40 protein-coding genes (2 of these 40 cut by a window edge) are annotated in these 57671 nt (G+C 41.8%); 18 read left to right on the forward strand and 22 right to left on the reverse strand.

The features are described 5' to 3' along the window. Both J7E57_RS06715 and J7E57_RS06720 read left to right on the forward strand, forming a co-directional pair. A protein-coding gene (locus J7E57_RS06715; RefSeq protein WP_215126346.1) for a response regulator crosses the window boundary here: on the forward strand, positions 1–172 show its end. It extends 296 nt beyond the left edge of the window; 172 of the gene's 468 nt are visible here — the last part of the coding sequence; its start codon lies off the left edge, out of view; it ends in the stop codon at positions 170–172. A gap of 171 nt (positions 173–343) precedes the next feature. After that, on the forward strand, positions 344–976 hold the full coding sequence (locus tag J7E57_RS06720) for a TetR/AcrR family transcriptional regulator (protein WP_215126348.1): 633 nt from the start codon (positions 344–346) through the stop codon (positions 974–976). A 387-nt stretch (positions 977–1363) separates the two neighbouring features. Here the strand turns inward: J7E57_RS06720 and J7E57_RS06725 are convergent, their stop codons facing one another. The 3 genes from J7E57_RS06725 to J7E57_RS06735 all read right to left on the reverse strand — a co-directional run bounded on the left by J7E57_RS06725 (position 1364) and on the right by J7E57_RS06735 (position 3880). Next, positions 1364–2182 carry a hypothetical protein gene (locus tag J7E57_RS06725; protein WP_215164944.1) on the reverse strand — a complete coding sequence of 273 codons (819 nt, stop codon included), beginning with the start codon at positions 2180–2182 and terminating at the stop codon, positions 1364–1366. 84 nt (positions 2183–2266) lie between these two features. Further along, positions 2267–3304: an EamA family transporter gene (locus J7E57_RS06730; protein WP_215126352.1), complete on the reverse strand. Its 1038-nt coding sequence runs from the start codon at positions 3302–3304 to the stop codon at positions 2267–2269. Positions 3305–3397: 93 nt separating this feature from the next. Beyond that, positions 3398–3880: a TQO small subunit DoxD gene (locus tag J7E57_RS06735; RefSeq protein WP_215126354.1), complete on the reverse strand. Its 483-nt coding sequence runs from the start codon at positions 3878–3880 to the stop codon at positions 3398–3400. A gap of 77 nt (positions 3881–3957) precedes the next feature. On the opposite strand from J7E57_RS06735, the gene J7E57_RS06740 reads away from it, so the two are divergent. Continuing rightward, a complete protein-coding gene (locus tag J7E57_RS06740) occupies positions 3958–5445 on the forward strand; it encodes a PLP-dependent aminotransferase family protein (protein WP_215126356.1) in 1488 nt (495 codons plus the stop codon). Positions 5446–5463: 18 nt separating this feature from the next. After that, a complete protein-coding gene (locus J7E57_RS06745) occupies positions 5464–5643 on the forward strand; it encodes a PhnA domain-containing protein (RefSeq protein WP_215126838.1) in 180 nt (59 codons plus the stop codon). Between the two features lie 295 nt (positions 5644–5938). Here J7E57_RS06745 and J7E57_RS06750 read toward each other — a convergent pair whose 3' ends face one another. Both J7E57_RS06750 and J7E57_RS06755 read right to left on the reverse strand, forming a co-directional pair. After that, positions 5939–6562: a class I SAM-dependent methyltransferase gene (locus J7E57_RS06750; RefSeq protein WP_215126358.1), complete on the reverse strand. Its 624-nt coding sequence runs from the start codon at positions 6560–6562 to the stop codon at positions 5939–5941. 182 nt (positions 6563–6744) lie between these two features. Beyond that, entirely contained in the window at positions 6745–6966 is a 222-nt protein-coding gene (locus J7E57_RS06755; protein WP_215126360.1) for a hypothetical protein, read from the reverse strand. A 625-nt stretch (positions 6967–7591) separates the two neighbouring features. On the opposite strand from J7E57_RS06755, the gene J7E57_RS06760 reads away from it, so the two are divergent. Both J7E57_RS06760 and J7E57_RS06765 read left to right on the forward strand, forming a co-directional pair. After that, positions 7592–10645 (forward strand): SusC/RagA family TonB-linked outer membrane protein, encoded by a 3054-nt coding sequence (locus J7E57_RS06760; RefSeq protein ID WP_251029826.1) that lies wholly within the window; start codon positions 7592–7594, stop codon positions 10643–10645. A gap of 17 nt (positions 10646–10662) precedes the next feature. Further along, positions 10663–12171, forward strand: a complete 1509-nt coding sequence (locus tag J7E57_RS06765) for a RagB/SusD family nutrient uptake outer membrane protein (protein ID WP_215126362.1) — start codon at positions 10663–10665, stop codon at positions 12169–12171. Between the two features lie 366 nt (positions 12172–12537). Here the strand turns inward: J7E57_RS06765 and J7E57_RS06770 are convergent, their stop codons facing one another. Beyond that, positions 12538–13284 (reverse strand): SDR family oxidoreductase, encoded by a 747-nt coding sequence (locus tag J7E57_RS06770; protein ID WP_215126364.1) that lies wholly within the window; start codon positions 13282–13284, stop codon positions 12538–12540. 81 nt (positions 13285–13365) lie between these two features. Between J7E57_RS06770 and J7E57_RS06775 the strand changes: the two genes are divergently transcribed. After that, positions 13366–13746: a winged helix-turn-helix transcriptional regulator gene (locus J7E57_RS06775; RefSeq protein WP_215126366.1), complete on the forward strand. Its 381-nt coding sequence runs from the start codon at positions 13366–13368 to the stop codon at positions 13744–13746. A gap of 164 nt (positions 13747–13910) precedes the next feature. Here J7E57_RS06775 and J7E57_RS06780 read toward each other — a convergent pair whose 3' ends face one another. Further along, positions 13911–14588: an alpha-ketoglutarate-dependent dioxygenase AlkB family protein gene (locus J7E57_RS06780; RefSeq protein ID WP_251029827.1), complete on the reverse strand. Its 678-nt coding sequence runs from the start codon at positions 14586–14588 to the stop codon at positions 13911–13913. A gap of 25 nt (positions 14589–14613) precedes the next feature. Between J7E57_RS06780 and J7E57_RS06785 the strand changes: the two genes are divergently transcribed. From J7E57_RS06785 to J7E57_RS06795, 3 genes are read left to right on the forward strand one after another with little or no spacing between them, the layout of a single operon-like run. Next, positions 14614–15351, forward strand: a complete 738-nt coding sequence (locus J7E57_RS06785) for an ImuA family protein (protein WP_215126368.1) — start codon at positions 14614–14616, stop codon at positions 15349–15351. A 2-nt stretch (positions 15352–15353) separates the two neighbouring features. Then, positions 15354–16850 carry a Y-family DNA polymerase gene (locus J7E57_RS06790; protein ID WP_215126370.1) on the forward strand — a complete coding sequence of 499 codons (1497 nt, stop codon included), beginning with the start codon at positions 15354–15356 and terminating at the stop codon, positions 16848–16850. Positions 16851–16869: 19 nt separating this feature from the next. Further along, complete coding sequence (locus J7E57_RS06795) at positions 16870–20097, forward strand: error-prone DNA polymerase (RefSeq protein WP_215126373.1); 3228 nt, start codon at positions 16870–16872, stop codon at positions 20095–20097. A gap of 166 nt (positions 20098–20263) precedes the next feature. Here J7E57_RS06795 and J7E57_RS06800 read toward each other — a convergent pair whose 3' ends face one another. The 3 genes from J7E57_RS06800 to J7E57_RS06810 all read right to left on the reverse strand — a co-directional run bounded on the left by J7E57_RS06800 (position 20264) and on the right by J7E57_RS06810 (position 22170). Continuing rightward, positions 20264–20650 (reverse strand): hypothetical protein, encoded by a 387-nt coding sequence (locus J7E57_RS06800; RefSeq protein WP_215126375.1) that lies wholly within the window; start codon positions 20648–20650, stop codon positions 20264–20266. 22 nt (positions 20651–20672) lie between these two features. Then, complete coding sequence (locus tag J7E57_RS06805; RefSeq protein WP_215126377.1) at positions 20673–21356, reverse strand: lipid-binding SYLF domain-containing protein; 684 nt, start codon at positions 21354–21356, stop codon at positions 20673–20675. Positions 21357–21765: 409 nt separating this feature from the next. Continuing rightward, positions 21766–22170 carry a VOC family protein gene (locus tag J7E57_RS06810; protein WP_215126380.1) on the reverse strand — a complete coding sequence of 135 codons (405 nt, stop codon included), beginning with the start codon at positions 22168–22170 and terminating at the stop codon, positions 21766–21768. 58 nt (positions 22171–22228) lie between these two features. Here J7E57_RS06810 and J7E57_RS27240 point away from each other — a divergent pair, with 58 nt between their 5' ends. From J7E57_RS27240 to J7E57_RS06825, 3 genes are all read left to right on the forward strand, one after another. Continuing rightward, complete coding sequence (locus J7E57_RS27240; protein WP_262897879.1) at positions 22229–22465, forward strand: helix-turn-helix domain-containing protein; 237 nt, start codon at positions 22229–22231, stop codon at positions 22463–22465. A 287-nt stretch (positions 22466–22752) separates the two neighbouring features. Next, entirely contained in the window at positions 22753–23655 is a 903-nt protein-coding gene (locus J7E57_RS06820; RefSeq protein ID WP_215126384.1) for an SDR family oxidoreductase, read from the forward strand. Positions 23656–23697: 42 nt separating this feature from the next. Next, positions 23698–24612 carry a helix-turn-helix domain-containing protein gene (locus tag J7E57_RS06825; protein ID WP_215126386.1) on the forward strand — a complete coding sequence of 305 codons (915 nt, stop codon included), beginning with the start codon at positions 23698–23700 and terminating at the stop codon, positions 24610–24612. A gap of 401 nt (positions 24613–25013) precedes the next feature. Here the strand turns inward: J7E57_RS06825 and J7E57_RS06830 are convergent, their stop codons facing one another. From J7E57_RS06830 to J7E57_RS06845, 4 genes are all read right to left on the reverse strand, one after another. Next, on the reverse strand, positions 25014–26120 hold the full coding sequence (locus J7E57_RS06830; RefSeq protein ID WP_215126388.1) for a glycoside hydrolase family 105 protein: 1107 nt from the start codon (positions 26118–26120) through the stop codon (positions 25014–25016). A 197-nt stretch (positions 26121–26317) separates the two neighbouring features. After that, positions 26318–27988 (reverse strand): RagB/SusD family nutrient uptake outer membrane protein, encoded by a 1671-nt coding sequence (locus J7E57_RS06835; RefSeq protein WP_215126390.1) that lies wholly within the window; start codon positions 27986–27988, stop codon positions 26318–26320. A gap of 10 nt (positions 27989–27998) precedes the next feature. Continuing rightward, a complete protein-coding gene (locus J7E57_RS06840; RefSeq protein WP_215126392.1) occupies positions 27999–31064 on the reverse strand; it encodes a SusC/RagA family TonB-linked outer membrane protein in 3066 nt (1021 codons plus the stop codon). 215 nt (positions 31065–31279) lie between these two features. Next, entirely contained in the window at positions 31280–32854 is a 1575-nt protein-coding gene (locus tag J7E57_RS06845; RefSeq protein ID WP_215126394.1) for a family 43 glycosylhydrolase, read from the reverse strand. Between the two features lie 274 nt (positions 32855–33128). Between J7E57_RS06845 and J7E57_RS06850 the strand changes: the two genes are divergently transcribed. Together J7E57_RS06850 and J7E57_RS06855 are read left to right on the forward strand one after the other, a co-directional pair. Next, positions 33129–36308: a two-component regulator propeller domain-containing protein gene (locus J7E57_RS06850; RefSeq protein ID WP_215126396.1), complete on the forward strand. Its 3180-nt coding sequence runs from the start codon at positions 33129–33131 to the stop codon at positions 36306–36308. 2 nt (positions 36309–36310) lie between these two features. Continuing rightward, positions 36311–37093 carry a DNA-binding response regulator gene (locus tag J7E57_RS06855; protein ID WP_215126398.1) on the forward strand — a complete coding sequence of 261 codons (783 nt, stop codon included), beginning with the start codon at positions 36311–36313 and terminating at the stop codon, positions 37091–37093. A gap of 55 nt (positions 37094–37148) precedes the next feature. On the opposite strand, the gene J7E57_RS06860 is transcribed toward J7E57_RS06855, so the two are convergent. Together J7E57_RS06860 and J7E57_RS06865 are read right to left on the reverse strand one after the other, a co-directional pair. Continuing rightward, positions 37149–38504, reverse strand: coding sequence for a Gfo/Idh/MocA family protein (locus tag J7E57_RS06860; protein ID WP_215126842.1), 1356 nt, complete (start codon positions 38502–38504; stop codon positions 37149–37151). A gap of 8 nt (positions 38505–38512) precedes the next feature. Next, positions 38513–39250, reverse strand: coding sequence for a DUF1080 domain-containing protein (locus J7E57_RS06865; protein ID WP_215126400.1), 738 nt, complete (start codon positions 39248–39250; stop codon positions 38513–38515). Between the two features lie 523 nt (positions 39251–39773). Here J7E57_RS06865 and J7E57_RS06870 point away from each other — a divergent pair. Continuing rightward, positions 39774–41504: a glycoside hydrolase family 43 protein gene (locus J7E57_RS06870; RefSeq protein WP_215126403.1), complete on the forward strand. Its 1731-nt coding sequence runs from the start codon at positions 39774–39776 to the stop codon at positions 41502–41504. A gap of 347 nt (positions 41505–41851) precedes the next feature. Here the strand turns inward: J7E57_RS06870 and J7E57_RS06875 are convergent, their stop codons facing one another. From J7E57_RS06875 to J7E57_RS06890, 4 genes are read right to left on the reverse strand one after another with little or no spacing between them, the layout of a single operon-like run. Beyond that, positions 41852–42853, reverse strand: a complete 1002-nt coding sequence (locus J7E57_RS06875) for a DUF4973 domain-containing protein (protein WP_215126405.1) — start codon at positions 42851–42853, stop codon at positions 41852–41854. 19 nt (positions 42854–42872) lie between these two features. After that, complete coding sequence (locus tag J7E57_RS06880; protein WP_215126407.1) at positions 42873–44951, reverse strand: RagB/SusD family nutrient uptake outer membrane protein; 2079 nt, start codon at positions 44949–44951, stop codon at positions 42873–42875. 12 nt (positions 44952–44963) lie between these two features. Continuing rightward, positions 44964–48044, reverse strand: coding sequence for a SusC/RagA family TonB-linked outer membrane protein (locus J7E57_RS06885; RefSeq protein WP_251029828.1), 3081 nt, complete (start codon positions 48042–48044; stop codon positions 44964–44966). 21 nt (positions 48045–48065) lie between these two features. Next, entirely contained in the window at positions 48066–49451 is a 1386-nt protein-coding gene (locus J7E57_RS06890) for an IPT/TIG domain-containing protein (RefSeq protein WP_215126409.1), read from the reverse strand. A gap of 1023 nt (positions 49452–50474) precedes the next feature. Here J7E57_RS06890 and J7E57_RS06895 point away from each other — a divergent pair. Further along, positions 50475–50759 carry a hypothetical protein gene (locus tag J7E57_RS06895; protein WP_215126411.1) on the forward strand — a complete coding sequence of 95 codons (285 nt, stop codon included), beginning with the start codon at positions 50475–50477 and terminating at the stop codon, positions 50757–50759. A gap of 617 nt (positions 50760–51376) precedes the next feature. Continuing rightward, the gene (locus tag J7E57_RS06900; protein WP_215126413.1) at positions 51377–52453 is read left to right on the forward strand and encodes an RICIN domain-containing protein; all 1077 of its coding nucleotides are present in this window, start codon (positions 51377–51379) and stop codon (positions 52451–52453) included. A gap of 460 nt (positions 52454–52913) precedes the next feature. Here the strand turns inward: J7E57_RS06900 and J7E57_RS06905 are convergent, their stop codons facing one another. Then, positions 52914–57155, reverse strand: coding sequence for a two-component regulator propeller domain-containing protein (locus tag J7E57_RS06905; protein ID WP_215126415.1), 4242 nt, complete (start codon positions 57153–57155; stop codon positions 52914–52916). A gap of 380 nt (positions 57156–57535) precedes the next feature. Beyond that, positions 57536–57671 carry the end of a hydrolase gene (locus J7E57_RS06910; RefSeq protein ID WP_215126417.1) on the reverse strand. Its footprint extends 590 nt past the window's final position, so 136 of the gene's 726 nt are visible here — the last part of the coding sequence; its start codon lies off the right edge, out of view; it ends in the stop codon at positions 57536–57538.

Here is a 57671-nt window from a genome sequence, read left to right on the forward strand (position 1 = left end):
ACTGTCTGATTATGGTTGCGATGCGATATTGGAAAAACCATTTTCGATTCAGGAAATCACTCGTCTCATCAGCATCCTGCTTTCAGAAAAACGCAGCAACAGCGGTCTTCTTCCAAAGATCAAAACCGTAATAAAAAATGTGTTGCAAGAGGTAAAAGCCAAAAATATATAGTGGCTTTATTTAGTTGCTGAAACGGGATAAATTAACAAATTGTTAAAAAGCAATGCAGCAAAATAGTACCCTTTCAATGTGTTCTGTTGAAAACATGGAACAATCAGCGCTGCATTATATATATTTGGATAATCTCCAGATCAAGAAATTGTTGTAACCCAAACCCCCCGAATGACAAGAAAACCTACAAGCGGCCCCATCAGAAATAAAGAATGGACAAAACAAAAACTGCTGGCCGCTGTTGGTAAAATCTTAAAAAATGACGGTTTTACCGGCTTAAACGTTAGCAAAGTAGCATTAAAAGCCGAAGTAGACCGGAAATTGGTTTATGATTATTTCGGCAGTATGGAAGGCCTGGTAAAGGAATACCTGAACAATAGCGATTTTTATACTGCAAATATTGATCAGTCCAAAGAAATAATCGAGCAAAACAGAAGCGATCAGGGCAAAGAAATGTTGTATCATTTATTGGAAGATCAGCTCGATTCTTTAATTGCAAATGAAGAAATGCGAAAGATCATCAGTTGGGGGGTGTGCGAAAGTTCAAAAGTGCTAGAGGAGTTGAATGAGAGACGTGAATCTCTTGGAGAGCAGTTTTTTAGTGAACTTACTGACGAATACTTTAAAGATAAAGACAAAAACATCAGGCCGGTTGCTGCCCTTCTAATTGGGGGTATATATTACATTACCTTGATTGCCCATACGAATAATGGCCTGATCTGTGGAGTTGATATCAGGAAAGAGGAAGCGCAGGCCGAAATAAAGAAGACCATTAAACAAATCATTGAATGGGCATACCTGTAGCCATTTCTAAATAAGCTTGTAGTTGGGTATTTCGGTAAAAGTGTACGCGCATTCCGCGTTTAAGCTGACACCCTGTTTCGCTGCAAACTGACGTTCCGGGTCAAACTGTACGTGCTGATTTATGGATCAGGATTTTCCTAACAAGTAATTCCCTTTAATTTTTTAAGTTCAGGCCAAAATAAAGGCCCAAGCGTTAAAATTGTATTCGATATGATCTTCAGTCATTGAGATGGAATTTAAGCGTTTCAGCGCGTCTTTTGGAGATATTCAGCTTTGCTTTTCAGGTGCAATGCCGGCTGCTACTGATCAAATTCTCTGAACAGCAATTAACCCTGGAAAGCGACAATTACTTTGCCGCTTTTTTTGTACAAAACAATTCCTTTTACATTAATTGCCCTCCAGCCCGTAGCATCTCTGGTAATTCAGCATCGAATTACGGAAGATCTGCATGGCATTCCCCTTTATCTCCTGATTATCAAAAGCCCCATAGACAGTATCGAACTCAAGGTCTGCCGTCCTTTCAAAGAAGACATGGAATTCATCCCTGCCAAGAAGGATCTGATTGGGATAACTATACATCACGGCGAGATGCTTCCTACTCCGGGATACATAAAGGCTATCACCGCACAAAACACTACCACCTTCGCTCATGCCGGGGACATGAAGTATACAGCTTCCCGGAAAGTGCCCACCGGTATGGACGATCCTGATCCCATCCCATAAAGAAAACTCGTGTCCCTCCCAAAACCTGATGTTTCCGGTCGGGTAAACCGGCCACCGGCGGTCTTCCGAATGGATGTAAATTGGGCAGCCGAATTCTCGCGCCCATTCGTTCATCGAAGTATAATAATGTGGGTGAGAAATTACAATAGCCTTTAGCCCGCCCATAGCATTGATAAACCCAGCTGTCTGCTCGTCCAATAGAGAAATACAATCCCAAAGAAGGTTTCCCTCGGGTGTATTGACCAAGAGCGCGCGGTTGGCAAGGGCAAAATCAGGCTGGACCTTTAGACAGTAAAGAGACTCATTAAGGCTGGTAATATTGACAGTATATTTTTCTTTAAGTCTATCCATGCCAATCCAACCTTGCCCCGTGGGTGGGATATACTGCCTGTCGTCCTCACAGATGGGACAAAATTCTGGCAACCGCCTGTCCGGGGCGTACTGCGTTCCACAGGCAGTGCATAAGTTCGTATTGTTGGTCATATTATTTTTGTGGTTAGCACCTACCCTGAGCAAATGAGCCTCGGCCAGATTGATGTTGATCGTTGATACGGTGAGTTATTAAACTTATTTGTACACCATTACAATTGGTTTGAACCTTTCAATATTCATACTTCTGCGCTTCGGTCCGGATATCCCTTCTGTTTTTTTTCCAAGAGCTGAATAGGCCCGCTTCCCAAAGGAATAATTTTTAAGATTGATCAAAAGCACACTTGCCAGTATCACAAGCAGGCCTAATACCTGAACAATTGAAATATGCTCACCGGCAAAAAGAAAACCCAATAGTACGGCGATCACCGGGTTCACATAAGAATGGGTGCTCACCTGGGTGGCTGGCCTCACAGAGAGTAGCCATACATAGGCGCTAAACGCAGCGATTGACCCGAAAATCACCAGATAACCGAGCGCGAGCCAAGATGAGAGCGGCACCATGGCAAAATGAAATGTATGATATTCCGAACGCAACGCACTTGCAAGAACAAACGCAAGACCCGCAATAAGCATCTGCCAGGCGGTACCCACGCGTGAGGTAAGGGTCCGCTCTCTCTTTTTTGAGTACAACGAACCCAGGGCCCAAACTACCGGTGCAGCAAACAGCATGATTAGCGCAATGAGACTGCTGTTGCCCATAGCACCCGAAATTGATCTGGTCAGTGCCTCGCTAAACAACAGGATGACTCCCGAAAAACCGATGATGATGCCTATTATAGTCATCTTGTTTCCAAAAATATTTTTCCGGTTTGCCCTGTCCAGAATTGCAAACCAGATCGGATTTGCCGAAACCATAATTGCTACCAGCGCACTTGGAAGGCTCTGCTCGCCCCATATCACAATACCGGTGGACACGAACAATAATAAAAGCCCTGTGATTCCAGAGGTGATAATGTCTTTCCTTACCCACAAGCGGTCTCCTTTAAAAGCACACCAGGCCAGTAGCAGTATACCTGCCAGAGAAAAGCGGATTGCCCCCATCATCATTGGCGGGATTCCCTTGATTGCCATTTGGATAAAAAAATACGTTGAGCCCCATACAACATAAACTATTGCAAAGGCGACAGCTACCCATATAACTTTTGGGCCGATAGATTTTTTAGTGTTCATCATTTTGATTTTTATATTGTTAAACCATAGGTAAAGTGCATTGTGTCTCTTGATCACTACTGACCGTTTTTGGAATGCCCGGCGTTTTTTTACTTTTTAATCTACCCCGGTTGTGCCCGACTGTTTAAGAACGTGGCGGAATAAAGAGGATCCGTCCAGGCTCCAAAAACAGTTGGGCTGAAGAGCAAGAAGGAAACTCGCCGCGCTCAGCGTAAAAACAGAATAGCCTATCGGAGATTCAATGCCAAATGAGAGGGCCATACAAAGCGCAAAGCATAAGCTCAACAGTCCGCTCCCCATTGCAGCAGCCCGAGTAAACAAACCGGCCAGTAAGAGCAGTCCGAATAATCCTTCCAAAATGGTGGCAATTACCGCAAGTACCGGCACAAAGTGATGCGGAAGCATCGACATCACCTCCCCTGCGTACTTCATAAAATGATCCCAATCGCCCCAGCCCACATGCGCACTGCCATGTTTCCCAAGAAAGCCGAGCCTATCGGCCACTTCCCAGATATAACCAGCTGAGATTGCCAATCGGAGGGCTAAGGATACAAAGTCGGTAAGATTTAATTTTTTCATCTGTTTCATTGTTTAGCATAAAAATACGGAGCGAATGGACTATATTAGTAGTCCATTTATTGCAAACTAAGTAGTCCATGATAAAACTGGTTTTACAGTACCTGAAGATTGATCGCTCAGTCCAGTTTCCAATATACCTACAGGTGGCTAACGGACTCATCGACTTAATGCGCCGTGGCATCCTAAAACCTGGCGGGGCCCTTCCCCCTACGAGGATATTGGCAAAAACACTTGAAATTCACCGTAAAACCGTTATCGCCGCCTATCAGGAACTTTATGCACAGAGTTATACTGATATTTTAAAGAATAGAGGGATGTTCGTTTCAGCGGTACTTCCCGATATCGCGCCAAGGCCTGTACACAAAGGAACAGGCCCATCAGGGGTAAACAAGGAAACCCTTTTCCCTGTTAAAAGAAAAATAACTAACATCGCCCCCTTCCTTCCCGCAAAACAGGGAAACCTGATCTTTAATGATGGCTTTCCCGACACCAGGATCGCTCCACTGGAACTATTGGCCCGAGAGTACCGCCGGATTGCATCTTACCATTTTACTGATAGATTCCTGATGTATGGGCCCGAACAGGGATCAGAAAACCTACGCAGAGAACTGGCGTCATTCCTTTACGAAACAAGAGGGCTAAGGGCCGCACCAGAAGACATCCTGATCACCAGGGGTGCACAGATGGCGATCTTTTTGACCGCGCAGATCCTGCTCTCGGCAGGCGATGTAGTTATTGTAGGGGACCCAGGCTACTCGGGTGCCAATGAAATTTTCCTGGAGGCCGGGGCAAAACTAGCCCTGGCCCCAGTAGATGACCATGGTATTGATATAAACAGCATTGAGGATATCTGCAAAAAGGAAAAAAAGGTGAGAATAGTTTATGTAATTCCGCACCACCATACCCCCACAACAGTAACCTTGAGTCCAGAGCGCCGTATGAGGCTACTGGAGCTTGCCAGAAAATATAAATTTGCTGTTATCGAAGATGATTATGATTTCGACTTCCATTACGCAAGCAGTCCGATAATGCCTTTAGCAAGCGCAGACGATTATGGAAGCGTGATTTATATCGGTTCTTTCTGTAAAACCATCGCCCCAGGAATAAGAATGGGATTTATGGTTGCTCCAAAAAACCTTTTGCAGGAGGCTTCGCTTTTAAGGAAACTCATCGACAGGCAGGGAGAACAATTGATGGAAGAGGCAATGGCCAACCTCTTAGCTAGTGGCGATATTAGTCGGCACCTCAAAAAAGCAAACCGGCTTTACAAGCAGAGAAGAGATACCTTATGCAACCTTCTCGACGAACATTTAAAGGGCTATATGACCTTTAGGGTCCCTGATGGAGGTTTTGCTGTCTGGATTACCTTCATGAAAGGAATTGACCCCATGCGGGTTGCCGAAAATGCATCTGAAATGGGGCTCACCATCAGCTCTGGCAAAGATTATTATCATGATAAAACCAATTGGCAACCAAGCATCAGGTTGGGGTTTGCATCACTGAACAACGAAGAACTGTTCGAGGCTGTGATGCTTTTAAAAAAGGCAATATTCAAATTATCCTGAGCGCTCAAATATAAAAATATAGAAGTAAAGGATTTAAATAGCAATTTACTTGCCGATGGAGATTCGGTTGTAGTGATGAAAACATTGAAAGTCAGGGGCTCTTCCCTTCAGGTCAAAAAGGGCACAGTTGTAAGAAGAATCCGCCTTATGGAAAATGATGAAGAGGCTGACTGGTTACGCACCTTTTTAAAAGCATAAAATTCTTCAGGGCTCAACATTTTAGGCATTTTCGAGATATTGTCAACGGCATAAGAAACATCATTAAAAATCGCCGCAAGGGTATATTCCTGTGTAAAAAATAATAGATTATACGAAAAATACATGAATACAGACCTGCTATCGATCTTGCCCCGCCAACTTAACCAGTCAAGATCAGTCAACCGATCCGTTATTGACGCAAAGCACCGCTAATTTTATGCAACTGGTGCAACCTTACTTTTTTAAACCTGGTATAGTATAAACATGCGTATAGTGATATCAAGATAGGCAGAGTCTATTTTCGCAGGCACCATGTTGTCATACTCCGCATGTTCTGCACAACAGTGGTCTTGATCGGCTCATGCAATGTAGCGCCAAGTTTCCGCGTCAATGTAAGCAGCGTTTCCTGATTGACCAGAAACCGCTCAGACCCATCGGGCAGGATATACCTGCCATTGCCCACAAAATGCAACGATGACTCAATGCCAATGTCTGATGCCAGTCTACAGAAAAAATAACCATCCTTTCTCAGCACCCGCCACATAGAACCCAACATCTTCTCGAAATGTTGCAGATTTCTGGCAAAGTGCAGTACTGCGCTGCTTATCACCAGATCAAAACTATTGTCCTCGAAAGGCAGCTCATCAATTTCTGCCACGACAAAATGATCAGTGGCCAAACCTTGTGCAAACTTCGACGCAAGTTGCTGAATTTCTGTAATCGCACCTGGATCTTGATCAACCCCAAACACTTCAAATCCCTGTTTCAGGAAGAAATGAACATTCCTTCCCCCACCACAGCCAGCATCTAAAATACGTTTACAGCCATTATAAGTGCCCTTTAATAGCTGATCAAAAAGATAAATATCGATATTCCCATAAAGCTCCTGTAGATCAGCCTGCCTGTTAAATCCGCTCATTCAACAAATCTAAAATTTTTAGGGGCGCAGAATTAAGTTTAAGGAAAAATTATTACTAAAATCCAGAGAACATTGACACCCGGCCTAACTTAGGCCTTGAAACGTACACAAAAAAGCCGCTCAAAAAAAAGAGGCAAGTTCGGCGGTTTACTTGTAGGGAATTGAAAATTTTCTTTATAGGATCATCCATTACGGATGGTCTGCGGGATCTTGGAAAGCTTAAGGTTGACATTCTTTTCTTTCAGGCGTCTTATTATCTCAATCTTCAGTACAACAGCTGACCCGCCATTTTCATCCTTGACAGGCTGTCCACCGGCTAAACATTCCAATTCCCCAAGCGGCGTATTCCTGTTGATATGTGTATAAGAATTCTTTAAATTTTCCCATGTTTTGTTCTCAGACATAAAAGCTTATGCAACTGTCAAGCAAGTTCATTCTCCTACAGCTAACCAAATAAAAACATCCTTCTATTAAGCTTAAATAGACAGCAAAAAAATACAGCTCACAAAACTAAAAAATACATGATATACTTATGTATACTACATTTTTAGTAATTTAACAAAACTGTATTCCAAATAACGAGTTATGAGATACACCAAAGCCATTTTAGTCTTTCCCTTCCTAGCAGTTACCTTAATACTTTTTGACGGGGAACAAAAAGTTGATGAAGCAAAGCATGGTACAGGACGACCATCTATTGCAATGAAGAACCGTACATGGTGTAAAGAGAATATAGTGTACCGGACTTATTCCCGAAGCTTTAAAGTGGCGCTGACGAGCTGAACGGACTTATTTCCAACCGGATTACATTAAAAGAGCACAGCACCGATGTTTTACCTTGTCAATCTGTAGTGCGATGCGCTGTACAAAACCCGGCCCATCGCCCAATGATCATCAATACCTAATCCCATTAAATAACTAACTAAAACTAAATATCATGAACAAGATCAGAAAGAACAAATCACCCTAGCTTACAGGCAACCTTTTAAAAGCAGTTAATTTTTTTCTAACCAAAATAATAAATCAGTTATGAACATTACTTTACCAAAAGGCAATCGGCCTGTTTTATCAAACAGGCCCGGGTTGTATTCTTTACGGAAACTTATTATGATAAGTTGCTGCATGCTGTTCATCAGCGCATCGGCTTTTGCACAAAGTGTAGTTAGGGGCATAGTGCTCGACAGCGATAAATTGCCGATGGCCGGTGTAACCGTCCAGGTGAAACCAGGTACAGCCAAAGCACAGACAGATCCTGAGGGTAAGTATTCCATTACCGTCCCCTCTGGCTCTGCGCAGCTTGCTTTCAGCTTTGTTGGTATGGAAACACAAACCGTAAGTATCAATAACCAAACCGTAATCAATATCACTATGGCGTCCCTAAATAACCTGGAAGCAGTAGTGGTGGTTGGGTATGCATCGGTGAGGAAAAGCGATTTAACCGGGGCTGCTACAACCGTTTCGGCTAAAGATTTTAATAAAGGGCCGCTAAATGCCCCTGATCAGTTAATTCAGGGCAAAGTTGCCGGTGTACAGATGATAAACAATAGCGGTCAACCGGGTGGGGCTTCAACAGTACGTATCAGGGGAAATTCTGCAATAACGGGTACCGGACAGCCATTGTATGTCGTAGATGGTGTCGCATTGGATGGCAGGTCTGCCAGGCCATCTACCAATGCGGGTGTAGCGGGCTTAACTGCCAGTGCCGGTACGGGTACCACTCCTGACGGCAACCCGCTGAATTTTATCAATCCGGCTGATATCGAATCGATGGAAATCCTGAAAGATGCATCGGCAACCGCAATTTATGGTTCGCGCGCTGCATATGGCGTGGTGCTGATTACCACCAAAAGAGGAAAATCAGGTGAAACCAAAATCGACATCAGCGCATCAGCAGGCGTTGGCAGTATAGCCAGAAAAGTAGATGTTTTAACCGGTGATGAATACCGCGCGGCTTTAAAAAAATATAACCTCACCACCGGCGATTTCGGTAGTAATGTAGATGCATTGGATGCCATTACCCGTACAGCTTACAACCAAAATTATTCTGTAGGGATAAGCGGGGGCAATAATGGAAACACTTTCCGCGCTTCTTTGGGCTATCAGGATCAGCAGGGAATCATTAAATCAACGGATTTTAAAAAGTACAGTGCAGGCTTTAACGGTAATTTTAAATTTCTGGAAAGTAAAAAACTGGGGCTGGATGTAAACATGATCAGCAATCAGTATTTAGAAAATATAGCACCGATCACTACGGATGCGGGCTTTACAGGAAGTCTGATCAGTCAGGCCTTGTCCTGGAACCCAACACAGTCGTTTTACAAACCAGATGGCAGTCTGTTTATCGATTATGGGTCTACAACCATAAACCCACTTGCTGCCCTGGCTGCAAATAGCGATAAGACCAAGGTATCTACCATTTTGGGCAGTATTTCTCCGTATTACAAAATTGCCCCATGGCTGGAGTACCGGATGCTGGCGAGCGTAAATTACAGTAGCGGGATAAGGAGAGCGTCGACAAGAAGTTTTCTTAATTTACAGGGCATACAGCCAGACGGTAATTTTCTTGGCGGTTTTGCGAGTTATTCAACTACAGAACTCATCACACAGCAGTTTACAAATACATTGAATTTTAACAAAGAAGTTGTAAACAAACTGAATCTAAATGCCATCATCGGTTATGAATATTCCAGTTTCATAAACAAAGGCACAATCAATACCGCTACAGGCTTTGGGGATATCGCGGCAGATTATACGGATGCATTCCAGACTACTGCGCCTGCAAACCGTACATTAGCAGCCTTTAACAATCCCACAACCGAATTACAGTCTTATTTTGCAAGGGCAATCTTCAATTACGATAGTAAATATATATTAACAGCTACTTTCAGGGCAGATGGTTCGACCAAATTCGGAAAATCCAACCGTTATGGTTATTTCCCGTCGTTTGCTGCTGCCTGGGACATCAAAAAAGAAGCATTCCTTAGTGATGCCGACTGGTTAGACCAACTCAAATTCAGGGTTGGCTATGGCAAAACCGGTAACCAGGATTTTCCATCAGGATCTGCACAACAACGTTATGATTTTGGCAACACCAACGGCCAGCCGACCTTAATTGCCATTAACAATGCAAATCCGAACCTAAAATGGCAATCTGATAAGCAGACAAATGTTGGGATTGATTTTGGTTTTCTGGGAAATAAGCTTACCGGATCTATCGATTATTTTAACAAAACCACTAACGACCTGTTGTTTCCCCAGATTTCGTTCGTACCTGCAGTGGGTGGCAATGTACCTACATGGGTAAATTTACCAGGGCAGATCATCAATAAAGGGCTTGAGTTGAGCCTTAATGGAACGATTATCGACAACGACAACATTACATGGAGTTTAGCCGGTAATGCAACTTTCATTAAAAATAAAGTCCAGAACATATCGGGAATTATCAAAACAGGTGCACTAAACGGTCAGGGTTTGAGCGGGGTAACTACTGAGGTAATCCAAAACGGCTTGCCATTGTTTGCAATGGTTACCAGGCAGTATAACGGGTTAGACGCAAATGGATTCTCCCTGTATACCGATGACGGTTTTACCAATTATTATGTAGGCAACCCCAACCCTAAGGTAATTATGGGATTAAGCACAAATGTAAGGTATAAGAAACTTTCTTTTTCAGCCAACTTTAATGGCGCATTTGGTCAGAGCATTTACAATAACACAGCAAATTCAGTGTTGGCTATTTCAAATTTAGGTACGCGCAATATTTCATCAGCCCTGGTCAGCCTACCTGTTGCAGAATCGCTCGCCAACCCTATCGCAGCATCTTCGAGGTACATCGAAAAAGGAGACTACGTCAAACTGGCTAATGCAACCATCAGTTATAATATCGGTAATATCGGCAGGTCGATCAAATCCCTGAACATCTATGTTAACGGCCAGAACCTTTTTGTTATTACCAACTATACGGGTTTCGATCCTGAGGTAAACGTAAACAAAAGTGTAAGTGGGGTACCATCGGCCGGTATAGATTATACTGCCTACCCTACTGCCAGGACTTTCAATTTTGGTGTTAATTTTTCTCTTTAATTTTTAATCACAAGGACATGAAAAATAAAAGTATTATCGGTTTTGTAGCGGTTGCCTTAAGTTTATCGGGCTGTACCAAACTAAACGAGGACCTGAACGGCCAGGTCGGCACTTCAGGGGTAACATCAGGAAATGTTGCAAGCGTATTGGGCGCAAGTTATGCAGCCATGATAGGTCCTTATCAGGCCCCTTGGAACTGGTCTGCCCTACAGGAAGTAACCTCAGATGAGGCAATTGTACCTACACGTGCCGGCGACTGGGATGATAACGGTGCATGGCGTTCCCTGCATCTGCATAAGTGGGCGCCGGACCATTCCAGGATATCGGATGTATTCAGGGATTTAAACAGTATCAGCTACGTTGCAACAAGTGTTTTAGGCAGCAGTCCAACGCCCAGCCAGGCGGCACAGGCCCGTTTCTTGCGTGCCTTCTCGCAATTTTCGATACTGGATGGATGGGGACAGGTGCCTTACCGGGATGCCGGTGAAGATGTAACCAAGCCCTCACGTGTTAGAAATGCAGCTGACGAGATTAATTATCTGATCAGCGAATTAACAGCCATCATCCCGGATCTGCCTGCTGGTCCGGCGAATGTTGCAAATAAAAACGCCGCGAGGACACTGTTGATGAAAGTATACCTGAACAAAGGGGCATTTTTAAACCGTACAGCACCAACTTTTGATGCAGCCGACATGGCAAAGGTGATATCGCTTGCAGACGAAATCGCCTTAGGCGGCTACACACTCTCGGCAAATTATTTTGATAATTTTGCACCTACCAATGATATGCTATCGAAAGAAAATATATTTACAGCGCAGAATATTGCAGGGTCTTCAGGAAGCGATCTGGATGGGATGTGGAAATGCACAACACACTATAATCAGAATCCGAACGGCTATAATGGTTTTTCTACATTATCCAACTTCTATAATAAATTCGAAGCAGCCGATCAAAGAAGAGGCGGAAGCTATGCAGGCCAGACCAATATCTCTGGGATCAGGATAGGTTTTTTGGTAGGCCAACAGGTAGATCAGAACGGTGTTGCACTAAAAGACAGGAAAGGAAATCCCTTGGCCTTTACCCCCGAGGTAAGCATTATAGAACGTGATCCCAACCACCTGGAAGTTGCCGGGATAAGAGTAATCAAATATCCCATTGACTACGCCAATACCGGATCAAAAAAACCGGATAATGACTGGGTTTATTTCCGTTATGCCGATGTACTGTTAATGAAAGCTGAAGCGCAGTTGCGCACTTCGCAGGCGGCACAGGCACTCCTTACCGTTAATCTGATCAGGGCCACCAGGGGCGCTTCGGCATTTACCGCCCTGAACCTTGATAATCTCCTTGATGAAAGGGGAAGAGAACTTTATTGGGAAAGCTTTAGGAGACAGGACCTGATCCGCTTTGGGAAATTCCTGGCTGCCTGGCAGGAAAAACCTGCCAGTGAATCCAAATACCTGGTATTCCCCATTCCTGATAACCAACTTGGAAACCCGAACCTCATTCAAAACCCGGGCTATTAATTTTTTTTTTGCGGATAAGCCTGATCGATTTCAGGCTTATCCGCTTTGTAACCTGCATCATGATCGAAACAAGATTAACCGTGATGAGCGTATTAGTATTTTTTCTTCCGGCGACCAGCTTTACATTTTGTTCGAAGGCACAGTACTCATGGAAGGTCAAGGCCGAAAAGATCGATCCCACTAATTATTACGGTGTAACTGTACAAATGGTATCGTAGGTATTGGTAATTCCTATTTTTTAAATAGCCAACCCGTGTCAAGACCTTGCTGGTTAAAATCTTATTTTTCCGATATTTCCCTCCAACCTTGTTCTTCAACACTTTTTTGAAATTCACCATTGCCTAAAGGTAGAAGCATTTTTCACCTTTAAGCTTTCAGGCTCATACCCCCGTCCATTACGATTTCCGCACCGGTAATATAAGCGGCAGCATCACCGCAGAAGAAGGTAACCATTTTGGCCACATCCTCAGATTTTCCGATTTTGCCGAGCGGAATGCGGCCGATCATCCATTGGTTAATGTCTGCTAACTGTTCTTCGCTAAGCCCCATTTTGTTCATAATTTCTGTAGCTATAGGGCCAGGGCTCACACTGTTCACGCGGATCTGGCGCGGTGCAAGTTCTACCGCTGCAATGCGCATTACCGAGTTTAGTGCTGCTTTGCTTGAAGAGTAGATTGAACTGCTCGCCCCGTCCATGTGTGCAGTGTTTGAAGAAAGGAATACCACAGAACCGCCATCATTCAGCAATGGGATAAATTTGCTCAGAGTAAAATAAGCGCCTTTAAAATTGATATCAAAAATCTTGTCAAAAACTTTTTCAGTAGCATCCTCAATGCTGCTCTGCTCTACTACGCCCGCGTTAATAAACAAGATGTCAATTTTATCGAAGATTGTTTCTACCTCGCTGGCCAATCTTTCTATTGCCGTGATCTGGCTCTGATCGGCTACCAAACCTATCACACCAAGGTCTGCGGCAGCCTTTTCAACGGCATCTTTTCTTCTTCCAGTAATGATTACCTCTGCACCCATTGCTTTTAATTCTTTAGCTGTAGCATATCCGATGCCACTGTTTCCGCCGGTTATCAGCGCTTTTTTTCCTATTAAATTGTTCATGATAAAAAAATAATTTTGTACCGACAAAAATATAGCAATATTGATATACTTTTGTAACCAGTATAACAGAGTATACCAGTAATGGAAAAAGAAAACAGAAATCAGATTGAGACAGAAGTACTGTCCGATCCACGCAACCAAAAGGAAGAGGTACAGGCTTTACAGGATACGCTTTATGTGCTCGGAGGCAAATGGAAACTGCCGATCATCAATTCGATCTGTAACGGCAATAAAAGATTCCGGGATATTGAAAGGAGCATTCCAGGAATTACCACACGGATGCTAAGTAAGGAATTAAAAGAAATGACGGCAAACCAGCTGATCAAAAGAACGGTGATAGACGATACTCCGGTAAGCATTGAATATACTACAACTGAGTACTGCCTGTCTTTTGGCAGCATCATCCTGGAAATGATCAGATGGGGCAAAAGCCATAGGCAACGCTTAAGAGGAACTGCCTGATTAGGTCAATGACTACAGCAATGCTGTCCATCAAGTCCTGGCGAAAAAACCAGTGCAAAAGGAAAGCTAGAGAAGTATGACCAATTTTGGAACCGGGGATTGACATTTTGCCTTCTCAGCAATAGAAATATAATGATCTGAAATCATGAGATTATATGTGAATTTTAAGCCCCAATGATTTTTCTAAAAGTCAGATTGATTCTTGGCCCCATCGGTCGGGTTGATTTTGCAATCCTATGGTCCCACATGGTCTGTAGATCTCCTTTCATCAATAGCAGCGAACCATGTTCAAGCCTGACGGTATATTTTTCAGCGTGATCAGTTTTCCGGCGGATATCAAAACCCCTCACCTGCCCGAAAGACACAGATGCGATAACGGGGTGTGAACCCATAACCGTTTCGTTGTCACTATGCCAGGCAACCGAATCCTGTCCATCGCGGTAATAATTAAGCAGCACACTATTAAAGCTGATCCCTGCCGTTGTTTCGACCGAAGCTTTCAGTTTTAAAAGTTCAGCCGTCCATGGCAAAGGTGTGGATTTCCCAAGAACATTGTAATCTGTTCCCTCAGGATCTCCGTACCATGCAGAAAGTCTGGGGGTAATTACCTCTCTATCATACATCTTCACTATCTTCTGCGTCCAGGGTGTAGTTGAAATAAAAGATAAAAGCAAAAGGTCTGCCTCTTCAATATCAATAAATCCTGGCATATACTCCAGCACCTCTTTTGGCAGCCCTTGTGTCTGGCCTGATTCCCTAAAAAAACTCAGCTGTTCCATATCCAACACAAATGTGCAAAATAATTTTAAAATACTAATATTTTTAGCATTATATTTGTCCATGTAATTCTAAAAAAGGAGGTTGATTATGGAACAGGCAGCAAAAAAACAGGTCATTGAGGGCTTAAGGGAGCAGATCCTTTCCATGCAGGGTTATAAGACCGTATCCAAAAGTCAACAGAATACCTCAGGTCTTGAGCTTTTTGCACCTGCTTTTCCAGGCCACAGCTTTCCCCTGCAAGGCATCCATGAATTCGTATCGGAAAGCCGAGAACAGACCGCGGCCAGCAATGGCTTTATCAGCGGGATACTGTCCACACTGATGAAAGACGGCAGTCCCTGTATCTGGATCAGTGCCTCCAGAAAATTCTTCCCGCCGGCTGCCAAAAGATTTTCGCTGAATACTGCATCGATCATCTTTATTGACCTGCAAAATGAAAAAGAACTCTTATGGGTAACCGAAGAAGCACTTAAGTGCGAAGGGCTCGCTGCTGTGGTCTCAGAAATCCCGGACTTGAATTTTGCCACTTCCAGAAGATTTCAGCTGGTGATCGAAAAGAGCAAGACCACCGCCCTGTTCTTAAGGGAAAACCCCAGGATTCTTTCCAATACCACCTGTTTAGCCCGCTGGAAGATCAGCCCATTGCCCAGCATACTGCCCGAAGGCATGCCGGGCGTTGGTCAGCCCAGCTGGAAAGCAGAACTGCTAAAAGTGCGTAACGGCGAGGGTGGCACCTTTAAGGTATACTGGTCTGGCAGCACATTCGAGCAGCCACAAAAAGAAAACATCAGGGCCTTACCTATCCATGAACTACAGGCAGGATAAAGATGACAAAGCGATTCTTAAGCATATGGTTTCCGTTTCTGCTAACGGACTGGAAGACCATCCGCCGCCCGGAATGGAAAGAACGGGCCATGGTATGTACTGGAGCCAGTCACGGCCGTATGATGGTCATCGCTGCAAACAAGGAAGCAAACGCCCAGGGCATCCATAACGGAATGCCACTTGCCGATGCGCGTGCCATTGTCCATGAGCTCGAAGTTTTTGATGAAAAACCGGGAAGAAAAGAAAAACTGCTCGAAGGCCTTGCCAGATGGGCCATCCGTTATACCCCGCTCTCTTCTACCGATCCTGATGGCATCCTGCTCGACATCACGGGATGCAGTCATTTATGGGGCGGAGAAGAAGCCTACCTTAAACACATCACCAGCAGACTCCAGTCATCAGGTTATACCATAAAAGCGGCAATCGCCAACACCATTGGTACTTCCTGGGCACTGTCCCGGTATGGTAAAGGAGCTGAGATCGTAGCACCATACCAGCAACACTTTGCTTTACTTCCCCTTTCACCGGCAGCGCTCAGGATCCCCGATGAAATCACTGAAAAACTACACAAACTGGGCTTAAACCAAATCGAACGCTTTATCCAGATGCCACGCAGTACCCTGCGCAGAAGGTTTGGCGAGAACCTGCTCACCAAAATAGCACAGGCCATGGGCGATGAATCTGAGGCTTTCATCCCAATTACGACCATTCTGGAATTCGAAGAAAGATTGGCCTGCCTGGAGCCTATCCGCACCGCCAAGGCTATTGAAATCGCCATCGAAAGACTGCTCGATAAACTTTGTTTAAGACTTAAAAAAGAAGGCCTGGGCCTGAGAAAAGCAGCACTGAAAGGTTACCGGATAGATGGAAAAACAATATCAACTGCTATCGGCACCAACCGTCCAAGTGATGATCCCATACACCTGATGAAACTCTTTGCGCTCAACATTTCTGGAATTGCACCTGGCATGGGCATCGAGCTTTTCACGCTAAGTGCTGAAAAGACCGAAAAAATGGAACGTCCACAGGAAAAAATCTGGGCCGGTCAGGCCGGCCTTGACAGCCAGCCGCTAGCAGAATTACTGGACCGCGTGGCTGGAAAAGTGGGTAAAAACGCCATCCACCGTTATCTGCCCAGGGCAGACTACTGGCCGGAAAGGGCAGTTAAACAGGCTAAAGATCTCAGTGAAGACAGCGGAATAAGTTTCCATAATCCCTTGAACCGCCCCATACAGCTGCTTCCAAGACCGGAACGCATCGAGGTTACCGCACCTATCCCCGATTATCCGCCCATGCTCTTTATCTACCAAGGCGTGCGCCACAGCATCAAAAAAGCAGACGGGCCAGAAAGACTTGAGCGTGCCTGGTGGCTGGAAGAAGGAGAACACCGCGATTACTATACCGTTGAAGATGAAAAAGGGAACCGTTACTGGCTCTTCCGCTCAGGCCACTACGCAGCAGAAAACTCGGCTTGGTTTATCCATGGCTTTTTTGCATAAACCCTAAAAAAGAAAAGCGATGGAATATACCGAACTTCAGGTCACCAGCAACTTTAGCTTCCTCCGCGGCGCTTCGCACCCTGAAGAAATCGTGGAAGAAGCAGCCAAGATGGGTTATAAAAAAATTGCCATTACCGATCACAATACCCTTGCAGGGATCGTGCGTGCACACGCCGCTGCCAGAAAACCTGGTATCAAGCTCATCCCTGCCTGCAGGTTAAACCTCATGGACGGTGCATCCCTGCTTGCCTATCCCACGGACACCGAAAGTTATGGAAGGCTGTCTGCACTACTCAGCCTTGGCAACCTTCGCACCGAAAAAGGTAGCTGTGAACTCTATAAAAAAGATATATTCGAATATTCAAAAGGTATTATTTTCATCGCCATCGCGCCCGATAGCCTTTCAGAGAATTTTGATTTTCAGGTGGATTTTTATGAAGACCTTCAGCGCTACAAAGAGGCACTCGGGGAAAACCTGTACCTAGGCATTAACAGGAGCTATCAGGGAGGAGACCAGAAGAGGATGTTCCGCCTTTCAGAAACCTCCAAAAAAAACGATATTCCACTGGTGGCAACCAATGATGTTTATTACCACAACCCCAAAAGACGTGAACTGCAGGATGTGCTGACCTGCGTAAGGGAAAAATGTACCGTCCATAATGCAGGCTATCTACTTTTCCAGAATGCCGAGCGGCACTTAAAGCCCGAAGAAGAAATGAAAAGGCTTTTCCGCCAATATCCCGATGCGCTGGAAAATGCGGTAAAAATCTCCCAAGCCTGTACCTTCAGTTTGGATAGCCTGAAATACATCTACCCCGAAGAAATTACCTCAGAAGGAAGGACGCCGCAGGAAGAACTGGAATACCTGACCATGAAAGGCGCCCATGAAATCTTTGGTGAACACCTACCTAAAAAAGTAACCGATAACATCAGCCATGAAATGAAATTTGTAGAGGAAATGAACTTTGCTTCCTATTTTCTCACCGTTTATGATATTGTGCGTTTTGCAAGAAGCCAGCATATTCTTTGCCAGGGACGCGGCTCTGCTGCCAATTCCACCATCTGTTACTGTTTGGGCATTACCTCGGTTGACCCCACCAAATTCGATCTTTTATTTGAACGCTTTATCTCTTCCGCCCGCAACGAACCGCCCGACATTGATGTGGACTTTGAACATGAACGCAGGGAAGAAGTAATCCAGTACATCTATAGTAAATACGGACGCGACCGCGCAGCCATTGTAGCCACCGTCACCCAGCAGCGCCAGAAAGGCGCGATCCGCGATGTGGGTAAAGTGATGGGGCTATCGGTGGATACCATTAACCGGCTCTCTTCCTCCATCTGGGAATTTACCGATGAATGGTTCGAGGGCGGAAAACTTACCGAACAGGGCCTCAACCCGAATGATCCACTGCTTCGAAAAGTGCTTAGCCTTACCGCCCAGATGATGGGCTTTCCAAGACAGTTGGGTCAGCATACAGGAGGCTTTGTCATCACCAGGGGCAAACTGACCGACCTCTGCCCTATCCTCAATGCCCGTATGGAAGAGCGAACCAATATCGAATGGAACAAAGATGATATCGACACATTGGGCTTTCTCAAAATCGATGTACTTGCCCTTGGCATGCTTACCTGCATCAGAAAAGGATTCGATCTGGCCAAAGCGCATTATAACCTTGATCTGACCATGGCCAAGATCAACGAAAATGAAGATCCCAAGGTTTATGAAATGATCAGCCATGCGGATACCCTGGGCGTTTTCCAGATCGAAAGCCGTGCCCAGATGTCCATGCTCCCACGGTTAAGGCCCAAATGCTTTTATGACCTGGTGATCGAAGTAGCCATTGTCCGTCCAGGCCCCATCCAGGGTGATATGGTCCATCCTTACTTAAGACGACGTAATGGAGAAGAAAACGTAGAATATCCTTCCGAAGAGTTAAAAGATATCCTTCACCGAACATTAGGCGTTCCCCTCTTTCAGGAACAGGCCATGAAGATCGCCATTGTTGCCGCAGGTTTTACCCCAGCAGAAGCCGATGAACTGCGCAGGAGCATGGCCACCTTTAAGGCCAAGGGCATGGTGACCAAGTTTGAAGAAAAACTCATCACCGGCATGACCAGCAAAGGTTATACCGAGGACTTTGCCAAACGCGTATTCAAACAACTTGAAGGATTTGGAAGCTATGGCTTCCCAGAAAGTCATGCAGCCAGTTTTGCCCTGCTGGTCTATGTTTCCTGCTGGCTCAAATGTTATTATCCCGATGTCTTTGCCACAGCCCTGCTCAACAGTATGCCCATGGGCTTTTACCAGCCTGCCCAGATCGTCATCGATGCCAAAAAACATGGTGTGGAAATCAGGCCCATTGACATCAATTATTCCGACTGGGACAACCAGTTGGAAGAAAGATCTGGAAAACATCATGCACTCCGCCTAGGTTTTAGACAGATCAAGGGCATGAATGCTGAAGATATCGAATTCCTGACCAATGGCAGAAAAAAAACATACGGTCATATCCACGAGCTAATGGATGCCGGGCTCAGCTTATCGGCACTGGAACGGCTTGCCGATGCCGATGCCTTCCGTTCCATTGGTCTGGACAGAAGACAGGCCCTTTGGGAAGTATCCGCCATGGCCGACCGGCCGGTTGCACTCTTTGAAAATCAGCCTTCAGAAAGCAGCCTGGAAATGCAGGCCACCCTACCCCTGATGAGCAAAGGCGAGCATGTGATCCAGGATTATGCCTCAACATCCCTATCACTAAAAGCACATCCGGTCAGTTTTGTGCGCGGGCAGTTAAGCCTCCTCCGCGTTTTGCCAACTCAAGACCTTGCTCAGGCAAAAGACGGACAGACCGTCAAAGTAGCAGGTCTCGTCTTGGTCCGTCAGCGGCCGGGAACAGCCAAAGGCGTATGTTTTATCACCATTGAAGATGAAACAGGATTTACCAACCTGGTCGTATTTGAAAACCTATTCGAAAAATTCCGAAAAGAAATCATCCAGTCCAGATTACTTATGGTTGAGGGAAAGCTGCAGATAGAAGGCGAAGTGATCCACGTAATCGTTAAACGCTGCTTTGATCTCACCAGCCTGCTCCGATCAATGGACAGGGAAGAAAATAATGGTTTCCCGGCAGTCGCTTTCTCCAGATCTGATGAAAGGACCGCACCATACTCCGGCAACAGAGATGTACCAGATAAAGGTGCTCCAGTAGCCTCAGCCATTCCGGGAGGTAGAAATTTCAAGTAAGCTGCACCGTTTCCACCATCATAAAATTTCCTACATCAGCTTCAACCGAAGCGATCAATCCTTTACCTGTTTGAATTTGTCCATAACTATATCATATGATCTGTTTAAAAATCAAGATATAAATACCACCTGACTTTCACCCTCCCATACTTTTCCCATACAGCAATCACCTCACAGCTCTGGTCGCCTTATCAAAAGACAGCACCAGATTCTTCTGATCAATATCTTTTAACGAAACCTCATGAACACCACTGCCCAGGCCTGCAGTAAAATAAACATCAGCCTTAACAGTAGTCCCTTTCTCAAGCCCCTCTTCAAACAAGGCAATCCCGAACAAAGTACTGTCCACCTTAGATGAAACGACTATACTTATGGTACCCAAATCATACTTTCCATTATTCTTCAAGGTAACAACCCCTTGCTTATATGTATAACTCACTCCTTTCAGTGTTTCCAGATAAGTCTTATTCTTACTTGTGATACCCTGATAGGTCTGTGCATAACCTGAAAAACCAGCGATTGCCAGCAATAAAACAAAAATGATTTTCTTCATGATCATAAGCATAATAATTCAATTATTTCATTTTCGTAAGCGCAGCTTTAAGTTCTCCTATTTCATCATCAGGATCCCCACCGGAAGCAAAGATTTCCGCAACATCCATATCTTTACCATATACCACAGCATTTGCAGCGGCATCAATCTCCAGCGATGCGCCATTTACGGAGAGCCCTGCAAAAAGCCCCTTACTACGGGAATAGGAATACACCTCGGCATCGAGTTTGTAATCTGTATTCACTGCAGAACTCCGTCCCAGGGGACCTGCCGCAATAGAAAGATCACCACCAAGGGTAAAGCTGCTTTTCTTGATCGCAGTCAGACTATTGGCATGGGTAAAAACAAGCACAAGATCAGTCGACTGTACACCTGCCTGAAGACCAACACTTCCGCCGGTAATGGTTACAAATACAGGATTGCTCCAGGAGCCGTCTGCCCTTTTCACCATAGCAATGCCCCTTCCACGTTTTCCTCCGATCACAAAACCTGCATTAATCAGCTTTGGGACAATAACAATGCCCTGGGTAAGCTCAAGCAGTCTTGAGGGAATAGATTCTTTCATTTTCCCAAAACCCGAAAGCACCTGGACTGAAGCCTTTATTCTTTTTTGCTCCTTATTCTGCGCAACGGCCATGTCAGGAAATAGTAATGCTACGCAGCAGAGCACAGCGAGATTCAGCTTGATCAAATTGATTATGTTCATATATATCGAAAAAATAACCGGCATTATTCGAGCAGATCTGCTCTTACAAACGGTCCGGAAATGCAATATTATACCTTTTATTTGTTTTCCCGAACGGTCTACAGGTAAATTACCTTTCTGTGAGAAATCCCCTTTGGTTCAATAAAAATTCAACAATATAACGAAAAACAAAACCTATACCGGCGTTGTATATAAGGCAATATTGAGTTATTGAACATTACAACAGCTTAACTGGCCTCATGGGAATAAAACAGAATAAGCCGCAACATCTGTTGCGGCTTATTTACTAACCAAATGATAACCAATATGTATATTGTAAATTAGAAGCCAAACATGAACAAACCATGAAGCCCTGGCGCTGCGTTAATGGTAATGAAGATTGAACTGTTTGTAGCGGATGGCTTATTTTTTATGCGAATTTCTTTTTCGCTTTGTCACTTATGGGAGTAAAAAAATTAATCAAATTACCGTCTGGGTCACGAAATAATAAAGAACGATTACCCCAAGGCATTGTTGTCGGTTTCTGAACAATGTCGCTAGTTAAATCTTTAATCCTTTCGTAATCATCATCTACATTCTCAACAAGGAACTCAATAATAATACTTTTGTTATCTCCAGGTTGCGCAACGCCTTCTCCAAAGAAAGCCAATGTTCGTGTACTTCCAATTGCCAAAGTAAAAGATTCCGATTTAACCTCCGCAAAGTCATCTGTTGCCCATTCGGCCATTGTTCCTGTTGCATCCTCGAAAAACTGAACTAATCGTCTTATGTCAGCTGTAATGATTCTCATTGATACTAAATTTGATTTACCCATCTTTCTTTTTGTTTTTAAATTAATATTCGCGAAAGTGCAATGGCATGATGACAACAGTATGTCAGGTATAGCATTTTTTTTGTGTCCAAAAATTCGGTTAGTGGTAATTTGTGTGGTTCAAACGAAATTTCAAGTGTTAAGGATTATTAGGGCGATGGAAATAATTAATGACACCAACCTTAACATGACCGAAATTGCTTATGAGATCGGATACTCCAATATATCAGCATTCAGCAATAATTTTCACCAGTTGACAAACATGAGACCTAACGAATTTAAGGCAATGTCTTCGTAGATAAGGAAACGTAACGGCAACACTTCCTAGAAACAATAAAAAAAGAAGAGTATATGATGATCCGTTAAGGCAATAGATCTAAACCAAAATGTTTATACCAACATTTAAGTATGAAACTAACCTGCTACATTGTTAATGATGACCACCATTGTATGAAAAATTCACAGGTTAATCTATTTGGAATTCAGGAAGTCATCTAATTAAATTTTTGGCTACAAGAAAGTACTTTTCGGCTACAAGAGTACAGAAACGAAATCTGAACTTTGTTTCATTAAATTATTATCAAAATGAAAGTATTTGTTACAGGCGCTACAGGTTTCGTAGGAACTGCCGTAGTACAGGAATTATTAGCCAATGGACACCAGGTTTTAGGATTGGCGCGTTCGCAAGAATCAGTAAACAAATTGATTGCAGCCGGCGCAGAAGCACACCGCGGAGATTTAAACGATTTTGAAAGTTTGAAATCAGGAGCTATCGCTTCAGATGCAGTGATTCATTTAGGATTTGTCCACGATTTTACCAGATTCGAGGAAATGTGTAAACTCGATGGAAAAGTAATTGAAACAATAGGCGAAGCTTTATTGGGAACAGATAAATCTTTTCTCATCACTTCAGGAACTGCACTTTTTTCAAAAGACGGAATCACAACTGAAAAAGATCTCTCCGCAAACAATCCGCATCCCAGAATTGCAACAGAAAATGCAGCCGATGCCGTAGCTGCAAAAGGTGTGAAAGTTGCCGTAGTAAGACTCTCTCCATCTGTTCATGGCAAAGGAGATGTAATTGGTTTTGTTCCGACCTCGATTAATATTGCAAAAGAAAAAAGAAAGGCTGCGATTATTAATGATGGCAGTAACTTTTGGCCTGCTGTCCACAGACTAGATGCAGCAAAATTGTACCGATTAGCTTTGGAAAAACCTTTTATAAGCGGAACAAGATATCACGCAGTTGCAGAGCAGGGAATTCCGTTTAAAGACATTGCAACTTTTATTGCAGAAAAATTGCAGATTCCACTTGTTTCCCTAACAAACGATGAAGCAGCAGAACATTTCGGCTGGTTTGCACACTTTGCAAAGCTTAGTAATCTGACTTCAAGTGAAGCAACTAAGGCGACATTAGATTGGAATCCTCAACATCCGACTTTGATGGAAGATTTGCAAAATGACGTTTATTTCTCTAAGGTAAAATAGTCTGTACCTTTATATTCATTAAATTTGATTAAATATTAACTGATGTCTGATTCGCCATTAAGAATAAAAACCATCTCCCAATTCCATACTTTACGTGGCTTACCAAAGCCAAAACATCCGCTCATCAGTGTGATTAATTTTGAAGATATGGCACCGGCTTTGGAAAGTGGAAAGCAGCGTCTGATGTTTGATTTTTATATGATTTCTGTCAAAAGAGATATGGATCATAAATACAGATACGGGCAGCAGGATTACGATTTTGATGAAGGCGTGATGTTCTGTATGGCCCCACATCAGATTCTGAGCGTCATACGAGAAGAGAATGGCAAAAATCCGTCCGGATGGATGATGATGATTCATCCGGATTTTCTTTGGAATACGCCATTGGCAAGCGCAATCAAGAAATATGAATTCTTTGATTATTCTGTCAATGAAGCATTATTTTTATCCGAAGATGAAGAAATAAAAATCCAGCAAATCACTGATAATATCAAGCAGGAATATCAAACCAACATTGATAAATTCAGTCAGCGCATTATTATTTCTCAGCTGGAAACGCTGTTGAATTATTCTCAAAGATTTTATCAGCGACAATTTATTACGCGTCACAAAGTGCATCATCAATTTTTAGAACGACTGGAAATTCTGCTCAAAGATTATTTCGAAGGAAATAATCTCAAAGAACAAGGTTTGCCGAGTGTTCAGCTTCTTTCAGACAAATTCAATATGTCGCAATACTATATGCGGAGTCTTTTAAAAACTTTAACCGGACAAACCACGCAACAGCACATACACGAAAAGTTAATTGAAAAAGCCAAAGAAAAACTCTCAACCACTGAACTTTCAGTGAGTGAAATTGCTTATGAATTGGGGTTTGAGCATTCTCAGTCTTTTAGTAAATTATTTAAAGCTAAAACTGATATTTCGCCTATGGAATTCAGGAAGTTGTTAAATTGAAATTATTGGAAAGTTATCCTAAGTCTTCTTAATTTCAAACATTACCAAAGTAATGTTTTATTTTTTGGTATTTAGTGGCTTTTTTAACCAAATAACGCATATGTGAGATTCTCCACGAAAATACCAATCTTACTTCTTCCTAGGCTTTAATGACTGTATTGTCATTCAATATTTCACCATGAGTGCTTTAAGCTTCATTTTTGATCATGAGTTGAGACTACTGCTCAATTTTAAAAGATAGCCCGGGGACAATGCCCCAGGATTATCACCGTGTGCACTCGCCGTTACTATGAGATCTGCCGGCGTTATACCAAATACGGCACACGAAAGATCATTTTTTTTGTTATACAGATGATTGCCTGATTATAAACTATCAAAATTATTTACATTGCTACCATAGTTTACTTTTCCAACAGTGCAAAAACGCACCATAGGTATGGAGATTGCCCGTGCGAGTCGCCAACATTCCGTGGACGGTCGTAATAATACTGTTTATCGTTCTTCTTATTTGTTCCAACGCAAACTTCTGCCACGTCACCTTTTTCGTTGATGTACGGTACCAATGCCAGCCAGGCTTTCCGCGCCACAGGAGCATATTCCTGTTTATCTAACCAGCCATGTTTCACCCCACTGATGAGCGCATAGGTAAACATCGCCGATCCTGATGTTTCGGCCCAACAGTCTGGCTCATCAATCAGCTGGTTCCACATTCCGCTTGGTCTTTGGTAATCTTTCAGGCTTTTCATCATTGTTTCATAGCCTTTAAGTATACGTGAACGGTCTTTATTATCTTTAGGTAACAACCGCAAAAGCTCCGTCATGCCTGCAGCCATCCAGCCATCGCCGCGCCCCCAATAAAACGGCACATCAGGTGCATGATAGAAAAGACCGTTAGGCCGCTGTAATTCATCCAGATAAAGCACCATTTCTTTAGCGGCACGATCGATATATTTTTTATCACCTGTAGCTTTGTAGGCCTGGGCCTGAACGATCGTGATCATATACATGTCGTCAATCCACAAACGGGTTTGCCATGAAAAACCTTTATCAGCCCATTCCTTTTGCTGTAAACTTGCTTTTTGCGGAACCGTCCATTGGGTATCTGCATATGGCATGCCTAACTCAAAATACTTTTTATCTTTGGTAATCTGATACAATTCCAAAGGAAGGCTGCCAAACATATTCAGATCAACGTGGTTCATTATTGGCAATAGTTGCTTTTCCTGTGAAGTTAGTTTCTCAAACCTTTCTTCTAGGTGCGACAAGAGCGCTTTATCTTTTGTTAATTTAGCATATTTAAGTGCTCCGGTCCAATTGAAAGTTTCGGGATAGCTGATCCATTTCCCCGCATGGAGCATATGTTTTTTGTCAAGAAAGCGGTAAGCTAATCGTTTCCCTACTTCTTTCGGACCAAATCCATGAGGAAAATCTTTTAGCAGATTGTTCTGCGCAAACAGGAACTGGGATGAAGTTAAAAGGACAAATAAGGCAATTAATTTTCTACACATATAAATTTATAATTTGGTTTAAAGTCTTTTTGATTACAGGAAAAATTATCACCTTAGGCTGTATGCTAATGGCCATTACACAATACTATAGCCTAAAAAGATCAGTAAGGACTTCTATTTTTTAACTATTTTTCCTATCATTTTTTCCATACTGTCACCTTTAAAGACAGCTTTTACCTGTAGTAATTATCCTGCGGTTAATAACCCGGGTTTTGCTCCAATTTTGCACCATTATTTCGTTCAATTTCGGAAGCGGGGATTGGCCACAGGTTATAGGTCGTTAAAACATCGTTGTAATAAGGATTACATTTTTTTACGCGATCGTAAACCAGCCCCAGCCTCATCAAGGTTATCCGTCTTTTTTCTTCGGAACCCAGCTCGCGCATACGCTCGTCCAAAATGTAATCTATATTTACATTAGCAGGCAATACAGCCGATGCATTTGATCTGCTGCGTACCACATTGATATCTGCAGCCGCTTTATCCAGCTGATTTAAGCCCAAATAAGCTTCGGCCCTTAAAAGATACGTTTCTGCCAATCGGAACATATACTGATCTGCATAAGTTCCACCAGCACTTGCCTTAAGCAACAGCTGTGATTTATCCTGGAACATGCCATCAGGATGATCGCCTGGGGTGGTTACTTTTGATTGAAAGGCATAGAAATCTCTTCTTGGTACAGTTATACCCGCAGGTGGATTAATGGTAGATATGGTTTGACCAAAACGTGGGTGTGCGGGATTGGTTACTTTAAATTCGCGCACAAAATTAAAGGGTGCATTCCTAAGGTCGTTATTAAAATCGCTTTGCCAGATTACATCCGAAAAATATTTGGTCGGTATGGCCCAACCGATTCCCCTGCCACCAGTATAATCGCTAATTGGATATAGAAATGGCTGAATACTGCTACCAGAGAGTCTAAAGTTTAGAAATTGTGGTGCAAAATGTCTTTCCATTTGATAAGAACCGCCGATACCTGTAGAAACGGCACCACCGCCCGGAACATCGGTTTCAAACTGGATTACCCAAAGACTTTCTTTATTGGTACCATTTTTTCTATTTTGGTTACCTCTCTGAAAAAGATCCCAATACACATTTTTTGTGGCATCTGATGCTTTAACTCCAAATCTGGTGGTCATGAGGCCAACGTTGGGATTACTGATTACAGCAGACGCAGCATCTGCCGCATTTTGAAACTGCCCTGCAGCCAGGTATACTTCTGATAAAAGATGATATGCTGCAAGGTTGTTTACCTCTCCATCCTGCACCAGATTAATGGCTGGCAAATTTAACGATGCAAATTTGAGGTCGCTGATAGCCTGCTCCAGTACCGCGGTTTTGGATGCCCTTACATAATCTGTTTTGGGCGATACCACTTCTGTTGTATTTAAGGGTACACCGCCATATAGATAGGCAAGTGTACGAAAGGCCATACCCCTGAAAAACTTCGCTCTCGCTTCCATTAGTGTTCTATCGGTTGGTGCCAGTTCAGAAGCTGAGATTCGTCCGATAATGGTATTGGATTCTGCAATAATCTTGTATAGTGAAGTCCAGTGGATCAAAGGGATTTCGGTGCTCAATGGCGAATAGGCGGCAACCATGTTGGTGTGTCTTGTGGTAGCCGGCTGACCATCAAAAACCAGATCGCAACCAAATACATAATCGAATGGCCTTTGCTCTCCACTGTTATAAAACTCGCTTCTTACCCGGCTATACAAATTGTTAACTGCAGCATCAAAATCTTTAACAGTGATGTAGGCATTGGTTGTACTTAAGAAATCGAGCGGTTCTTCATCCAAAAAAGATTTCTTGCAGGAGAAAAACAGGATCGTAGTTGCAGCTATAACGGTAAAGGTTATCTTTTTCATCGCTTTTAGTTTAAAATGTAACATTAAGACCTACAGAATATCCTTTAAATACAGGCCTTCCGTCGTTGGTTAATCCTTGATTGGTTTCCGGGTCCCAACCGTCCCACTTGGTCCATGTAGCCAGGTTTCTTCCACTTACAAATACATTTAGGTTTTGTAGTTTCATACGCTCAATCAGTTTTCCGCTAAATTTATAAGAGAGCGATACATCCTGTAAGCGCACAAAACTTCGGTTTTGAAAAAGTGGCGGATTTAAGGTTGCCGAAACGATAGAACGGGGATATTTACCATCGGGATGATCGGGCGACCAAAAGTCTATTCCACTGAGGTAATTGTTCCTGATGGAGTTATCATCTCTGATGAGCCTTGGGGTATTGCCGGCGAGATAAGATTTATCGCCGCCCTGCACTGCATTCAAGAATATACTCAAGGTAAAATTCTTATACTGAAAATTATTCAGCAAACTGATCCTGTAGGCCGGAGCTGATGACCCTAAAACAGTTCTATCGCTGGCGTTGATTGCCCCATCGCCATTTTGATCTACAATGCGGTAGGTTCCTGGTGAATAGCCCGTTGGGATCTGCTCCCCAACCTGCCAAATTCCATTTACCTGATAGTCGTAAATTACGGCGGTAGACTGCCCAATGAAAAGGCCACTTTGCGGAAGATCATCTTCAACTCCATCGCCATTAAGATCACCCAAAAGTTTAACCACCTTGTTCACGTTTCTGGCAAAATTTAAGGCAGAAGTCCATTTAAATTCGCCACTATTGATATTTTTCGAGTTTAAAGAAAGTTCAAGTCCTTTGTTGTTCAGTTGCCCAATATTGGTGAGGATATTACTGAAACCCGTAACCACTGGGATATTAACCGAATATAAAAGATCGGTTGTTTTGGTATCGTAATATTCAATTACACCCGATAGCCTATTTTTGAAAAGGGTAAATTCCAAACCCAGATTTGCACCTGTGGTACGCTCCCATCTTAAATCTGGATTAGACAACGAATTTACCTGCTGACCAAACTGCGTAGAACCGCCATCACCAAAAACGTAAGCAGCACTCACTCCTACATTGGCCAATGAAGAATATCTTGTGGTTTGATTTCCGGCAACACCATAGCCTACCCTTAATTTAAGGTTATCTACCCAACTAACTTTAAAAAACGATTCTTTCGAAATATCCCAACCTGCTGATATTGATGGAAAAATTCCGTATTTGTTATTTTCTGCAAAGCCAGAAAATCCATCTCTCCTAAGCGTACCGGTAAACAGGTATCTACTTTCGTAATTGTAGTTTAAACGGAACATCTGATAATTAAGGGTTTCTTTCCAGGCATTGGATATCGCAAACCGGTTAGTGCCCTGCTGTAGGTTATCATAACCGAGGGTCAACCTCGAAAAACCTGTTGCGTAAGCCCTGGTATAGCTGTTATCGCGTTCAATGGCACCATAAAGTAAAGTTCCGGTAAAGCTATGCTTACCAATAATTTTATTATAAGTTAAAAGGTTATCAAAGGTATAATCGTAATAAGTGGTATTTTCTTTTGAGGCCTGCCCGGTAAGGTTAGCATCGTACATGTTTGAAATGTTTTTAAAATCGAGGCGGTAATTGTTACCGAAACTAATTTTATAGCTCAAACCTTTAACAGGCAGTTGTACATTACCGTAAACATTGGCAAAGAAATAATTGTGGCGGTCGTAATCATCTGCTTGATAATTTAACAGCGGATTGGTTATATTCGTATTAAAAGGATTGATTTTCAGGTTTCCATTATTATCCCAGGGAAGGATTAATGGCGACATTAAATTGATATCTACGAAATTTGGCTCTACGCCGTCCTCATTTACAAAAGTCCCGAACGATTGCAGGCCAACGGTAAGCCAATCTGTTGCTTTGGTTTCGATGTTTGCCCTGATGGTTTTTCTTTTGAAAACATCGTTATTGATAAAACCCGAATTTCTGGTTAAACTGCCCGATAAAAGGTAATTGATCTTATCGGTTCCGCCCGAAACACTAAGCTGGTTATCTACAATTGCTCCGGTTTTGGTGGCTTCATCATACCAGCTAAAATCATTAGGCAGTAGGTTTCCTTGCGCATCTTTCATCGATGCATCAACTTTGCTTACCAGATCGAATGCCGGATTTGGTTGTGTAAAATCAGGAGCAAGAAAGGCCTGATCATAGAATAAATATTTAATATGATCCAAATATTCATCCCTGGCCATTGGTTTTAAATCAATATTTGGTTTTTGGGTAGCATATTGAGAAGAAAAAGAAATTCTGGTTCTACCAATAGCACCTTTTCTACTGGTAATGAGGATAACACCATTTGCCGCCTGTGCTCCATATACTGCCGTAGCACTTGCATCTTTCAGTACATCTATCGAGGCAATATCATCCGGATTAATCGAAGTTAACGAGCCATTGTATTGTACTCCATCTAAAATAATCAGTACATTTTGGTTACCACCCAACGTATTTTGCCCCCTGATGCTAATACCTGGTGTTGCACCAGCGCGGTTAACCTGCCCCACATTTAAACCCGGAACCGTTCCCTGTAAAAGGTTTGCCACGTTAGTGGTAGGTGCATTCCTAAAATCATCGAGATTTGCCCTCACTACCGATCCCGTCACATCAGCCTTTTTCTGGGTACCATACCCCACAACCACCACCTCATCAAGGTTAGCTTGTGAAGATTTTAAAACAACATTAATGTTTTTAAGACTGCCTACGGCTACTTCCTGTACATCATAACCGATATAAGAAAACAAAAGAACGGTTTGCTCATTGGTTACATTGATCTTATAAACACCATTTTCGTCGGTTACAGCTGCCGTTGTACCATTTTTCACCTTAACAGAAACACCTGGTATCGGCGATTTTGTTTTTTCGTCTATTACTTTACCAGTTATGCTAATATCGGCCTGGCCAATGTCTGCAAACCAAAGTTTTTCACTTAGTACCGCAGCTATATCCCCTTTATTATTGGCATTTGCTGTTGTAGAAATGGCCAATAGCACGATATGTAAAAAAGTTATGGCTATAATTCTTTTGGGTAGAACTTTATATTTCATATTTGGTTAGGTTATTATATGCGGAAACCTTAGGGTTAATCGACATTAAATGGCAAAGTGAAATTTGCAAAGCCGACAATGTTTTATATTTGGTCTCCTGTATCAAAGTAAAAAAATGCTAGCCGTAAAAACTGTTCATTCCTTTGTCGTTTTATCTCAAATTGATCTTTATGGTTATATTTTGGGAAACTTACACCCCATTTAGCCCGATACCATTATTCTCCAACAGGAACCGGAATACTAACTCCTGTTGCAACGGCAGTTCCAAAATTTGGCGAGCCGTCTGCATTCCAGGTCAACTTCTGCATCCGTGGCGTTCTGGATCCATTGGTGGTATTGGCAACACTCCGGGCATGGTAAATAAACCAATTTTCGCTGTGCAACACCCCATTTGGATCGGTATAACTACTGGTAAAAAATCCGTTATGGCCAGGTCCATAAACCCCATTGGCATCACTTTTAACAAACACCTGCTTTTTATTGATCCAATCGGCAGGCACCATAGGGTCGCCACCATCTTTTAACTGTATCTGCGCCAAACAATAATTATCGCTGCTGTATCTACTGGCAGAATAAATAATAAAAACCGGACTGTTGGCATCTTTTCTAAGCATGATCGGTCCCTCGTTAACACCTGCACCCAATGAGCCGCTTGGTTCGTATTTTTCCCAATTGTTGGTTGGTGATGATATTTTTACCCTATCACTACTAATTGTCCATGGATTGGCCATCTGCGCGATGTAGATATACTGTTTGTACTTGGTGCCCACATTTTCCCATCCCGACCAAATAAAATAGTTTGTAGTGCCTATGGTTAATACCGAACCATCAATAGCCCATTGATCGCTCGGATCGCTTATTTTCCCTTTAAAAGTCCATGTACCGGTTGTAGGGTCGGCATTAGCGTTTTCCAGCACAAACATGCGGTGGGTAACGTCGCCCCCATCATTTGCCGCAAAGTAGAGATACCATTTACCAGAAAGGAAATGTAATTCGGGCGCCCAGATGTTAGAAGAATAAGCAGCACCAGCCGGAGGTGTCCAAACCACAGTTTCTACTGCTGTAGATAATAACGACATTGATCTGGTTTTTCTAAGTCCGATATTATTGCCGCGTGTATACATAAAATAATAATAGCCATCTTTTTGAGCAACATAGGGGTCGGCCCTGCTTGCATTGATCAGCGGATTCTGGAAATTCATATCATGAAAATTAAACATCCCTTGTGTACCTGTTAGCGTAGTTTTTTGCCTTATTTTAGCACCGGGTGTACTGCTTTCGGGATCAACGGCCATTTTCATCCCTGTGGCTTTGTTGGTAAGGGTATATACATTATTACTACCCGCATAAGTGATAGCCCATTGTTGCGCATCACTACCATCGTCGGTACCTTGTTGCAGAATAGCGCCAGATGTTGTTGATGGCGATTTTAAACATTTATTGCTGGTGATGTTGATCAGTTTGCAATAAGTGGCATCTGTTTTCACCAGTTTCCATTTCTGCCCGTTGTTAGGAAACCATGACCACTGCTGGATGGCCGCATTTTCTGCCGTTGAGTTACCGGTAACCTCAACCACCGGTCCGTCTGGTAAGGAAGACATGCCACGGATCCGATATATTGCCCCGTCAATTAAGGTACCTAAAGAAGGTGCAGCAGCAATCACATTTAATGCAGCTAGTTTTTCAACATTGTTTAGGACGTAGTTTCTATCGGTTGATGGTCCTTTCTGGCAAGAACCTGTTAAAACCACAAATGCGGCTGCCAAATGAATCAATAATTTGTTTCTCATAAAAAATACTAAAACTGCAAAGGCATGGTACCGCCGATAGAAGAAATTTGCAGCAGGGTTATTAATTTGGTTAACTTCAAATCAAAGTAAAGAAATGATGCCCGTAAAATTTGTTCATCTTTTTGTCGATATGTCTCAAATCATTTTCCAAAAATCATTCAAACAACTGATAATCAGATCACAACAAAACATCTGTTCAAAATTGGATCATCAGGTGCTAAAACATAGATTACACAACAATCCGATTTACATATATTTGATATTAACTTGAAATATGCGGTTTGTATTATTTTTCTTGCTATGGAGTACACTTTTTGCAGTTTTTACCTGCAAAGGGCAATCTTATTATTTTAAGCAATACCAGGCTGATGATGGGTTGGCGCATAATTCCATACACGCTATCATCCAGGATAAAAATGGTTTTATCTGGATTGGCACCAGAGGCGGACTAAACCGCTTTGATGGCTACACGTTTAAAACCCTAAAGAACGAAAAAAGTAAATTTGGGAACATCGGCAATAATATTATCATAAGTCTTATTGAAGATAAAAAAGGGATGCTTTGGATTGGGACAGGCCGCGGAATTGTAAAATATAACCCTTATAACGAAATATTTACCCCGCTGGAACAGGCACCACAGAACTATATTAGCCACATTATAACCGATCGTCATAACGATCTGTATTTTTTGGCAAACAATCAGCTACATAAATATATCCAGAACAGCAACAAGGTAGTGAACCTAAAAATTCAGGCCTCTTGCATCGCTATCGATTCACGAAACAATATCTTGTTAGGGAATGATGATGGCCAGTTGATTACCTATCATCCGGAAAACGGATCTAAAGATAGTGTCAGAATCATCAGTCACGAGGTTCCGGTAAACCTGCGGTCGATCAGTAAAATATTCCCCGCTGCCGGCAACACTTTATTGATTGGCTGTTTTAAACAGGGACTGAAAAGTTACGATACCAAAAGCGGTGTAATTAAACCGCTGATTTTGCGAAACAGTGATCATACTGATATTTATGTGCGCGATATTACTGCCGGAGAAAATCAGGAATATTGGATAGCCACAGAATTTGGTATATATATTTATGATCTGGCGAACAATACCTGCAAAAACCTCCGTAAAAAAGCCGGCGACCCTTACTCCCTTCCTGATAATGCGGTTTATACAGTCTGTAAAGACAATGATGGCGGCATGTGGGCAGGTACTTATTTTGGCGGACTGGGTTACTATTCAAAGCGCAATGCAAGGTTCGAAAAATATTACCCACTGCTTGGAAGCAATTCTATTTCAGGTAACGCGATCAGAGAAATTTGTCCTGACGAAAAGGGCAGTTTATGGATAGGCACCGAAGACGCGGGCATCAATAAACTGAACTTAAAAACAGGGATTTTCACCAATTACACCGCTAAAGGCAAGAAAGGGGACGTGTCGTACCCGAATATCCATGGTTTATTTGCATTCAACAATCAACTGTTTATTGGTCCATTCCTACATGGGCTGGAAATCATGGATATTAAAAGAGGAATTATAACGGACCGGTTCAAAACCATTGTTGAAAAAAATGAGGCGACAAGCGATTTTGTGCTGTCTATATACGTCTCCAGAGATAGTACCATTTATGTGGGTACAGGCTATAATACCCGATCAGGACTGTTTGTGTTTAATCAAGATGCCAGAACATTTGAAAGGATCGAACAGATTCCCAATTCATCCGTGTACGATATATATGAAGACAGTTTCGGTTACATCTGGACAGGAAGCCTCACACGGGGTGCGTTTTATTACCATCCTAAAACAGGCAAACATGGCAACATCAGCTTCGGTGACCAAACTAAGGACAAGACCATAAGCCAGTTTGCAGTTTGTGGTATAATGGAAGACAGCAACCATGCCATGTGGTTTACCACTCAGGGCAGCGGTTTAATCAGATTAAGCCCGGATAGGAAAGTAATAAAAAAATTCAATACCGAAAATGGTCTGCCCACCAATATTCTGTTCCGTGCCCTTGAAGATAATTCTAAATGCCTATGGATAAGTTCGTTCAAAGGACTGATCTGTTTAGATCTACGTACAGAAAAAATAAAGATTTACACCAAATCCAACGGATTGATTGCCGATCAGTTTAACTTTAGTTCTGCCTATAAAGATCCAAATGGTAGGATGTATTTCGGATCGGTAAGGGGCATGATTTCTTTTAACCCAAAAGATTTTGAGCAAAAAGATATCGCACCGCCTACTTTTATCACGGGTTTCCAGATCAACAATAAGGAAGTCCTTCCAAATATTGAAAATAGTCCGCTTAGCAGATCAATTTCTTATACCGATACGATTGTACTTGCCCACAACCAGAACAATTTCAGCATCGAATTTGCGGCACTCAACTACTCCTCGCCCGAAGTGACCAGGTATGAGTATGTAATGAAAGGTGTAGGTCAGGCCACCACCTACTTGAATAACAATAGAAAAGCTTATTTTACAGATTTGTCTCCAGGCAGTTACACTTTTCTGGTAAGGGCAAAAAGTAATGTAGAGAGCTGGACTGGAAAAGAGCGCCGCCTTTTTATTAAAATCCTTCCACCATTTTGGAAAAGTATTACGGCATACATTTGTTACCTGTTGATGATCGCAACTGGGCTTTTTCTGGCTATACGTTATTATCACCGTTATATTGAGCGCAAAAACATCAATAAATTACAGTTATTCGAACACGAAAAGGAAAAAGAGATTTACCAGGCCAAGATCGAATTTTTTACCAATATTGCGCATGAGATACAAACACCGCTAACCTTGATTTTAGGTCCTGTTGAGATGATGCTGGAAGAGGCGAAGGAGCAGCCTCTAAAAAGCAGTTTGCTCATGGTCGAAAAAAATGCGAATCGACTGGCCAAACTGACCAATCAACTGCTTGATTTCCGCAAGACAGAAATGCACCAGTTCGGCTTAAATTTTGTAAATACCGATATCAATAACCTGTTAAAAGAACAAGTGAATGCTTTTGAGCAGGAGGCTCAAAAGAGCAATATCTCACTTGCTCTTGAACTGCCCAAAACGCACATCATTGCATTTGCCGATAGAGAGGCGCTGATAAAGATTTTTAACAATTTAATCTCGAATGCGATTAAATATGGAACAAGCAAAGTAATTGTACAGCTTCATACTTCTGCTGAAACAGCAGGCCGTTTTAACATTACTTTCGCCAATGATGGGAAAGGCATTCCCCAGCAATACCGTGCGCAGATTTTCGAACCGTTTTTCAGGTTATATGGTAAAGATAAACCTGGTACAGGCATTGGGCTTTCGCTGGCAAAATCGTTGGCCGAACTACATAACGGCTCGCTCACGTTGTTAGAAGGTGATGCTGATAAAGTGGTTTTTGAACTGATTTTGCCTATACATCAAAAATTTGAATTTAAATTGAGTAGTTGGAAAAAGATAAAATAAACATGACTGACAGTATTTTAATTATTGACGATAATGAAGATATTCTTGAGTTTTTAACGCAGGTATTCGGAAACACTTATAAATTGCATTTGGCAATTAGCGGAGAAGTGGCGCAGGAAATTCTGGATAAAGAAATCGTAGATCTTATCATTTCCGATATTATGATGCCCGGGATTGATGGTTTTGAACTTTGCAGGCTGATCAAATCAAACGTAGAATATTGCCACATTCCTATTATATTATTGACTTCTAAAAACACATATAAGGCGCACATTGAAGGGTTGGAAGTGGGTGCTGATCTTTATATTAAAAAGCCATTTTCGCCGCAGCTGTTACGTGTTCAGGTGGCCAATCTGCTCCAGAACCGCTTAAAAATTAAAGCCCATTTTGCAAGTGCGCCTTTCGAAGATGTGCGCGTAGTGGCAAACTCAAAAATTGAAGAAGCATTTCTGAAAAGACTAGACGAATATGTGCGTAAAAATATTCAGGATCCCTATCTGGATATCGATCAGCTTGCCGAGCACATGCACATGAGCCGCCCTACCCTTTACCGGAAGATAAAAGCGATTTCTGCCCTATCGCCAAAAGAACTGATTGATGTTACCCGCCTAAAAAAGGCCACCAAGCTGATTGCTCAGAACGAATTCAGCTTTTTTGAGATTGCGAAGATGGTGGGTTACAGTTCTCAAAGCCTATTCAATAAAAATTTTTTAAGATATTTTAAAGTGACGCCCCAGGAATATATGAATTCGCTCAGTAAGGACACAAAGGACGAAGAAATTTAAGCAAAACCAAAGATGACCAGATTTAATCCAGCCATCTTTTATCGGTTAAGTGCGGTTAATATTTGAATACTTTTCCCTCTACCATAACCTGCTGACGAGTGGCATCAAAGCTTGCTTTTCCACCGGTACGTACCGCGGCATTCGTCATGATATTGGCGATGGAATGCTGATAACCCGCCTCAACAGGCGCATTAGGCTCTTTTCTACTTCGGATACACTCCAGCCAGTTGCGCATATGGTTAGAACTTAATACATCGGCACCTGTATTGGCCGATGCTGCTGCAGCTGATGGCGCAGCAAGTTTAATTTCGGGCAACAGGTTCGGCTTCATTTTCATCGCAGCCGCCGCCCTTGCCGTTAAACCTCCATGAGGCGATATGGTATTGGTAATAAGATTTAATTCTCCCCCATTTGAATAATAGATTTCTGCCGGTCTTTCATCACCGTTATGCATCCTGGAAGTAAATACCACCTGGAAACCTTTAGTCATATCATCAAGCGGGCCATAATCAAAAACAGCAGTAGTGGTATCCCAATTACGGCGACCATCTTTCCATTGGTAAATCCCACCGTTTGCGGTAACACTGCGCGGGTGAGACAATCCGGTAAACCAATGCACCGTATCGATCTGGTGACTCATCCATTGTCCGGGCATACCTGAAGAATATGGCCAGAAAAGGCGGTATTCGAGATATATCCTGGGATCAAAGGCTTCGTATGGCCGGTTTAACAAAAAGCGTTTCCAATCAGTATCCTGCTCTTTCAGTTTCGCTACCAAATCGGGGCGGCGCCATCGGCCGGGCTGATTTACATTCCAACTCAATTCTACCATGGTAAGATCTCCAAATTTACCTGCTTTGATAAAATCGGCAGCAGCCTGATAATTTTGTCCACTTCGGCGTTGCGAACCAATCTGCAGAATCTGTTTCGAAGACCTTACAGCTTTCAATGCGGCATTGGCATCATCCATGGTTTCGGCAAAAGGTTTTTCGCAATACACATCTTTTTTGTTTTTAACAGCCTCTATGGCGTGCAGGGCATGTGCAAAATCCGGCGTACTGATGATTACGGCATCAAGATCTTTCAATGCATAAAGTTCGTCGTTGTTTTTACAGGCAGTAATGCCATGGCCAATTTTGCTTTTAATGTGTTCAGCACCTAAATCTCGGCGGTAATTCCATAGATCGGAAAGGGCAACAATATCAAAATTAAGTTCTTTGTTGTGGTTCAAAAAGCATGGAAACAGCGTATCTTTAAAGCGATCGGAAAAACCAACCACGCCAACCCTAACCCGATCATTCGCACCAATAATATTCGCGTAACTTTTGGCCGACATCCCGAAAGTACCCACATAAGTTCCCACTGCAGCAATTGCTGCCTTTTTTATAAAGTCTCTTCTCGATTCTTCCATAATACTCATTATTTAAGTATTTTGATTTTAATGTTTCTGTACGAAACATTGTTGCCGTGATCCTGGATCAGGATATGTCCCTTTTTAGCTTCTCCAAAGTTTTTCCATGTTTTGTATTTACTTCCAGCCACCAGTTTTCTAAAATCGTCTGATCCACGCTCATATTCCACTACTTTTACGCCGTTTAACCAATGTTCTACGTGGTTGTTCGGATAAACACGGATCTCACCACTATTCCATTCGCCAATTGTTTTAATTACCGAAGCAGGCTTGTTTGATGGAATAAGATCATACAAAGAGGCAAGCTTCCGGTTACCGTTTTTGCCCAGTTTCGCATCAGGATGTTTTTCATCATCCAGTACCTGAAACTCAAGGCCAATGCCAGACAGATTGGTTTTTTCTTCTTCAGTTACAAAATATTTTATACCGCTGTTAGCACCTGCAGTAAGTTTGAAATCGAATTTTAATATAAAGGCCGAATACTCATCTCTAGTTACAATATCGCCGCCTGAACCTTGCTCTTTTCCATTGGATGCCAGTACTGTTAAAATCCCATCTTTCATCTCCCAGCCTTTGGCAGGGAACTGTGCTTTAAATATCGCACGCCAGCCGCTTGCATCCTTGCCGTTCCACAGCAATTTGAACCCTTCCCTTTTTTCGTTTTTGCTGAGCATATTTTGAGCATAAGTTAGGTTTACAACAAAAATGCCCAATATTAGCATGTAAATTAACCTGTAGTTTTTCATTGAATTTAATTTATAGTTATTTTATGTGTTTAAAGATTTACGTTTACAATTACTTTTGCGGGCGCTTAAAGAACAAACCTCACAATAAGTATGATAGCCCAGTGGTATCTGCATGCAGGTAGTGATAGCATTTACAATATGATTTGATTTACGGGTTTATAATTGGTTATCATGCCAAAGTAAGCCAATGGACCTTGTAAAATATGTTCAATTTATTGTTGATTTGTCTCATTTTACCTGATCAAAAACCTAAAGAAAAGAAGAATCGCCAGATTAAAAACATGTTTATAAAAAACATAAGCAAACAGACAAAATATAATTAACATATTAAAAATCAATAATTTAAACGAAACAAACAGCTAAAAATGGATTAAAAAAAAGCAGGCTGCGCCACGGGGACTGGTAATAAAACATTCATTTGTGCGTGGTACTCCAACTTTGGCTTCCCTTTCTCCCTGTGTATAATTGTTTATTTTCGGAAAAATAACCAAATACCAAAAAGACAATTTATACCTTGAAATACATGATCACTTTTCGATTATCTACATTTTTTAAAAAATATGTAAATGGTGTTCAACCAGCAAAAAAAACGAATAAAATAGCTGTAAAAAAGCCCTATAACTTAACAATACAACCTTTGGGTGCTTGCCTGGTTTATTTGCTGATTAGCTTTTGCCTGGTTTCCTGTGGATTAAAAAAAACACAGGCCGAAAATTCAAACACTGATGGCGCTGCGCACCTGTTGCTAAATCCTGCCCTACCAGGTGATAATCCAGATCCTTCTATCATCAGGGTTGGAAAAGTGTATTACGCTACCTCTACTACAAACGAATGGGCTCCTTATTTTACCATATATAAATCAACCGACCTTAAAAACTGGAAATTGATCAATCATGTTTTTCCGGATGGATTTAAGGATATGAAAAACCAATGGGGCGAAAATAACTTTTGGGCATCGGAACTGGTTTATGATCAAAAACAGAACCGGATTTATGCCTATTATACAGCCCACAACAAGGAAACAAAAGGTAATCCGGGTTTGCAATGCGGCACAGCCTGGATCGATGCAGATAAAATTGAAAGCGGTAAATTTACCGACAATGGCCCTGTTATTATTGAAGATGATTGTGGCGCAATAGATGCGTTTGAATTACAGCACAATGGCAAAATTTATGCTTTCTGGAAAAATGACGGTAATGGCTGTGGCAAAGAAAGCTGGATCTGGAAACAGGAAATTAACGATAGCCGAACAAAATTGCTCGGGCAAAAGAGCAAAGTATTCACCAATAGCCAGCCATGGGAAACCGGATTGGTTGAAGGCGCCTGTTTTTTTACCTTAGGAGAATATGTGTACAGCCTGTATTCTGTTGGTGGCTGCTGTGATGCAAAATGCAATTACAAAACAGGAATTGCCAGAACGAAAGACCTGAACAGCGGTGTGTGGGAGAAATACAGCAACAACCCGATAATGGTAAGTAACGACAAGTGGAATTGCCCCGGCCATGGCACAGTGGTAAAAACCGCAAACGACAGGCTATTTATGCTATACCACGCATTTAACAAAAGTTATGATGTTTTTGTAGGCAGAGAGGGCATTATAGAAGAATTAATTGTTGGCGCTGATGGCTGGCCTGTATTACATAATGCAACCCTCCCCAACCGGCCAAAGGCCGACCTTAATTTTGTCGACAATTTTGAAAATGATCAAAAACTTGATCTTGCCTGGCAATGGCCTTCCAAATCGCCAAGGCCAGCGATGTTTTTTGACAAAGGGTTAAAATTAGCCGCATCTGATGAAAACCATGCACTTGGCACCTTTCTGGGCCAGTACATTAAGACAGTAAATTTTAGCATCAGTGCCGAAATAAAGCCCGATGCAGCAAAAACAGGCATTTGCCTGGGCGGTGCCATTTTTAAAAGCAAGTGGCCTGGTGAACTCGGTGGAATAGGCATTACAGTCTCGAAAGATGGCTTTGCTGTTTTTGATAATTTTGAAGGCGCATATAAGATTCTTAAATCATCAAAAGAAAATTTAGCTGGCCCAGTGCAATTAAAAATGCAGATCAGCAATGATGGGAAACAGATAGAATTTTTCCATAAAAAACAAGGAGCAGAATGGCTTAGTTTTTATCGCACAGATTTTTTAGCAGCCAAACATGTGCCTTGGGGAATGGGATACAGGGCTGGTATTGTGGTAAAAGGAGATCGTTCGCAAACAGGTACTTTTAACAGCTTTAGGTTAATGAATAATTAATGATGCCATTGAAAGCTGAATTATTTTCCGCTTGGAAATGTGTATATTTAAGAATATCATTAAAACTCAATTATTCTATCACTAACAGACTTAAATATAAAGATCGTCATCTCGACCGAAGCAACGCGAAGTGGAGAGATCTAAAGTTTAAAGATTTCTCCATTGCGCTACCGATTAAAAATCGGCGAGCTTCAGTCGAAATGACGACCGTTTTTGACAATCTTATCATTAGTAGCCTGTCGAAGGACTTGCTTAAATATTTCTCTCGCTGGAGCACCCGTGCTGGCTGGGTTTAGTGTGTTATATAGAAGTCAGGTTTTTAAAACTTGACTTCTATAAATTACCAACTACCATTGAATCTGTTGATCCTGATCTGGTATCAATGTATTCAGGTCGCGCTGCATGGATAACGTACCATCTACCTTATATTTCAACCTTTGTCCGGGCACTGTGGTATAATCCTCAAACTCGTAGGATAAATAAAGTGTGGTATAAATATGTTTCAGGTATGGAAGCTTTGGGTCCCAGGCTTCATCTCTGGTATAATAAGATTGGGTTGTACCAATTTTAAATTTATTGTTTACGGTATTATCGCTCCAGATTTCTAACTTTTTCTTCTGGATATCGATATTCTGATCGGTAAACTTAATAAATACCTTATAGTTTTTACGATCCAGGTAATCGATATCCCTGATTCCGGCATATAAAAAAATAGTTTTATCATCCACCACAAAAGTTCGGTGGGTATTTAGGGTTAAGGGCTCAGTATCCCCATCGAGAAATATTTTATACAAAGTACCACCATATTCTCCAGAATAATCATTAAAGGGCGTGATCCGCAGCATAGCTCTACGATAATATTTTTGTGGATTGGCCTGATAATCATAAGAAGGATCGTTTAAGATCTGTAACGGTAATACCCATTTATCAGATTGATCCAGATCCCCCAGAGTAAAATCGATGGGTACAGTAACCGTGCTTACCCCGGCCGGTACATCTATGGTTTGGGGAATGGTATAGTACTTTTTATCCAATTGTTTAAAATACAGTTCCTGTCGGTGCCCATACTGCTCCTGATTTAATTTTGCCAGCGTATCAGGGTCTAAACCGAGGTGTATGGTGCGGTTTTTTAAATTTGGTGTAGAACCACTGATGATAATCGGAAGGTTAAACCTCACCTTTCCGGTGGCATTATAACGTAAATAACTCCAGCTTACCCCCTGGGCAGTCGGATTTGATTTAAATGATGCCGTTTGAACGAATTGTTCTTCTTTCCATTCATCATTACATGAAACAAAGCATACCGCTGTTGTTATCAATAAAAATAGAATATATATATACTTTTTCATTTTTTGCAGATTATGATTGTTATTCAGGATTTGTCCAGCCCGGATTTTGTGTCAGGTATTTGTTGCGTTTCAATTCGTCAAAATGAATTGGCCAAAACCACATTTTGAGCGTAAAAATCGAAGGTAACGATGGCGTTTCAACTACGTTATGGAAAAGGTCTGCCTGCCCTTTAGTGGCATAGGCATTGTAGCCATAAACCGGGGCCGACTCTTCCGACTGCGCATCGGTCCAACGGCGCAGATCGAAATAGCGGTGCCCTTCGGCAAATAACTCTACCTGGCGTTCTCTTTTCAATTTTATACGAAATTTATTTGGATCGGCATAAACATCTCCCGGATAATCGGCTAATCCGGCACGGATGCGGATCGGCTGGATTCCTCTTTTCATTTCAGAAATGTTCCTTGAAATTACCTGTGTTTTACTTCCGTCCCACGATGGGATGCTATAAGATCCGTTCAGCTCATTTAAGGCTTCTGCATAAATGAGCAACACTTCCGCATAACGGATAGCCGGATCAACTTTTTGCTTCATACGGCTTTGATCATAAGCGGTAACAGCCACATTGCTGATATCGTCTGGGTGTACATATTTTTTAATCCCCACCCCTGTACGTGGCCAGTAGGTCGTGTTTTTATAACCATTAGGATCGCCACGGTAGTAGAATATCTGAACATTACTTTTTTCATCCCTTACGCTCTCTGCATTGAGGAGATTCCAGGTAGAACCGTTATACGATACTGAAGCATAAAAGCGGGGTTCGCGCTGAACAAACTGTTTATTTACGCCAACGCCCAAAGGTCCTAATTCGGGGTATTTAGTCAGTTCCGTCTGCATTACAAAACCCGTTGTGCGGAGTTGGGTATTATATCGGCCTTCATAGCCCTGTCTCCCTGCGTACATGCTGTTCATTCCTGGTATATCGCTACCATCGTTCATGGCATAGGCATCAACCTGCTTTTGGGTCATGCCATGCGAATTGTAGCCCTTGCCCTCCAGGCGCGGCAACTGATGCAGTACCAAAACATTTATGCCTTCGCCCCCCTGGTTTTGGCCATGAGTGAAAATCAGTTCAGGATTTTGGTAGGCAGGAACTGTTCCGTTAAACAAAGCGCGGTACGACTCGTAAGGATCGATATCGCTCCAGCCCGAAGGCCAGGCACTATTAGAAAAATTACTGTCAAATGGAGGAGTAACAGTTGCCGGATAAGCAGCATCGCCAGTTGCTTTTTTATAAGCAACATACAAACGGTATTGGCCCATATCTATTACATCCTTGGCAGCGGCAGCAGCCCTGGCCCATTTAGATTCATCATAGGTTCGTGAAAGTAAGGGTTTCCCATCTTTGGTAACCAGTGCCGCAGCTACATCAGCAGGTGCTTTGCCGTTGGCCAGCGGACTTGCTGCATACAAAAGTATCCGGGCACGGAGCGCTAAAGCTGCACCACGGGTTGGCCTTGCTATCTGTTGTATCCCTTGCTGAAGTGAAAGTCCTTTGGCGGCTTCTGCCAGTTCGTTCGAGAGGTAAACAGCACATTCTTCGTAGGTATTCCGCGGCTGGGCAATTTCATCATACTCTTTGGTGTAATCGATCCCTTCATTGGGTACGATTGGCACCGGACCATAGGTACGTAACAGTACCCAATAAAAGTAGGCTCTTAAAAACCGTGCCTGCCCTTTGAGGTTTGCAATTTCTTTTGCTGTAAACTGCTTATTGATATCGATATTATTAATAAATATAGAAGCCTGACGGATGCCTTTATAGGCCACATTCCAAATTTCTTTGCTTTCGCCGTTCAATCCGTTTTCAGTGTATTGTCCGTTTTTCCATCTTTTGTATCCGTCGCTTTCATCACCGTAATACATATCATCAGCAAAATTAAAGGGCACATATTTCTTGCTGCTTACATCCTGTATAAAATTACTGCCCATAAAAGAGTAGGCCTGTGCCAACCATCTGTTTGCATAGTCGGTATTGGTAAAAACCTCTTCTGTGGTTAACCGCTCATCGAAGAGGTAATCAGAGTCGAGATATTTTTTACATCCGCCTGCAATTAAAATAATACCTGCAAAAGCTAAAACGATAACTATTTTTTTCATATTCTTCTTTGCTTATAAATTAACTGATACCCCTAATGACATTGTTCTGCTAAGCGGATAAACTTTCCCTGTTGAGCTCCCTAATTCCGGATCCCACAGTTTAAATTTGGTAAATGTGAGCAGGTTGGTGCCGATAAAAAAGAAACGCACATTATTGAGGTGAGCCTTGTTTACCAAGGTTTTAGGCAGCGAATAGCCAATATCCAATGTTTTTAAACGCAGGTAAGAACCATCTCTTAGCCAAAAGGTAGATGCCCGATAGTTATTGGCATTTGGACCGTATGTTAAACGGGGATAATCTGCATTGGGATCTTCATTTTCGCCTAATTTCCAGCGGTTGCTATTGGCTACATCACTCAGGATATTTCCCCAATTCTGACCTAAGCTGAACATATAAACCGACGATCCGTTAATAAAATAAGTAGACTTTCCTACACCCTGAAAATGCATATTGATATCAAGACCTTTCCAGCTCGCCGAGAGCCCGAATCCGTAGGTAAGATTTGGTCTGGTTGTTGCGCCAATAGCTACAATATCATTATCATCGATAATACCATCCCCGTTGATATCCTTATATTTAATATCGCCCGGCATTACCTCACCAAAAGATTGTTTTGGGCTATTGCGGATATCATCATAATCTTTAAACAGGCCTAAATCCATCAGCCCCCTGGCTTGGTCTACCCGATGGCCTTCCTGAAGCTTGTAAGTGTAAATCGTATTTTCTTCATCTCTTTCCAGTATTTCATTTTTGCTATAAGTAACATTGCCACGTAAGGTGAGATCTACATTGCTTACCTTTTGTTTATAAGTAAAACTGCCATCAAATCCGGCTGCTTTTACCTCGCCCACATTGGCAGAAGGATTATTCTCCAAACCTACGTACCCAGGCAGAAAATTCCGGCTCATGTAAATTCCATCACGGCGTTCGCGGAAATAATCTACTGATCCGCTAAATTTATCATGGAATAGCGAATAATCAATTCCCAGATCTTGCTTGGTGGCGATTTCCCAGGTAACATTAGGAGAGGCTACTGAAGAATAACGGATACCCGTCCACGGATTTGAAGAATCAAAATCACCGAAATTGTATCCTCCTGCGGCCATCTGCTCTAAAGTATAGAGATAAGGAAACCTGATATCGCCTAAGTTGTCATTTCCTGTTTTTCCATACGAATAACGCACTTTAAACATATCTACCCATCCCAATTTTTTCACGATAGGTTCCTCTCCGATATTCCATGCTCCGGAGATGGCAGGGAAAAATCCGAATCTGTAGTCTTTGTGGAAATTTTCAGAACCCGTATAACCGAAATTGAAATCAACATAATAGCGCGATCTCCAGTTGTAGTTGGCTCGTCCGGCCAATCCCTGATTCCGTCGTGCAATTCCGTTTTTTAAATCCGAACCGATATTCTGGGTAAATACCTTCGATGCCTGACTATACTTAACCATGGCCCCGAAATTATGGTCGCCTATGTTGTTGTTATAATGTGTTTCCCATTCAAAGAACTCACGTTTATCACCGTCCGAACCAGAAGTCTGTGTCATTTTCTGTTCTTCTTTTATGCGTTTAAATACCAAATTGCCTTCGGTATCGCGGTAACGGTTGGCGCTCCACAGTTCAGGGAACTTATAGCGTTTGATATAGTTATTGTTATAAGTATCATAACCAAAGCGGCCAACGAAGCGGAGGCCTTTGGTAATAAAATCCAGACCCTGGTTTAGATTTAATGTGATTTGGATGTTATTGCTCCAACTTTCGTTGTAACCAGTCATGGTACCCTGTACCCAGGGATTAAAGCGGTCCATATCATTGTCTGGATTGGTATCGCCATCATCACTTGCAGGGATCTTCCCGTCTGAATATAACAGTGGAGAGGTAATTGCATTGTATCCCATCAGTGCCGTCCATATTGCATCACTGCCTACTCCGGGATCATTTTGTTTCCGTAACGACCCCGAAACACCTACTGTGAGCAAGGTAGATTTGGTGATATCCATATCAACGCTTAAACGATAAGTATACTTGTTAAAACTGGTGTTGGTATTGTAGTCTTTCAACGCATCATCTACCTTATACATTCCCTGCTGATTCTGGTAGCTTCCTGATAAATAATAACGCGCAGTTTTTCCACCTCCGCTTAAATTGATCATACTGCGCTGGCTCTTTGCTGCATCACGCAACACCACATCCATCCAGTTTACATTGGGGAACAGGTCGGGATCTAAGCCCAGGCGCAGTATTTCGAGTTCCGGCCTCGAAAAGAGAGGCTCCTGATTTCTAACAATTTTTGCCTCATTGGCCATCGACGCATACGCATAGCCATCCACAAATTCAGGGAGTTTGGTAAGTGTATTATAAAAGCCTTCTACTTTTGCATTGATATTTACTTTGCCTTCCTTGCCCCGTTTGGTTTTGATTAAAATTACGCCGTTTGCACCTCTGCTCCCATAAATAGCCGTTGCTGAAGCGTCTTTTAATACAGAAAAGGATTCCACATCTTCCACATTGATCTCGTTCATGTCACGTTCAAAACCATCAATCAATACCAGCGCTGCATTGCTGGCTCCGAAAGTAGAAATACTGCGCACCCAAAATTCTGAAATGCTGCCTGGACGCCCTGAGGTTTGCATGGCCTGGATACCTGGTACCACACCTGCCAGCGCATCTGCCATCGATGTAGAGGGATTAGATTTGAGCCGGTCTACATTTACAGTTGTAATGGCCCCAGTGATGGATATCTTTTTTTCTGCGCCTGTACCGGTAATTACCACCTCGTTCAATACACTGGCATCTGATTCTTTCAGGCTAACATTTACAACGCGCTGCTCTTTTACCAGTACCTCCTGTTTTTCGTAACCCACATAAGTAAATACCAATGTTTGGTAAGGAGGCATTTTGATACTGAATTTCCCATCACTGTCGGTAATTGCCCCCAGTCCGGGCAGGTTGGCAACAGATATGCTTACCCCTGGGATAGGTTGTTTGCCAATGTCGGTTACTGTTCCCTTTACTGTTACCTCCTGTGCGAAAACATTCAGGGAGACACCAATCAGCACGATGCACGTTAGTAAAATAAATCTCATCATTATATATTTGGTCTTCATCAATTATTCTTCTTTAGCTATTTTGCGGATAAGCCAATTGCCGGTATCACCGATATAAAAACATTTTTTCACATCATCATAGGCAATGGCTTGCGGGTTATTGAAACGGGCTTCGGTACGTAAGTCGCCATCGGCATAACCGCTTGTACCGTTGTTCCCACGTCCGGCGAATGTACTTACCCTTCCTTGTGGGGTTAAAATGCGAACTGCATGGTTGGCCTTATCGCAGAAATAGAAATCGTACTGGTCGCCTCCTGCCGTTTCATATTCTGGATTTTTAACAAATACCCCCTGTACAGGGCCGTTCAAACGCGCATTAGTGCCAATTCCGTCAGCATAACCTGCCGTACCCGCTGCACCACAGATGGTATATGGCGTTTTGAAGGTTTTCTTGTCACGATCGTAATCGGTACGCATGATAAAATGTTTTTCAAATTCGACCAGATAGGCATAGTCTCCGGAGGGGTGCATCACCATGTAAACGGCCACCGCACTGTAAGGATTGGAGAACACCAATTTATCTTCTTTGGTATTAAAGTCATACCTGCGGATATCACCAGCTCTGTACCGTGAGTAGTACAACTCTCCGTTTTGCGGATGAACTATTGTACCGTTTACACCCCTGGCATAAACCTCGATTGCTTTTTTCTGAACAAAATTAGATTCACGGGTGAACAGGTAATTGCCATTTTTGGTATCGCTAGAATGGTTGTGGGAAACAATCATATCCTGATTTCCGTCCATTCTCCAGTTTAATATCGATACCCTATCGAGATCCGTTCTGAAGTAACTCACATATTGCTTCTCAAAATCAATCAGACGGCAACTGTTTACATCGGCCGAGAAATAGAGGTGGTTATAGTTTTTAGGATCGAAAGTAAGCCACAGTATACCCTTAAACCCACCACAATCGTTAAAAGGGCCTTCCTTTTCCTCAAAATTACTTGGTACCTGATAGTATTTACCCAAAAAGGTAGAAACGAGCAGTTTTCTGGTATAAGAAAGTGGTTCTTTTGAGGCTCCATAGGCCAATTCCTCATTGTTACCACCAAGAACACTTACTTTTATATCCCCAGCATAAGCCTTTTCGGGAATGATACAATAAATGGCATTATTTTTTACGCCAACAACTTTGGCTGGCTTCCCTCCGATCATCACTTTTATTTTGGAAAGATCGTTCCCGAAATTTTCGCCATATATCACCAGATTATTTCCTACACTTCCGGCTTTAGGGTAAAAATCGCTGACGGTTACGGGCTTAGATGGATCGTAACCAACTTCTTGCGTCAACTCATCATGTTTACAATGTGTTAAGGAAAGCGCAATCAACCCGAACAGCATCCAACGGATTTGCCAACGCCTGGTTTTAACCTTGTTTTTAATTTTCATATACATATTGCTTTTATCCGGATTTAGCCGGGTTACACTGAATTTTATTATTTCTTTCCCACGCTGAACGCTAACCAATAATGGTTGTGGTATTCCGTAAATTTTCGAAATAGCTAGATCATAGTACCGTTAAACTGACAACATGTAACAATATTTCCCAGGAATGGACATAGCAATGTCCTTCGGCATTACAACTTGTAATTCCGACCACGGATCTGAAAGGAGCCGTTACCTTTTGCAGAAAACATTATTTATCAAGCTGCAGGCCCACAACATTGTGTAGGATGTGCGTAACCCTCTTATTTTAATTAATGGTTTTAGGTCAGCTTAATCAGTAAATCGTTTTATTGTCAATAGCAATAATTTTGGCACATTAATAACATCTGATTGGCACCATACTGCAGTCTAAATGTTCAACTGTGTGCAGCGCTATTGCTACTAAAATTGGCCTATTTTTCAGCATTTTCTTACAGAATCAATACGGATTTGTTTTATTCTGATACGCGGAATGTACCTGAAACTGATAAGTATTTATTTGAGCATAGCATCATTTTAGTCATATTTCCCTGGTTTATTGGTTTAGATAAATAATGATTATCAATCGTCTGAAACAAATATTTTGTATCTCATAAAAAGCATTAAAACTGCAAAAGCATAGTGTTGCTGGTGGAAGAAATTTGCAGTAGGGTTTGTTATTTGGTTAATTGAAATCAAAGTAAAGGAATAGCGCCATTATTATCTGTTCAACTTTTTGTCGATTTGTCTCAAATTGTCAAATTACTACACGCACTGATTGAAGGTAACTAACTGTAAATTAACCGGAATGATATATTTGGTTATTTCCAACCCAGTACCTCGCCCAGGCAAAAGACGGACAGACCGTCAAAGTAGCAGGTCTCGCCCTGGTACAGCCAAAGGCGTATGTTTTATCACCATTGAGGATGAAACAGGATTTACCAACCTGGTCGTATTTGAAAACCTGTTCGAAAATTCCGAAAAGAAATCATCTAGTCCAGACTACCTATGGTTCATGGAAAACTGCAGATAGAGGGCGAAGCGATCCAGGTGATCGTCAAACGCTGCTTTGATCTCACCAGCCTCCTCCGATCAATGGACAGGGAAGAAACAATGGTTTCCCGGCAGTCGCTTTCTCCAGATCCGATGAAAGGACCGCGCCCTACTCCGGCAACAGAGATGCACCAGAAAAAGATGTTCCAGCAGCCTCAGCCATTCCGGGAGGCAGGACTTTTAAGTAATGACCAATTACATCGGATCGTTGAAATACCTATTACCCCACAACAGGAATAACAGCGGGTACCGGCGCGTGGTTAAGGCCTGCAGGCGTATGAGCGGATAGCCCAGCTTTGCCCATTTTCCACAGCTTTTTCTTTCCCATACAATTCTTTTTTGCATGATGTGTTTATATGGATTTATAGCGCATAATTGAAGAGATAGCGAACAGGCAGATTTCTCCAAAATCCAAGCAAAATAAACGTAAAAAAGACGCTTATAAAAGATTGCTTTTCTCCTATTTAGTTTAACATCTTATAATAAAACAGGGAAACGAGGAGTTTACCCCCTAATTTATATTAGATTACCCCTCACTACAAGCACATTTTTTATGGTTAATTTGTTTCAACCAAGTATAAAAATCTGGTAAACTACCAGAAGTATCTTTTACAATTCTTTTAATCCTTACCGCTGTTTAGGCAGCAGCAGTAAGGAATGGGCACGTGATTACGGGATAAACCAAAAGCCTTATAAACCAGATCGTTTTAAAAGGATGAACCTTTTTAAACAAGGTGATTAAATAGTTTTTATTGATCATAAAAGGAGGGGCTCACCTAAAACGAGTAGCATATGTCCTCTTTAAATAACCAAACGAACATGTTCATATGCCTGTTCATTCATTCTTACCTAATTTTATGAAAACAAAATCATTTACTTTACCCTCAGCCGGCATATTGATGCTCGGATTTGTTTTATTTTTTGGCAGTTGCAGAAAAAACGATCTTCCGGATCCAGACAGCAAGGATCAGCTTTCGGTGAAGGCAAAACTGAGCGCAATACCGCCAAACGAAACCCCGCTGTCCGTAACCAATGGCACCTTTTATATTGTGAACCGCAAAAGTGGAAAAGTACTCGATGTTGGTGGTTTTCAGACTGCTGATGGCTCGAATGTTTCGCAATATGGCGGTACAGGCGGAACAAATCAAAAATGGACCCTGACCCTGCTTTCCGGTGGTTACTATTCGGTTATTGGTGTCCATAGCGCCAAAGGACTTCAGGTAGACCAGGCGGGAACAGCTGATGGGGATAATGTGAATATATCTACCTATTCGGGTGCTACAAACCAGCAGTGGCAATTTACCTCATTGGGCAACGGGTATTACCGCATTATTAACCGAAACAGTGGTAAGGACCTTGAAGTTGCCAACCAGTCAATCGCTGATGGTGCCAATGTTGCGCAATGGGCTTACAATGGCGGAGAAAACCAGCAATGGTCTTTGTTAACGGTCAATGCAGGCGGTCAACTGAATTGGGTGCTTAACAGTACAGGGGTACCGGCTGACGTGGTCACCCGAATTACCAACGCTATGAATGACGCCTGTGCAAGATATAACGCAGGCGCCAATTGGCCCGCCCGCACACTTACCGTACAATATAACACAGGTGTGCCCACAGCCGATGGCAGTACAAACGGAAACATACGTTTTGGTGCAAATACCAGTTACCAGAATGTGCGTACGGCAATGCACGAAATTGCCCACACCTATGGCGTGGGTCTAAGCAGCGGATGGACATCAAATACTGGTACAGGCGATTTCCTGGGCGCAAACACAGTTGCACTTGTTAAAATTTTTGATGGCACTAGTGGTGTAATACACACCGGAGGCGGGCATTTTTGGCCTTACGGTTTAAACTATGACAATGAATGGAGTGAAACAAATGCCTTTAGACATGTAAAATTAGTTTTTGCAATGCGATCAGACGGGATGTAGAGAAGCAGAGCTGTAGCTACTATCGAATGGAAGAGGGTGTATCATAAAGGCGATTTCACCTCAGAGCTGTCATGTTGTCCAAAGGACTCCTACGGAGAGCCTGTCGAAATACTTTAAAGCGTATTTAAACAGGTCCTTCGACAGGCTACCATTGACAGACTCCAAGGGAATGATCGTCATCTCGACCGAAGCATTGCGGAGTGGAGAGATCTTTGAACTATGTTATTAAAATCAAATTTAAAGATCTCTCCGCTACGGTCGAGATGACGACACTTCTAATCAAACTCATCTCTTTAAAATTCTTCTGTCATTTATATTGATTTTTATAAAATAAATTACCCCTCAGTGTGATAAAAAAGTTAGATAAGTAAAATATTTGTATCAAATTTAAACTGGCTCTAAGATTTGGTTAATATGACTTGGTTCGCATCAATTCGGATTTTGTTCTGTTTTTTTAAATTTAAAGGTCTTTATCTTTATTGGCCTTCCTTTTTTCTGCCATATATTCGGATGGTGCTACATTATATTTTGCTTTAAACGACTTAGCAAAATAATTAGGGGCGCTAAAACCTACCATATAACATATCTCTGAAACTGTTTTATCGCTTTTCTCTAATAATACGGCTGCTCTCTCCAGCTTAACAGATCGGATAAAATCAACAGGTGTTTTACCCATTACCTGCAAACACTTTCGATACAAAGATACTCTGCTCATCCTCATATGCTTACTTAAATCCTCAACAGACAACTCAGGTTTATCAAGATTTGCATCAATATAAGGCAATACTTCGTTAAGGAATTTAACATCGGTAGATTCGATTTCTATTTCCGGCGCCTGAATACTGATCTGTCTGGAATAAGTTTTCTTAAATGTTTGATGAAGCGTGAGCAGATTCTTTATTTTTGAATTTAAGATTTCAAAATTAAAGGGCTTGGTCATGTAATCATTCGCTCCTGTTTCTAAGCCTTTAAGCTGTTCTTCCTCAGCAGTTAAAGCTGTTAATAATATAATTGGGATATGTTTGGTCCTGTCATCCCCTTTCAGTTTTTTACATAATTCAGTGCCATTCATTTCAGGCATGTTTATATCTGAAACAATAAGATGAGGATGCAATGCAAGGGCCTTTTGCCAGCCTTCCTTACCATTCGAGGCCTCTACTATCTTATAAAAAGATCTTAAGTTATCTTTTAGGTAAAACCTAAAATCCTCATTATCTTCAATTAACAAAACAAGAGGCACATTTGTTAAGCGGGTATCTATCTCAGAACACTCACTTTCATCCTTTTTTTCATCGGAAGATAATTGTTTTTCAGTGGTTATGGAGCTATCATAAGCATGTTCATTACTTTTTGTAAGCGGTATGCTTATAATGGTTTCATCTGTTTCTGTATATGACAATTCAGCATTTTTAACATCATTTTGCTCCTGCACCGAAATTGAACTGGAAGCGAGTCTTAGGTGTACGGTAAAACAAGTTTCTAAACCCGGTTCACTTTCTACCAATATTTCACCTCCGTGCATTTTGACAAACTCTTTGGTGATGGACAAGCCAATTCCTGATCCTTGGTTAAGGATGGATGAGGACGTTTCATTTTGAAAAAACCGTTCAAAGATCATTTCCTGCCTATCTTTTGCTATCCCGATTCCTGAATCTATCACTTTTATCTCCAATGAAACCCAGCCATCTTCTCCCTGATGCGGCAGCTTTTGTAATTCAACACTTATGGTTCCTGCTGATGGCGTAAATTTAAATGCGTTTGAAAGTAAATTGAACAATATCCGCTCAATCTTATCGTGATCAAACGATACATGTAGATTTTCAATAGCACTTTTAAAAGCAAACTTTATCTGCTTGCGTTCTGCCAGATCATAAAATGAGTCTGTAGCATCTTTAATAAAGGATACAATTTCACCATCGCTCTTATGTAATTGCAATTCCTGCTCTTCCATTTTACGGAAATCGAGCAGCTGGTTTACCAGGTTTAGTAAACGCTTTCCATTCCTTTTAATCATCGCCAGCTGACCGTAACGTCCAGTTTCTTTGGTCTCCGTTAAAAGTTTATCTACAGGAGCAAGAATCAATGAAATAGGCGTTCTGAATTCATGGCTCAGATTTGTTAAAAATTTAATTTTCAATAAATCCAACTCACGCAATCTTTCAGCTTCTTTACGGTCCTGCTGTCGTAATTGCAACGCTTGAATTCTCTCCTGCTCCTGTAATTGCCTGGCTTGGATCCTTTCCTGCTCTAAGGCAAATTCCTTCCTTAACTTTTTGATCCCTCTGTTCCGAATAAATAGCAATGAAAAGCCAATTGCTAAAATATACAGTATATATGCCCATGTGGTTCGCCAGAAAGGAGGCAAAATGGTAATTTTCAAGTGCGACTCTGCCAGTGGTACAGGATCGTTTCCGTTAAAAGCTTTTACATGAAAGGTGTAATTTCCGGGATCAAGATTTGTAAAAGTGGCCTTACGCATTTCTGCAGGGACTGTAAGCCAATGTTTATCGAATCCTTCTAAATTGTATTTATAAGTTATTTTGCTGTGATTAATATAATTGAGCAATGCAAATTCGAGTGAAAAGATGTTTTCTTTATAGGTAAAGGTTAAATTTTCAAGTTCTGTTATTGTTTTTGGCAAAATAATATGGCCGTTAATACTTTCTCCAACCTGTATGTTATGATTAAACATTTCTAAGCCTGTTATTACCAGTATTGAAGGATACTGCTCCTTAGTAATTTGGCCCGCCCTAAAAATGTTGAAGCCGTTTGCCCCTCCAAAAATCAGTTCACCGGCTTTTGTTTTGTATACAGCATTCATATTAAATGTGGGACCTTGCAATCCGTCGGCCTCATTGTATTTACTGTATATAAATCTATAATTTCCCCCTTCGGCAACCACGGAGATCTTGTAAAGGCCTTTTTGCGAACTATACCAAATATGATGATTTTCATCTTCAAGCAACTCCAAAACAGCACTTTCGGGCAGCCCGACTTCCTCGCTTAAATTATTAAAGGTTTTTGTTGCAGGATTATATATACTTATACCCTCACGGGTACCTATCCACATCCATCCTCTGCTATCTTCAATAATGGAATGTACATTACCGGGCACCAGGCTGTTCGTATCCTTACTGTTATTAATTAAATGAGTAAATTCAAAGGTTTTGGGATCCAGCATACTAACTCCACGGGTAGTGCCAATCCAGATCCTTTTAAGTTTATCTTCATATAAACAATTAATGATATTAGAATTTAGTGTGTTCTTAACTGTTGAATTAAAGTGCCTAAAGGTTTTGGTATTCCGGTCAAACAAGTCCAATCCACTACTTAAAGTACCAACCCAAAGCCTGTTGGATGAATCTTCTAACAGAGCATAAATGCGATTATCTGAAAGGCTGGAAGGATCTGTAGTATGCTTATAATGGGTAAATTTAGTTCCGTCAAAAGAATTAAGCCCGCCTAAATAGGTTCCAATCCACAAGAGGCCCGAATGATCGATGTAAAGGCTTACAACAACATCACTACTTAAAGAGTTATTGTTGGCAGGATTATTACGATATGCTGTAATTTCGCCTGTGCTTCTGTTTAAATACAGCAAACCCGTGCCGTTTGTTCCAATCCACAAATTCCCCTTATTATCTTCCGCAAATGAATTAACGTCTTTATATATCGTATTTTTCCCTGTTAAATACTCATTTCGCGGAAACTTAAAAATGCTTTTATGATAGTAGCAGATCCCTTTTTTAAAGGTGCCAATCCAGATTATTCCGTTATTGTCTTTGTATAAGGTAACAATGCTGTTCTGCTTTAATCCCCTGGGGTCATCTTCTTTACTTAAAATATAACTTATTTTGTTGGTTAGCTTATTTAAGATATTAATTCCACCATGATCGGTCCCGATCCAGATATTTCCATGATCTCCCTCTATAATGGAACTTACATTATTCGAACTCAGGCCTGAATGATCTGGCTTCTTTCCAAAATAACGGAAGGTATTACTTTTTCCATTAAGATAATATAACCCGAAAGGGTTACTCATATTATAAATAAAAATATTGCCTCCCGAATCGTAGTTGAGATGGAAATCGCTTACCTGACCTCCAAAACGTTTGTTTATTGCAAAATACCTGTTTGTTACCCGCTGCTCTTCAAGGTTAAACTTATCAAGAACGCCGTTGGTATAAATAACCCACAAATTACCTTTTTGGTCATCCAAAAAATAACTTATTTCGTTAGCGTACAAGGAGTTTACTATTCCATTTTTATGCGCATACCTGGTGGTTGTATTACTTTTCGCATCATAACAAAAAATGCCTTGATTTTCAAGGTAGAAATAGTACTTTCCCTTATTATTGGTTTGTATCTCTTTAAGGTATCCGCCCGGAATTTTATATTTTTTAAGGTGTTTATCCTGAAAAGGCTCAAATTTTTCTGTCAAAGGATTATAAATACTGAAACCGCTGCCAGATTTAATCCATAAATTTTTCTCCGGCCCTTCAAATATGTTTAAAATATAATCATCAGGGATACTGGTACTATCCTTTATATTATGTTTAAATACCTTAAATTCATGCCCATCATAGCGGTTGAGGCCAGCCTGGGTCCCAAACCACATAAATCCTTTATGATCTTTATATATGGCTTTTACTTGATTATCAGATAAGCCGTTAGCAATATCCAGATGAGAAAATTGGTACAAACCTTCTTGAGCAAAAAGAGAATTACACAGTAGGAATGTGCTTATTAAAATTAAAATCCGAAACATATATTCTACTCAATACAGAAGCATTATTACCTTCAAATAATTAATTTAAAATAAAATTTGGTTACAAAACGGCTGTTTAATATTGACATAACCAAGCTACGCTTATATTTTGATATTTTTTAATAAACACGAAAATTATAGCTTAATGTATTATTTGCACCATACATTGCCGAAGCAAAACTCTCTATTCCTATTTCCATGATAATAAAGTTATAACTACAGCAGAGGTTAAAAAAAATAGCTGCTTTTTTATGAGCAACTATTTCTTATTGGCTTGATATTTTATGTATAATCAGGATACAGGGGCCGCCTATTTATTTTTCTGATTTTGCAACTTCCTGGGCTTTATAGTATTGTTCAATAACAGCCTGGAAATTAGGCACCATTTCCGCCAGTATCTTAGCAAAATCTCCGGCTTCTTTCCTTCTCCAGTCTTTCATCAATTCAGGA

It is taken from the genome of Pedobacter sp. ISL-64 (assembly GCF_018613605.1).
GTDB lineage: Bacteria > Bacteroidota > Bacteroidia > Sphingobacteriales > Sphingobacteriaceae > Pedobacter.

What these genes read in the sequence shown, in the direction of transcription:
- J7E57_RS06720 (WP_215126348.1), top strand. Translation starts at nt 344, where the DNA reads ATGACAAGAAAACCTACAAGCGGCCCCATCAGAAATAAAGAATGGACA.
- J7E57_RS06725 (WP_215164944.1), bottom strand. Translation starts at nt 2,182, where the DNA reads ATGACCAACAATACGAACTTATGCACTGCCTGTGGAACGCAGTACGCC.
- J7E57_RS06730 (WP_215126352.1), bottom strand. Translation starts at nt 3,304, where the DNA reads ATGATGAACACTAAAAAATCTATCGGCCCAAAAGTTATATGGGTAGCT.
- J7E57_RS06735 (WP_215126354.1), bottom strand. Translation starts at nt 3,880, where the DNA reads ATGAAAAAATTAAATCTTACCGACTTTGTATCCTTAGCCCTCCGATTG.
- J7E57_RS06740 (WP_215126356.1), top strand. Translation starts at nt 3,958, where the DNA reads ATGATAAAACTGGTTTTACAGTACCTGAAGATTGATCGCTCAGTCCAG.
- J7E57_RS06750 (WP_215126358.1), bottom strand. Translation starts at nt 6,562, where the DNA reads ATGAGCGGATTTAACAGGCAGGCTGATCTACAGGAGCTTTATGGGAAT.
- J7E57_RS06755 (WP_215126360.1), bottom strand. Translation starts at nt 6,966, where the DNA reads ATGTCTGAGAACAAAACATGGGAAAATTTAAAGAATTCTTATACACAT.
- J7E57_RS06760 (WP_251029826.1), top strand. Translation starts at nt 7,592, where the DNA reads ATGAACATTACTTTACCAAAAGGCAATCGGCCTGTTTTATCAAACAGG.
- J7E57_RS06765 (WP_215126362.1), top strand. Translation starts at nt 10,663, where the DNA reads ATGAAAAATAAAAGTATTATCGGTTTTGTAGCGGTTGCCTTAAGTTTA.
- J7E57_RS06770 (WP_215126364.1), bottom strand. Translation starts at nt 13,284, where the DNA reads ATGAACAATTTAATAGGAAAAAAAGCGCTGATAACCGGCGGAAACAGT.
- J7E57_RS06775 (WP_215126366.1), top strand. Translation starts at nt 13,366, where the DNA reads ATGGAAAAAGAAAACAGAAATCAGATTGAGACAGAAGTACTGTCCGAT.
- J7E57_RS06780 (WP_251029827.1), bottom strand. Translation starts at nt 14,588, where the DNA reads ATGGACAAATATAATGCTAAAAATATTAGTATTTTAAAATTATTTTGC.
- J7E57_RS06785 (WP_215126368.1), top strand. Translation starts at nt 14,614, where the DNA reads ATGGAACAGGCAGCAAAAAAACAGGTCATTGAGGGCTTAAGGGAGCAG.
- J7E57_RS06790 (WP_215126370.1), top strand. Translation starts at nt 15,354, where the DNA reads ATGACAAAGCGATTCTTAAGCATATGGTTTCCGTTTCTGCTAACGGAC.
- J7E57_RS06795 (WP_215126373.1), top strand. Translation starts at nt 16,870, where the DNA reads ATGGAATATACCGAACTTCAGGTCACCAGCAACTTTAGCTTCCTCCGC.
- J7E57_RS06800 (WP_215126375.1), bottom strand. Translation starts at nt 20,650, where the DNA reads ATGAAGAAAATCATTTTTGTTTTATTGCTGGCAATCGCTGGTTTTTCA.
- J7E57_RS06805 (WP_215126377.1), bottom strand. Translation starts at nt 21,356, where the DNA reads ATGAACATAATCAATTTGATCAAGCTGAATCTCGCTGTGCTCTGCTGC.
- J7E57_RS06810 (WP_215126380.1), bottom strand. Translation starts at nt 22,170, where the DNA reads ATGGGTAAATCAAATTTAGTATCAATGAGAATCATTACAGCTGACATA.
- J7E57_RS27240 (WP_262897879.1), top strand. Translation starts at nt 22,229, where the DNA reads ATGTCAGGTATAGCATTTTTTTTGTGTCCAAAAATTCGGTTAGTGGTA.
- J7E57_RS06820 (WP_215126384.1), top strand. Translation starts at nt 22,753, where the DNA reads ATGAAAGTATTTGTTACAGGCGCTACAGGTTTCGTAGGAACTGCCGTA.
- J7E57_RS06825 (WP_215126386.1), top strand. Translation starts at nt 23,698, where the DNA reads ATGTCTGATTCGCCATTAAGAATAAAAACCATCTCCCAATTCCATACT.
- J7E57_RS06830 (WP_215126388.1), bottom strand. Translation starts at nt 26,120, where the DNA reads ATGTGTAGAAAATTAATTGCCTTATTTGTCCTTTTAACTTCATCCCAG.
- J7E57_RS06835 (WP_215126390.1), bottom strand. Translation starts at nt 27,988, where the DNA reads ATGAAAAAGATAACCTTTACCGTTATAGCTGCAACTACGATCCTGTTT.
- J7E57_RS06840 (WP_215126392.1), bottom strand. Translation starts at nt 31,064, where the DNA reads ATGAAATATAAAGTTCTACCCAAAAGAATTATAGCCATAACTTTTTTA.
- J7E57_RS06845 (WP_215126394.1), bottom strand. Translation starts at nt 32,854, where the DNA reads ATGAGAAACAAATTATTGATTCATTTGGCAGCCGCATTTGTGGTTTTA.
- J7E57_RS06850 (WP_215126396.1), top strand. Translation starts at nt 33,129, where the DNA reads ATGCGGTTTGTATTATTTTTCTTGCTATGGAGTACACTTTTTGCAGTT.
- J7E57_RS06855 (WP_215126398.1), top strand. Translation starts at nt 36,311, where the DNA reads ATGACTGACAGTATTTTAATTATTGACGATAATGAAGATATTCTTGAG.
- J7E57_RS06860 (WP_215126842.1), bottom strand. Translation starts at nt 38,504, where the DNA reads ATGGAAGAATCGAGAAGAGACTTTATAAAAAAGGCAGCAATTGCTGCA.
- J7E57_RS06865 (WP_215126400.1), bottom strand. Translation starts at nt 39,250, where the DNA reads ATGAAAAACTACAGGTTAATTTACATGCTAATATTGGGCATTTTTGTT.
- J7E57_RS06870 (WP_215126403.1), top strand. Translation starts at nt 39,774, where the DNA reads ATGATCACTTTTCGATTATCTACATTTTTTAAAAAATATGTAAATGGT.
- J7E57_RS06875 (WP_215126405.1), bottom strand. Translation starts at nt 42,853, where the DNA reads ATGAAAAAGTATATATATATTCTATTTTTATTGATAACAACAGCGGTA.
- J7E57_RS06880 (WP_215126407.1), bottom strand. Translation starts at nt 44,951, where the DNA reads ATGAAAAAAATAGTTATCGTTTTAGCTTTTGCAGGTATTATTTTAATT.
- J7E57_RS06885 (WP_251029828.1), bottom strand. Translation starts at nt 48,044, where the DNA reads ATGATGAGATTTATTTTACTAACGTGCATCGTGCTGATTGGTGTCTCC.
- J7E57_RS06890 (WP_215126409.1), bottom strand. Translation starts at nt 49,451, where the DNA reads ATGAAAATTAAAAACAAGGTTAAAACCAGGCGTTGGCAAATCCGTTGG.
- J7E57_RS06895 (WP_215126411.1), top strand. Translation starts at nt 50,475, where the DNA reads ATGGTTCATGGAAAACTGCAGATAGAGGGCGAAGCGATCCAGGTGATC.
- J7E57_RS06900 (WP_215126413.1), top strand. Translation starts at nt 51,377, where the DNA reads ATGAAAACAAAATCATTTACTTTACCCTCAGCCGGCATATTGATGCTC.